At 68.3% G+C, this 45,679-nt stretch carries 39 protein-coding genes and 1 riboswitch (1 of these 40 cut by a window edge); of the genes, 20 read left to right on the top strand and 19 right to left on the bottom strand.

The genetic code is table 11. The annotated features are described in order from the left end of the window. Positions 1-187 precede the first annotated feature (187 nt). Positions 188-1,225 carry a DoxX family protein gene (locus AAHA49_RS11525; RefSeq protein ID WP_342038386.1) on the top strand — a complete coding sequence of 346 codons (1,038 nt, stop codon included), beginning with the start codon at positions 188-190 and terminating at the stop codon, positions 1,223-1,225. 104 nt (positions 1,226-1,329) lie between these two features. Here AAHA49_RS11525 and AAHA49_RS11520 read toward each other — a convergent pair whose 3' ends face one another. Next, positions 1,330-2,493 (bottom strand): DUF6882 domain-containing protein, encoded by a 1,164-nt coding sequence (locus AAHA49_RS11520; protein WP_342038385.1) that lies wholly within the window; start codon positions 2,491-2,493, stop codon positions 1,330-1,332. A 192-nt stretch (positions 2,494-2,685) separates the two neighbouring features. Here AAHA49_RS11520 and AAHA49_RS11515 point away from each other — a divergent pair, with 192 nt between their 5' ends. The 4 genes from AAHA49_RS11515 (at position 2,686) to AAHA49_RS11500 (ending at position 10,636) form a co-directional block, all read left to right on the top strand. Continuing rightward, a complete protein-coding gene (locus AAHA49_RS11515; RefSeq protein WP_342038384.1) occupies positions 2,686-4,419 on the top strand; it encodes an ABC transporter ATP-binding protein in 1,734 nt (577 codons plus the stop codon). Positions 4,420-4,525: 106 nt separating this feature from the next. Continuing rightward, complete coding sequence (locus tag AAHA49_RS11510) at positions 4,526-6,583, top strand: ABC transporter ATP-binding protein (protein ID WP_342038388.1); 2,058 nt, start codon at positions 4,526-4,528, stop codon at positions 6,581-6,583. Between the two features lie 643 nt (positions 6,584-7,226). Then, entirely contained in the window at positions 7,227-8,657 is a 1,431-nt protein-coding gene (locus tag AAHA49_RS11505; protein ID WP_342038383.1) for a hypothetical protein, read from the top strand. A 548-nt stretch (positions 8,658-9,205) separates the two neighbouring features. Continuing rightward, entirely contained in the window at positions 9,206-10,636 is a 1,431-nt protein-coding gene (locus tag AAHA49_RS11500) for a hypothetical protein (protein WP_342038382.1), read from the top strand. An 81-nt stretch (positions 10,637-10,717) separates the two neighbouring features. Here AAHA49_RS11500 and purQ read toward each other — a convergent pair whose 3' ends face one another. The 10 genes from purQ to purD form a co-directional block, all read right to left on the bottom strand. Further along, positions 10,718-11,449: a phosphoribosylformylglycinamidine synthase subunit PurQ gene (gene purQ / locus AAHA49_RS11495; protein ID WP_342038381.1), complete on the bottom strand. Its 732-nt coding sequence runs from the start codon at positions 11,447-11,449 to the stop codon at positions 10,718-10,720. Next, positions 11,449-11,703 carry a phosphoribosylformylglycinamidine synthase subunit PurS gene (gene purS / locus AAHA49_RS11490; protein ID WP_339393839.1) on the bottom strand — a complete coding sequence of 85 codons (255 nt, stop codon included), beginning with the start codon at positions 11,701-11,703 and terminating at the stop codon, positions 11,449-11,451. Before purS ends, purQ begins: the two co-directional genes overlap by 1 nt. Before the next feature lie 137 nt (positions 11,704-11,840). After that, positions 11,841-13,256 (bottom strand): NAD(P)/FAD-dependent oxidoreductase, encoded by a 1,416-nt coding sequence (locus AAHA49_RS11485; protein WP_342038380.1) that lies wholly within the window; start codon positions 13,254-13,256, stop codon positions 11,841-11,843. A 160-nt stretch (positions 13,257-13,416) separates the two neighbouring features. Next, positions 13,417-14,280, bottom strand: a complete 864-nt coding sequence (locus tag AAHA49_RS11480; protein ID WP_425286518.1) for an ABC transporter permease — start codon at positions 14,278-14,280, stop codon at positions 13,417-13,419. 2 nt (positions 14,281-14,282) lie between these two features. Continuing rightward, positions 14,283-15,167: an ABC transporter permease gene (locus AAHA49_RS11475; protein WP_425286517.1), complete on the bottom strand. Its 885-nt coding sequence runs from the start codon at positions 15,165-15,167 to the stop codon at positions 14,283-14,285. A 98-nt stretch (positions 15,168-15,265) separates the two neighbouring features. After that, entirely contained in the window at positions 15,266-16,417 is a 1,152-nt protein-coding gene (locus AAHA49_RS11470; protein ID WP_342038377.1) for a polyamine ABC transporter substrate-binding protein, read from the bottom strand. Further along, complete coding sequence (locus AAHA49_RS11465) at positions 16,417-17,583, bottom strand: ABC transporter ATP-binding protein (protein ID WP_342038376.1); 1,167 nt, start codon at positions 17,581-17,583, stop codon at positions 16,417-16,419. Before AAHA49_RS11465 ends, AAHA49_RS11470 begins: the two co-directional genes overlap by 1 nt. After that, a complete protein-coding gene (locus AAHA49_RS11460) occupies positions 17,580-19,307 on the bottom strand; it encodes an amidohydrolase (protein ID WP_342038375.1) in 1,728 nt (575 codons plus the stop codon). The genes AAHA49_RS11465 and AAHA49_RS11460 overlap by 4 nt, the downstream gene beginning before the upstream one ends. Positions 19,308-19,380: 73 nt before the next feature. Beyond that, entirely contained in the window at positions 19,381-20,877 is a 1,497-nt protein-coding gene (locus tag AAHA49_RS11455; protein ID WP_342038374.1) for an aminobutyraldehyde dehydrogenase, read from the bottom strand. A 388-nt stretch (positions 20,878-21,265) separates the two neighbouring features. Next, positions 21,266-23,596, bottom strand: a complete 2,331-nt coding sequence (purD, locus tag AAHA49_RS11450; protein ID WP_342038373.1) for a phosphoribosylamine--glycine ligase — start codon at positions 23,594-23,596, stop codon at positions 21,266-21,268. Positions 23,597-23,629: 33 nt separating this feature from the next. Between purD and AAHA49_RS11445 the strand changes: the two genes are divergently transcribed. From AAHA49_RS11445 to AAHA49_RS11430, 4 genes are read left to right on the top strand one after another with little or no spacing between them, the layout of a single operon-like run. Then, on the top strand, positions 23,630-24,688 hold the full coding sequence (locus AAHA49_RS11445) for an asparaginase (RefSeq protein ID WP_342038372.1): 1,059 nt from the start codon (positions 23,630-23,632) through the stop codon (positions 24,686-24,688). 1 nt (position 24,689) lies between these two features. After that, complete coding sequence (locus AAHA49_RS11440; protein ID WP_342038371.1) at positions 24,690-25,091, top strand: sterol carrier family protein; 402 nt, start codon at positions 24,690-24,692, stop codon at positions 25,089-25,091. Continuing rightward, positions 25,088-26,530 (top strand): aldehyde dehydrogenase family protein, encoded by a 1,443-nt coding sequence (locus tag AAHA49_RS11435; protein WP_342038370.1) that lies wholly within the window; start codon positions 25,088-25,090, stop codon positions 26,528-26,530. The genes AAHA49_RS11440 and AAHA49_RS11435 overlap by 4 nt, the downstream gene beginning before the upstream one ends. Before the next feature lie 30 nt (positions 26,531-26,560). Further along, positions 26,561-27,463 (top strand): EamA family transporter, encoded by a 903-nt coding sequence (locus AAHA49_RS11430; RefSeq protein ID WP_342038369.1) that lies wholly within the window; start codon positions 26,561-26,563, stop codon positions 27,461-27,463. A gap of 28 nt (positions 27,464-27,491) precedes the next feature. On the opposite strand, the gene AAHA49_RS11425 is transcribed toward AAHA49_RS11430, so the two are convergent. Continuing rightward, entirely contained in the window at positions 27,492-28,478 is a 987-nt protein-coding gene (locus tag AAHA49_RS11425; RefSeq protein ID WP_342038368.1) for a universal stress protein, read from the bottom strand. Between the two features lie 140 nt (positions 28,479-28,618). Between AAHA49_RS11425 and AAHA49_RS11420 the strand changes: the two genes are divergently transcribed. The 3 genes from AAHA49_RS11420 to purM all read left to right on the top strand — a co-directional run bounded on the left by AAHA49_RS11420 (position 28,619) and on the right by purM (position 31,735). Beyond that, on the top strand, positions 28,619-29,068 hold the full coding sequence (locus AAHA49_RS11420; RefSeq protein WP_342038367.1) for a hypothetical protein: 450 nt from the start codon (positions 28,619-28,621) through the stop codon (positions 29,066-29,068). A 65-nt stretch (positions 29,069-29,133) separates the two neighbouring features. Beyond that, positions 29,134-30,615, top strand: coding sequence for an amidophosphoribosyltransferase (gene purF, locus AAHA49_RS11415; RefSeq protein ID WP_342038366.1), 1,482 nt, complete (start codon positions 29,134-29,136; stop codon positions 30,613-30,615). A 1-nt stretch (position 30,616) separates the two neighbouring features. Then, on the top strand, positions 30,617-31,735 hold the full coding sequence (purM, locus tag AAHA49_RS11410; protein ID WP_342038365.1) for a phosphoribosylformylglycinamidine cyclo-ligase: 1,119 nt from the start codon (positions 30,617-30,619) through the stop codon (positions 31,733-31,735). 95 nt (positions 31,736-31,830) lie between these two features. On the opposite strand, the gene AAHA49_RS11405 is transcribed toward purM, so the two are convergent. Further along, positions 31,831-32,055, bottom strand: coding sequence for a DUF3073 domain-containing protein (locus AAHA49_RS11405; protein ID WP_339393847.1), 225 nt, complete (start codon positions 32,053-32,055; stop codon positions 31,831-31,833). A 128-nt stretch (positions 32,056-32,183) separates the two neighbouring features. Between AAHA49_RS11405 and AAHA49_RS17900 the strand changes: the two genes are divergently transcribed. The 3 genes from AAHA49_RS17900 (at position 32,184) to AAHA49_RS11390 (ending at position 34,722) form a co-directional block, all read left to right on the top strand. After that, entirely contained in the window at positions 32,184-33,002 is an 819-nt protein-coding gene (locus AAHA49_RS17900) for a DUF8083 family protein (protein WP_342038364.1), read from the top strand. Positions 33,003-33,160: 158 nt separating this feature from the next. Further along, the gene (locus AAHA49_RS11395; RefSeq protein ID WP_342038363.1) at positions 33,161-33,826 is read left to right on the top strand and encodes a hypothetical protein; all 666 of its coding nucleotides are present in this window, start codon (positions 33,161-33,163) and stop codon (positions 33,824-33,826) included. Further along, entirely contained in the window at positions 33,823-34,722 is a 900-nt protein-coding gene (locus tag AAHA49_RS11390) for a hypothetical protein (protein WP_342038362.1), read from the top strand. The genes AAHA49_RS11395 and AAHA49_RS11390 overlap by 4 nt, the downstream gene beginning before the upstream one ends. Here AAHA49_RS11390 and AAHA49_RS11385 read toward each other — a convergent pair. Further along, positions 34,643-35,593, bottom strand: a complete 951-nt coding sequence (locus AAHA49_RS11385; RefSeq protein ID WP_342038361.1) for a LysR family transcriptional regulator — start codon at positions 35,591-35,593, stop codon at positions 34,643-34,645. The genes AAHA49_RS11390 and AAHA49_RS11385 overlap by 80 nt on opposite strands. A 71-nt stretch (positions 35,594-35,664) precedes the next feature. Between AAHA49_RS11385 and AAHA49_RS11380 the strand changes: the two genes are divergently transcribed. Both AAHA49_RS11380 and AAHA49_RS11375 read left to right on the top strand, forming a co-directional pair. Further along, the gene (locus AAHA49_RS11380) at positions 35,665-36,705 is read left to right on the top strand and encodes an EamA family transporter (RefSeq protein WP_342038360.1); all 1,041 of its coding nucleotides are present in this window, start codon (positions 35,665-35,667) and stop codon (positions 36,703-36,705) included. 45 nt (positions 36,706-36,750) lie between these two features. After that, complete coding sequence (locus tag AAHA49_RS11375) at positions 36,751-38,127, top strand: hypothetical protein (protein WP_342038359.1); 1,377 nt, start codon at positions 36,751-36,753, stop codon at positions 38,125-38,127. Here the strand turns inward: AAHA49_RS11375 and AAHA49_RS11370 are convergent. The 5 genes from AAHA49_RS11370 to AAHA49_RS11350 all read right to left on the bottom strand — a co-directional run bounded on the left by AAHA49_RS11370 (position 38,103) and on the right by AAHA49_RS11350 (position 44,136). Next, a complete protein-coding gene (locus AAHA49_RS11370; protein ID WP_342038358.1) occupies positions 38,103-39,419 on the bottom strand; it encodes a DUF418 domain-containing protein in 1,317 nt (438 codons plus the stop codon). The genes AAHA49_RS11375 and AAHA49_RS11370 overlap by 25 nt on opposite strands. A gap of 45 nt (positions 39,420-39,464) precedes the next feature. Then, the gene (locus AAHA49_RS11365; protein ID WP_342038357.1) at positions 39,465-40,946 is read right to left on the bottom strand and encodes a phytoene desaturase family protein; all 1,482 of its coding nucleotides are present in this window, start codon (positions 40,944-40,946) and stop codon (positions 39,465-39,467) included. An 84-nt stretch (positions 40,947-41,030) separates the two neighbouring features. Further along, a complete protein-coding gene (locus AAHA49_RS11360) occupies positions 41,031-42,263 on the bottom strand; it encodes a hypothetical protein (protein WP_342038356.1) in 1,233 nt (410 codons plus the stop codon). A gap of 45 nt (positions 42,264-42,308) precedes the next feature. Next, a complete protein-coding gene (locus AAHA49_RS11355; RefSeq protein WP_342038355.1) occupies positions 42,309-42,992 on the bottom strand; it encodes a TenA family protein in 684 nt (227 codons plus the stop codon). Further along, a riboswitch (TPP riboswitch) is annotated at positions 42,990-43,092 on the bottom strand. Its footprint overlaps the gene before it by 3 nt. 9 nt (positions 43,093-43,101) lie before the next feature. Further along, positions 43,102-44,136: an ATP-grasp domain-containing protein gene (locus tag AAHA49_RS11350; protein WP_342038354.1), complete on the bottom strand. Its 1,035-nt coding sequence runs from the start codon at positions 44,134-44,136 to the stop codon at positions 43,102-43,104. A 115-nt stretch (positions 44,137-44,251) separates the two neighbouring features. Here AAHA49_RS11350 and AAHA49_RS11345 point away from each other — a divergent pair, with 115 nt between their 5' ends. The 3 genes from AAHA49_RS11345 to AAHA49_RS11335 form a co-directional block, all read left to right on the top strand. After that, positions 44,252-44,614: a VOC family protein gene (locus AAHA49_RS11345; RefSeq protein WP_339394014.1), complete on the top strand. Its 363-nt coding sequence runs from the start codon at positions 44,252-44,254 to the stop codon at positions 44,612-44,614. A 36-nt stretch (positions 44,615-44,650) separates the two neighbouring features. Beyond that, positions 44,651-45,151: a HutD family protein gene (locus AAHA49_RS11340; RefSeq protein ID WP_342038353.1), complete on the top strand. Its 501-nt coding sequence runs from the start codon at positions 44,651-44,653 to the stop codon at positions 45,149-45,151. 187 nt (positions 45,152-45,338) lie between these two features. Next, positions 45,339-45,679, top strand: the start of a protein-coding gene (locus tag AAHA49_RS11335; RefSeq protein WP_342038352.1) for a hypothetical protein. Its footprint extends 1,243 nt past the window's final position; only the first 341 of its 1,584 coding nucleotides appear in the window; its start codon is at positions 45,339-45,341; its stop codon lies off the right edge, out of view.

Here is a 45,679-nt window from a genome sequence, read left to right as displayed (position 1 = left end):
GTTGTGGGAGAGTAAGTGACTGCCGCAATATTCTTCGGGTGGGGGCACTCCTTCAAGGGGTGCCCCCACTTTTTGCATTCACGGACGTGAGCGTCCACGCCACCCGCCGAGCAGATCGGGTTTTCCTCACCCCAAAGGGAGAGGCAACCGGATGGAGGCACCACCTCGGCGTGCCTAGCCTGAAGACATGCGCAACGACACTGAAGTCTCCGCGATCGACGACGGGAAGCCCGTCTCCACTTCCAACCGTAGGATCCGCTCAGTGCTGACGAGAGTCCTCTGGGGCGGCCACTGGCTGCTGCGGATCTGGCTCGCCGGCTACCTGCTCGTCTACGGCTGGTCCAAGGTCTTCCTCATGCAGATGGGCTATGCCGACTACTCGGACGCCCTCATCCAATACGGCGAGATGAGCCCGATGGGCCTGCTCTGGCGATTCATGGGCTTCTCGCCCGTCGTGCAGTTCCTCGCCGGCGCTGCCGAGGTCACCGCCGCAATCCTCCTCCTCTTCCGACGCACAGCGTGGTTGGGAGCAGCTCTCGCCGTCGTCGATATGTCCGTCGTCTTCCTCCTCAACCTCACCTTCGACGTTCCGGTCAAACAGCTCGCCGGAATGATGGCACTGGCCGGCCTCATCCTCCTCATCCCCAACCTCGTGCGCCTCGGGCGGTTCCTCATCGGCCTTCCCACCGGGGCTCCGGTCCAGGGCAGGATCTCCGACAACCGCATCTTCGTCGCCATCACCAAATGGACCTCACCCCTGCTCGCAGTCGTCCTCATCGTCGGCTCGGGCGTCGCCTTCGGGCTGCGCACGAACTGGGGGCAACTCGATCCGGCACCGGTCGTCGCGGGGGTCTACCGTGCTGACGACGGCGGCCAGCGCACCGTCGACAGCGCCGAGATCACGCAGATGGCCTTCGGGCAGATCGCCGTCGGAGGCAAGGCGCGCGTCGCCATCAGATTCGCCGACGGCAGCTTCCAGGACGGCTCCTACCAGGTCAAGGACGACGGGTCCCTCGCACTGTCCCTCTATCCGAAGCTCGCAGGCGATCAGGGCCTGGTCAGAGACGTGTCGACGAGAATGGGACTGCGCTACGACCTCGGAGATCAGGGCAGGCTCCGTCTGACGGGCGACGGCCTCGACCTCACACTCGTCCCCGACCCGGAACGGCGATACCTCTACGACCGCGACTTCAGCTGGGCCCCCAGGGAAGCGATCCACCGCTGACCATGTGCGCAGACACGGAAACGGCATCCACGACTCGATCGTGGATGCCGTTTCGTCTCCCACCGATGTCTCCCACCGGAGGCAGGGGTTCTGCCGAGGCGGGTTCAGCGTCCGAACAGGCGCGAGAACAGGCCCTTCTTCTTCGGCTCCTCTGCCGCCTCGGGCTCCTCCGTCGCAGGCTCAGCGGACGCGGCGGACTCGTCATCCTCGGTGCGAGGCGATTCGGAGCGGGCGTGTTCGGCGGTACCGGACGGAGCGGCCGCCTCGGCGGGGACACCATCGCTGCGATGCTCCGCCGTCGCCTCGGACGAGGCAGCCGGCGACGCGTCCGGTCGGGAGGTCTCGGCGGCGGGAGCGACCGCCTCGTCGGCAGTGTCTGCGCTCCGGCCGGTCGCGGACGATGCTGCCGTGTGCTCGCTGCCGGACGGTCCACCGCTCGCGGCCGCCGCGGAGTCCTCCCGTGCCGTTGTCGAGTCAGTCGTTGTCGATTCAGCTGTCGCCGAGGCAGCCGCCGTCGCGCCGGGCGAGGAAGCGTCGGCGACGGTGATCCCGGTGATGCGCGAGAACTGCTCGGCGGCCTCGCCCTCGAGCGGCGCGTGCACCTCGCAGTTGGAGATCCGACTGACCTCGTCGAAGCTGAGATCAGCGCTGCCGTCGGCGAAGAGCAGACGCAGACCGTTCTCGGGCAGCGGTGCCGTGGGAATCCCGCGCTTGGCGACGTACGCCTCGAGCGCGGCGCGGTGGTCGTCGACCGTCGTCTGGGTCAGCCCCTGCATGAGCGCCCGCACCGACGCCTTGACGGTCGGTTCGGGCAACGTGAGCTCGGGGGCGTCGACGAGCAGCCACACCGTGGTCCCGGCGCCGGCCGCAGCAGGGTAGTGCGCCCACTTGCCCGTCGCCTCCTTCGCCGCCAGCGTCAGGCGCAGCGCGAGCTCGTCGTCGAGCTTGAGTTCCGGGGAGACGAGTTCGTCGATGTCCGAGGCGGCACCGAACTTCCGCACCTCATGGGAGAGGCCGACGACCGCCTCGGGGAACTCGTTGATGTTCTCCCACCCCCACAGCCACGTGCCCTGCGAGCTCGACTCGGAACCGAGGAGATGGGGACGGGTGCGCAGCACCGCATCGTCCTCGGCAGTGAAGGTGAGGTGCGGATCCGCGGTGAAGTCGACCTCCCACGCGGCGTCGGCGATGAGTCCGCCGAAGTGCGTCTGCGTCTCCGTGGAGAGGAAGACGGCGCGATTGACGAGGTCCTGCAGTGTTGTGCTCATGCCTTCCAGCGTACGGGGGTGCCGGACAGATGCGAGGAGGCACGCGGACCACCGGCCCGTGTCAGTGCCTCATGATGGACTGTGACGAGCATGCGGACCTTGCGAAGGAGGAAGTTCGATGTAAGATGATGCGTTGCGCTCTCAACTCTCACGACGGCTCAGTTTCAGTTTTCGAACCCCAGGATGTTCACTGTGGCACTCTTGCGCCTGACCCTGAAATACGCGAAATCCTATTGGCTCTTCATCGTCTTCGTCGTCATCCTCCAGCTGGCGTCGACGATCGCCGCCCTCTACCTGCCGAGCCTCAACGCCCGGATCATCGACGAGGGCGTGGCCGAGGGCAACACCGATTTCATCTGGTCGACCGGGATGACGATGCTCATCGTCTGCCTCGTCCAGGTCATCACGGCTGTCACTGCGATCTACTTCGGTGCCCGCTCCGCGATGGGAGTGGGCCGAGACATCCGCCGCGCCGTCTACAGCCGAGTCGACGACCTCTCCACCCTCGAGGTCGGGAAGTTCGGCAGCGCGACCCTCATCACCCGCAACACCAACGACGTCCAGCAGGTGCAGATGCTGGTCCTCATGACCCTGAACTTCATGGTCTCCACCCCGATCATGTGCATCGGCGGCATCATCATGGCCTTCCGCGAGGACGCGGGCCTGTCCTGGCTGGTCTGGGTCTCGGTGCCCACGCTCTTCGTCGTCGTCGGCATCCTCGTCGTCCTCCTCATGCCGCTCTTCCGTCGCATGCAGGATCAGGTCGATGACATCAACGGCGTGCTCCGGGAGCAGATCACCGGCATCCGCGTCATCCGCGCCTTCGTCCGCGAACCCTTCGAGACCGACCGGTACGCCGACGCCAACCGGGCCCTGACCGAGACCTCGGTCAAGGTCGGCAACCTCTTCGTCCTCATGTTCCCCGCGATCATGATGATCCTCCACCTCGCGACCGCCGCCGTCCTGTGGTTCGGCGGGCACCGCGTCGACGCCGGGCAGATGGAGGTCGGATCGCTCACCGCGTTCCTCCAGTACCTGCTCCAGATCCTCGTCGCCGTGATGATGGGCGTGTTCATGATGATGATGATCCCGCGTGCCGTCGTCTGCGCCGAACGCATCTGCGAAGTCCTCGACACGACATCGTCGATGGTCATCCCCGACGGCGTCGACGAACTCCCTCGCCGAGGTGAGCTGGAGTTCCGCAACGTCACCTTCGGCTATCCCGGCGCCGAGGTCCCGGTCCTCGAGGACCTCACGTTCACCGCGCAGCCGGGGACGACGACGGCGATCATCGGTTCGACCGGGTCGGGCAAATCGACGATCGTCGGCCTCATTCCGCGCCTCATCGACCCCCAGGCCGGCGAGGTGCTCATCGACGGGGTGCCCGTGAGCGCGTTCAACCGGCACCAGCTCGCCGAGCTCGTCGGCCTCGTCCCGCAGAAGCCGTACCTGTTCTCCGGCACGATCGCCTCGAACCTGCGCTTCGGCAGCGAATTCGCCACCGACGAGCAGCTGTGGGAGGCGCTCGAGACCGCGCAGGCCGCGGACTTCGTCGCCGAGAAGCCGGACCAGTTGGCTGAGAACGTCGCCCAGGGCGGCACGAACTTCTCCGGCGGCCAGCGGCAGCGACTGTGCATCGCCCGCGCACTGGCGGCGAAACCGCTCGTCTACGTCTTCGACGATTCGTTCTCCGCCCTCGACGTCGCCACCGATGCCCGTCTGCGGGAAGCCCTCGGCCGGACCACGGGGGAGTCGACGGTCATCGTCGTCGCCCAGCGTGTGTCGACGATCCGCGATGCCGACCAGATCCTCGTCCTCGACGACGGCAAGATCGTCGGCCGAGGCACTCACGACGAGCTCATCGAGACGAATCCGACCTATCAGGAGATCGTCGAATCCCAGCTGACCGCGGAAGGGGTGAACTGAGGTGGCGAAGAAGGATCCCACCATCGCCGAGACCACCGGTTCCGGTGCGGCCACCGCCGAGGCGGAGCTCGCCGAGGACTTCATCCCACAGGAGGGCGACGGCGACATGTTCGGCGGCACCCCCGCACGGAAGGCCAAACACTTCTGGCCCTCGGTCAAGAGGCTCTTCGGTCTCATGGGCAACGAGAAGGCGGGCCTGGTCAAGGTCGTCCTCCTCGTCATCGGCTCGGTCGTGCTCACCGTCATCGCCCCGAAGGTGCTCGGCAAGGCGATGGACGTCGTCTATTCGGGTGTCATCGGCTCCCAGCTGCCGGCCGGGGCGAACATCGAGGACATCATCGCCGCCGCCCGCGCGCAGGGACGCAACGACTACGCCGACATGCTCGCCACCGCAGGAGTCGTCCCGGGTCAGGGCATCGACTTCACCGCACTCGGGCAGATCATCATCGTCGTCCTCCTCATGTACCTCGTCGCCTCGATGCTCATGTGGGCGCAGGGCTACATCCTCAACGCCCTCGTCATGCGCGTCGTCTACCGTCTGCGCGAGGACATCGAACGCAAGATCAACCGGCTGCCGCTGCGCTACTTCGACACTCGCCAGCGTGGCGACGTGATGTCGCGGGTGACGAACGACGTCGACAACATCCAGCAGGCGCTGCAGCAGGCGTTCTCGCAGCTCGTGCAGGCGGCTTTGACGATCATCGGCATCGGCGTGATGATGTTCATCGTGTCCTGGCAGCTCGCTCTGCTCGCCCTCATCGCCCTGCCGCTCTCAGCGCTCATCGCCGGAGTCATCGGTTCGCAGGCTCAGCGGAAATTCAAAGCCCAGTGGAAGTACACCGGCGAGGTAAACGGTCACGTCGAGGAGTCGTTCTCCGGCCTCGATGTCGTCCGTGCCTTCGGTCGCGACCAGGTCATGCTCGAGGAGTTCGACCGCCGCAACGAGGAGCTCTACCGTGCCTCCGCCGGCGCCCAGTTCGTGTCGGGGATGATCATGCCCTCGATGCAGTTCGTCTCGTACCTCAGCTATGTCCTCATCGCCGTGGCCGGCGGTCTGCGTGTGGCCTCGGGGCAGATGACGCTCGGCGATGCGACAGCGTTCATCCAGTACTCGCGGGAGTTCTCACAGCCGATCTCGGAGATGGCGGGGGTGGCGAACATGCTCCAGTCCGGTGTCGCCTCCGCCGAACGGACCTTCGAGCTCCTCGACGCCGAGGAGGAGGAACCGGACGAGGCGACGGCGTCGCTGCCGCCGCGGACTCCCGGCCGCGTCGACTTCTCCCACGTGAGCTTCCGCTACACCGAGGAGACCCCGCTCATCGAAGACGTCTCGTTCACCGCGGATCCGGGCCACACCATTGCGATCGTCGGTCCCACCGGTGCGGGCAAGACGACCCTGGTCAACCTCGTCATGCGGTTCTACGAACTCACCGGGGGAGCGATCTTCCTCGACGGCGTCGACATCCGCGACCTCACGCGGGCCGACCTGCGTTCGCATGTGGGCATGGTCCTCCAGGACGCGTGGCTCTTCGACGGGTCGATCAGGGAGAACATCCGCTACGGTCGCCTCGACGCGACCGACGAGGAGGTGCTCGACGCCGCGAAGGCGACGATGGTCGACCGGTTCGTCCGACAGCTGCCTGAAGGGTACGACACGGTCATCGACTCCGACTGCGGCAGCGTCTCGGCAGGCGAACGCCAGCTCATCACTATCGCGCGGGCCTTCCTCGCCGATCCCTCGCTGCTCATCCTCGACGAGGCCACCTCCTCGGTGGACACGCGCACGGAGCTCCTCGTCCAGCAGGCCATGGCGGCGCTGCGCACCGACCGGACCTCGTTCGTCATCGCCCACCGCCTCTCGACGATCCGCGACGCCGACACGATCATCGTCATGGAACACGGTGCGATCGTCGAGCACGGCAGCCATGAGGAGCTGCTGGCGGCCGAAGGCGCCTACTACCGGCTCTACATGTCCCAGTTCCGCGGCGAGGACGCAGAGGAGCACTTCACCTCGGAGGTGCTCGCCGAGGCGGAGACCGAACCCGGAATCATCGCCGACGCCGCTGCCCTCGCCGAGGACGAAGCGGATGCTGCCATTGCCGAGCGCGCAGAAGCCGAGCATGTCGGGGGTTCAGAGGGAGCAAAGGCGTCGGACGGTGCTTGAGCGCCGGAAAGCGTCGAGGATACGGCGGACGGTCGGCACAAGCCGGACTGAGCAGTCGGCGACCTGAACCGGCGGCGAGGTGAATCGCCGAACCCGGACCGATGCGCGGTCCCGAGGCACCAGCCTCGGGACCGCGCATTCGTTGTTCTCCTGGGAGCGCTGACGCACGATGTCAGCGCCGCTGCCTCGGACGGTGCCGGAGTCGCTGCCGCTGCCAATTCCTGAGAACCTCTCTGGGGAGAGGCTGTCCCTGACGCTGTAGGCGACGATAACGATTTTCGGGAGCCAGCACGGCACCTCGGCCTGATCGAGATGAGATGACAGTTTCGCCATGACCGCTCCGAGCGCGACCCGGACCCATCGGGTGAATGCTGACTCGACCCGACTCGGTGGGCTCCCACCAGGGAGATCGACGAGGCAGGTGATGCGACACCCGGCACCGACGAGTGACGCCCGGCATCGGCACCTCCCGCGCAACGACGCCCGTGGTGACGAAGCGATAACACTTCGCCGTGACCTGCATCACAGCATTGTCATGAACTCAATGACCATAAGTCCCCTCGAAGTGACTTCCTGAGTACCGTCCTCACCAACCACAGCAACCGGTTCGCCGACCCAGGCGGACTCCGTTGGAAGGACGATCATGAAACGGCTCATCCTCGCGACCACCCTCGCGCTCGCCGTCACCACCCTCGGTGCCCTTCCCGCCGCAGCCGCGGCGCCCGAGGTCGTGGCTCAGGCGAGCACTGACACCGCACCCGCACCATCCCCAGACCCTGCCGCCGACTCCACCGGAGAACCCGACGGCACAGCAGACGGCACCGACGCCGGAGGTGCCACCGCCGACGGCACCGACTCCGGCACCGCCGACTCCGAAGGAGCCGCGGACGGCACACCCCCCGACCCGACCACCCCCGGAGAGGCAGACGTCGACGGCACCGACGACGCCGGAAGCACCCCCTCGGAGACCCCGACCGACATCCCCATCGAGGCTTCCCTGAGCCTCGAGACCACCGAAGTCGCCGTCGACGAACTCGCGGACCCCGACCGTGGCATCCGCTTCTTCGTCGACGGCGTCCTCGCCGGGGACACGATCAGTTGGGGCGACGGAGACGGCGCCACCGCCACCGCCCAGGAAGACGGAACATTCACGGCGACGTACTACTCCGACGCTGACGTCCAGCCCGGAGACACCGTGACCGTCACCGTCTCAGTACAGAGAGGTGAACTCAACGAGACATACTCGGCGACCGCCGCTGTCGTCGAAGGAGAGGGTGAGACCGAACCGCCGTCCACCTCGACCCTCGACATCACACCGAAGTCGCAGACCCTCGACAGCTTCCTGACCAAGGGAGTATCTGTGATGATGGCCGGCTGCACGATGGACTCCACCGTCGAAGTCATCATCACCACCAAATACGACCCGGACACCGTACTGTTCCAGGGCAAGGAGCAGGCCGGCGAGGACACCGCAGCCGTCTTCACCTACGTTCCGGAGCTGGGCGACAGCGATGGATCCGGCTACGTCGGCGAGTACCTAGTCCGGGCGGAATGCGGTGACCAGTACGAGGAGGGAACCTTCACCGTCACCGACAACGGCGACGAGGAGCTCGAGCCGGTGCTCTGGATCCAGCCCGAGAAGCTCTCCGGCGCGGACTTCGTCAACCGCGACAAGGGCGTGACGATGACAGTCAAGGACTGCTACACCTCCGACTCGGTCCGCTTCCAGGTCTGGCGCAAGAAGACGAACGAGCTGCTCTACGACCGCACTGCGCCGAACGGGTACGACGGACTCGTCTCCGTCCAGACCTACGGACTCGAGAACGACCCGTCCGCCTATGTCGGCACCTACACCGTCCAGGCTCTCTGCGGGGACAAGGCGATGGGAGGCGAGTTCGTCGTCACCGGTTCAGGTTCCGGTGGAGGCGGCAACGGCGGAGGAGGCGGGGGCAATTCCGGCTCGATGCCGCGCACTGGTGCCGAACTCACCGGACTCGGCGCAGGAGCACTCCTCATCCTCGCCGGAGCTGGAGCAGTCCTCTTCGCTCGGCGCCGCGGACACATGAAGGGATGACAGGACTCCCGTCAGGTCGGTGACGCCGCCCGGCTCGACGGAGAACGCAGATCGGCCCCGGAGCATCGACGAGACGTCGACGCCCCGGGGCCGATTCGCGAGTTCAGGCTCGTCTGACGGCGGCATACGGAGGCCGCCCGTGCGAATGGATCGCCGATCGGTGCCCTCCGGAGATAACGATCGTCCGGGCTGAGCGGGTTGTGTCTGCGGAATCGCAACATCTCGGGACATCGACGATGACCGAATCGGGATTCCCGCGATCCGCCGGCCATCGCTCGCATCGGTGGCAGGAGCTGTGCTCCTCACCTGGGGCGACAGGTCCTCTTCCTTGTGGATATCCGGGTGTGGGTGCCGAGTGACCGCGGCGTTGTCCACAGGGTTAACCACACCTGTGGTGACAGCGGGATAACTTTTCACCGTGACCCACATCACAGAATTGTCATGTACGCAATGAACAGAACTCCACACGCATTGACATCGACCGTAGTGTCCTCGACTAAGCCACCCCAGGCTCCGTTGGCCGCCCCAGGCCCGTTGGAAGGACGAACATGAAACGCCTCATCATCGCGACGACCATGGCACTCGCCGTCGCCACCATGGGCATCATGCCGACCGCTGCCTCCGCAGCACAGACGACCGTGGCAATGCCGGACCCCGACGGCAGCGCCCAAGGTGAGACCCCGCCGGACGACTCGAGCACCGATGACTCCAGCGGCACCGCAGACTCCTCCGGTGTCGACGACTCCTCGGTCGTCGATGACTCGACCGGCACCGACGATTCCACCGGCACGGACGAGTCGACCGGCACGGACGACTCCTCGGGCGTCGACGACTCCACCGGCACCGCAGACCCGACCGAAGGCACCGAAGAGACCCCCTCAGAGTCCCCGGAAGACCCGCCGCTTCAAGCGTCCCTCAGCTTGGAGAGCGATGAGGTGACAGTCGAAGACATCAGCATCCCCGAAGTCGGGCTCGGCTTCTACGTCGAAGGCGTGCTGCCCGGCGACACCGTCAGCTGGGGTGAGGGCGACGGCACCAGCGTCACCGTGGACGAAGAGGGAACCTTCTTCGGAATCTTCTGGACCGGTCAGGAAGTCTCACCCGGTGACACCGTCACCGTCACCGTCGACGTCCAGAGGGGCGCGCAGAACGAGTCGTACTCGGCAACGGCCACCGTCATCGCCGGGGAGACCGAATCGCCTGGCAAGGCATCGCTCACCGTCTCGCCGAAGTCGCAGGAGCTCGACAGCTACCTCGCCAACGGAGTCACAATGACGATGAAGGGCTGCCAGGCCGGCGACGACGTCGCCTTCGCCGTGACGACGAAATACGATCCGGACACCGTTGTGTTCGAGGCGAGCAAGGTGGCGAACGAGAACGGCACGGCCAGCGCCACGTATGTTCCCAAGGTCGGAAAGGTCAAGCCCACCGCGTTCGTCGGTGACTACCTTGTCCGCACCGACTGCGGGGATCAGTACGGAGATTCCGCCTACTCGGTGTCCGCCAACGGCGACAAGAACGTCAAGCCGCAACTGTGGGTCCAGCCGGAGAGGCTCTCCGGAGCGGACTTCGTCAACCGCGACAAGGGCGTCAACCTCACCGTTCAGGACTGCGTCTCGGAATCCGTTCGCTTCCAGGTCTGGGGCAACAACCCGCGCAAGCTCCTCTACGACCGGACCGCGGACAACGACAGCTCAGGACTGGTCACGGCCCAGGTCTACGGACTCGACAACACCCCGTCGGCCTACGTCGGCACCTACGATGTCGTCGCCAACTGCGGCGGCACCGAACTCAAGGGCAAGTTCACCGTCACAGGCAAGGGCGGCGGCGGAGGCGGTGACGTCGGCGACTCCAACGATGCCGGGTCGATGCCGCGCACCGGTGCCGAGCTCACCGGACTCGGTGCAGGAGCAGTCCTCATCCTCGCCGGCGCGGCAGCGGTCTTCTTCGCCCGCAGGCGCGGAGCACTGAAGAAGTAGCACAGCGAGACCAGTTCGGCCCCGGAGCAGGCGCTCCGGGGCCGAACTGCGTGCAGTGTGTGCTATGTGCGCCGAGGCGTCTCAGCGACCGGCGACGAGCGTGCGCACCGCGGAGGAGAAGAACCCCTGCCCGTCGACGCCCGTGCTGTCGGGGCCGTAGCCGACCTCGACGGCGTGCTCGGGGTGGGGCATGAGACCCACGACGTTGCCCGCCTCGTTCGTGATTCCGGCGATGTCGCGCAGCGAGCCGTTGGGGTTGAGACCCTGGTAGCGGAAGACGACGCGACCGGTGGCCTCGAGCTCGTCGAGCACCTCATCGGTGGCGACGTATCCGCCTTCGCCGTTCTTCAGCGGGATCCGGATCGTCTGACCCTGCTCGTAGTCCCCGGTCCAGGCCGTGTCCGCGTTCTCGACGAGGAGATCCTGGTCGCGGCAGATGAAGTGCTGGTCCTCGTTGCGGATGAGCGCACCGGGCAGCAGATGCGATTCGCAGAGCACCTGGAAGCCGTTGCAGATGCCGAGCACGGGCATCCCCGCGCCGGCGGCGGCGACGACGGCCTCCATGATCGGCGCGAACCTCGCGATCGCCCCGCAGCGCAGGTAGTCGCCGTAGGAGAATCCGCCGGGCAGGATCACGGCGTCGACGCCGGAGAGCGTCGAATCGGCATGCCAGAGATTCACCGCCGAGGCGCCGGCCAGGGTGACGGCGCGAGCGGCGTCACGATCGTCGAGGGTCCCAGGGAACGTGACGACGCCGATCCTCACATCATCACCGGGGACCGCCTCGGCGCCGGTGACAGCCGTTGCCGTCATCAGGCGTCCTCGGCGACGCGCACGGCGACGACGTTCTCGATGACGGGGTTGGACAGGAGCGTCTCGGCGGCTTCGCGGGCCTGCGCGAGGACTTCGTCGGTGGCTTCGCCCTCGACCTCGAGTTCGAAGCGCTTGCCCTGCCTGACCTCGCCGAATCCGGAGAACCCGAGTCGGGTGAGTCCACCGGAGATCGCTTTGCCCTGCGGGTCGAGGATCTCGGGCTTGGGCATCACTTCAACGACGACACGTGCCATGCGTGTTTGACTCCTTTGGGAATGTGGTCGGGAGCTCCCTCCCGCGCTCGCGCCCAGTCTACCAAGCACGCACACATGGAACCGCCCCGCCTCCCGGTGCGGAACCGGACGGACGGGGCGGATCGGGCGGGCCGAGCTCAGGAATCGAAGCCCATGCCCACGGCGTCGAGGACCTTGAGCAGCGGTCCCCGCCTGCCCTGGTTCTCATCGGCCTTGATGAGCGCCTTGGTCGTCATCCTGATGCCCAGCCATGCGATGGGTTCGGGCGGGAACGGCAGGGGCTGCCTGCGCACCATCTCGAGCTCCGTCAGCTCGGTGTCGGTCCCGGAGAGCAGGTCGAGCATGACCGTGCCCGCGAATCGGGAGGCGCCGACACCGAGGCCGGTGAAGCCGGTCGCCATCGCCACCTTCCGGTCGTAGGCGGTGGTGAAGAACGCGAAGAACCGGGAGCACGTGTCGATCGGCCCACCCCACTTGTGGGTGAAGCGCACACCCTCGAGCTGGGGGAACGTCTCGAAGAAGTGCTCGGCGAGGGTCTCGAACGTCTCCCGATTCTGGTCGTACTTCCACGACACCTGCCGACCGTAGTGGTAGACGGCGTCCCACCCGCCGAAGAGGATGCGATTGTCTGCGGTGAGCCGGTAGTAGTGGAACCGGTTCGCGCAGTCGCCGATGCCCTGGCGGCCCTCCCAGCCGATCGCCGCCATCTGCTCGTCACTCAAGGGTTCGGTCATGAGCGCATAGTCGTAGACGGGCACGGTGTGCAGGCTCGCCCGCTTGAGCAGCGAGGGGAAGACGTTCGTCGCGAGCGCCACCCGGTCAGCGGTGATCGTCGCGTGCCCGGAGTCGCTTGCCCGGTCCCCGGAGACGGGTTCGGTGGTCACGGACACCGTGGACTTCCGGTCGCGGATGCCGGTGACCTTCGTCCCCTCGTACACCTCGACGCCGAGCTCCCGGATGACCCGCAGCAGCTCCCAGCACAGCTTCGCCGGGTTGAGCATCGCGACCTCGCGGGAGTCCCAGAGCGCTCCCTTGTACGTCGGAGACCGGACCACGTCGGCGAGCTCCTGCTGCGAGTAGAAGATGAACCCGGCATCGGGGTCATGGCCGGCGCGGAGGTCGGCGACCTGGTAGTCCTCGGTGGCGACGTCGAGTTCACCGGTGCGCTCGAACTCGCAGTCCATGCCGTACTTCTCCACGGCGGCCTCGATCGCATCGAGGTTCTCCCGCCCAAGGGCAGCCAGGCGTTCGTTCTCGTCGGGCAGGTGCGTCTGCCCGTTGTCGTAGCCGTGGGTGAGGCTGGCCGCGCAGAATCCGCCGTTGCGCCCCGAGGCCGCCCACCCGACGGTGTTCGCCTCGAGCAGGACGACGCGGCGGTCGGGGTCGCGCTCCTTGGCCTGCAGTGCCGTCCACAGTCCGGTGAACCCTCCTCCGACGACGACGAGGTCGGCATCGCGGTCACCGGGCAGCGGCGGCAGCGGGGCCGGTCGCTGCTCGGAGTCGAGCCAGAACGGAACGGTGGAGGCGTCGGCCAATGCGGCTTTGACGTCCATGTCACTTCGCTTTCTGCCTTGCGGCACTGAGTGTGCCGTACGGCACTGTGTCTGCCCCGCGGCGCTGAGCGCGCCGTGCGGCACTGGTGGTGCTGGTCGGGTCGGTGGTGCTGGTGAGAGGGACCGCCTCGGCAGGGATCGCACCCGCCGAGGCGCTCGATCATCCTGCCATCGTCTTGATGATCTCCGTCGAATTGCTTCCGGCCCGGCGCAGGACGAAGCCGACGAAGGCCAACGCTGCCAGAGTGAGGACGAACATCACCGTCGAGATCGCCGCGACCTCGGGGCGCAGGGCCACGCGGACGGCGGCGAAGATGTAGACCGGCCACGGGGTGTAGCCGGGCTGCTGGACGAAGCTCGAGAGGATCGTGTTGTCGAGGCTGACCGTGAACGACATGAGCGCTCCGGCGAGGATGCCGGGCGCCGCGATCGGCAGGGTGATGTCCTTGAACCGGCGCCACGGGGTGGCGCCGAGGTCGGCGGCGGCGTCCTCGAGCTGGGTGTCGATGCCGGCGAGCCGGGCCCTGACGATGAACGTGACGATCGCCATCGAGAACATCGCATGCGAGATGATCAGACGGACCAGGCCGTTGTTGATCGGGGTGATGCCCCAGTCGACGCCGAGGGTGACGAACCACGGCAGGAACGAGATGCCGTCGACGATCTCCGGGGTGACGAGGGTGAGCGCCAGGATGCCGGTGAGGCCGAGCGCCCACCACGCGCCCTTCGGCGCCCGGGCCAGGGCCACACCGCCGAGGGTGCCGAAGACCGTCGAGACGATCGCCGCGCCCACTGCGGCCTGGAGGCTCGTGACGACAGAGGAGATGATGATGTCGTTGTTGAGCCCCGTGATGTAGGCGTCGAGGCCGAAGCCGCGGAAGTTCGCGAGCACCCGCCCGGTGTTGAACGAGTACGCGATGATGACCGCGATGGGGATGAAGAGGTAGATGAAGACGAGGATGCCCCACACGTTGAGTGCGATGTCCGTGGGCGTCCTCCGGGCGAAGGTGTTCTTCTTCGGCATGGTCATGCCCTCCCATCGGTGAGTCGGACGCTGTTGAGTCGTGCGGCGATCCGCTGCCCCAGCCACAGCAGGGCGAAGCCGATGCCGACGACGGCGAGGGTGGCGATGATGAGGATGAGCGCCATGGCCGCGCCGAGCGCCCAGTTCTGCGAGGCGTTGAATTGGTTGGCGATGAGCTGACCGATCATCGACCCGTTCGCCCCGCCGAGGACGGTGGCGGTGACGTAGTCGCCGTTGAGCGGGATGAACACGAGCAGGCAGCCCGAGACCACACCGGGCATCGCCATGGGCAGGGTGACCCGCAGGAACGTCGTCACTTTACCCGCGCCGAGGTCGTAGCTGGCTTCTCGCAGCCGACTGCCCGAGGCGTCGATGGCGACGAAGAGCGGGAGGATCATGAGCGGCAGATAGTTGTAGACGACGCCGATCTGCACGGCCGCCCGGGTGTAGAGGATGTCGAGCGGGGCGTCGAGGATCCCGATGCCCTGCATCCACTGGGAGAGGAACCCGTCGGGGGAGAGCATGATCTGCCAGCCCAGGGTGCGGACGAGGAAGTTCGTCCAGAACGGGACCATGACGAGCGCGAGCGCCAGGGACCGCCTCGCCGGGGCGACCTTGATGGCCAGCCAGTACGCGAACGGCAGGGCGATGACGAGGCAGAGCAGCGTGCCGAGCAGGGAGATCCGCAGGGTCGCGAAGAACGTGGCGATGAAGCTCGCCGACAGCGCCTCGGGGTAGCGGTCGAAGGAGAGCTGGTCGGTGGCGACCGCCGTGAACTGGTCGGGTTTGTAGCCGAAGCTGTAGAAGACGACGAGGGCGACGGGGATGATGAAGAAGAACAGGGCGTAGGCCCAGGTCGGGAACGACATCGCCGCGGCGCCGAACATCCGGCCCGAGAACCCGCCGGGCTTCTTCGGCGGGGTCTTCGCGGACGCCGGGGAGGCCGGCTGCGGTGTCGACGGCTCCTGTGTCTGTGTCGGGGTGCTCATGCTCCGCTCCTTGCCTGGGCGTCGGCGAGGATCGCCGTCCGGATCTGGTCTGCCGGGGTCTGAATGCTCGGTTCGAGCCGGTCGAGGACCTCCTGGCTCGGGAAGATGAGCTCCTGCTCGCCGAGGTCGGCCTCCTTGGCCTGTTCGGCGAGGCCCTTCGTCCCGATCGGGTAGCCGATGTAGTCGAGCTGGGCGACCGCGGTCTCCGGGGAGATCATCTGGTTGATGAACGCGTGGGCGGAGTCCGGGTGCGGGGCTCCCGTGGCGATCGCCCAGTTGTCCATCCAGAGGTTGGCCGTCGGGGTCGGGAAGACGAACTTCCAATCCTCGGGGTTGGAGACCTCGGCCAGACCCTGCCGGGCGTCGCCGTTGAAGGACTGGAGCAGGGTGAAGCTGCCCTGGATCATGCCGGTGGCGGCGTTGCTGATGTAGGCCTTCACGTTCGGCGCCATCTTGTCGATGACGACGGCCCGGGCTTCGTCGAGCTGGCCCTTGTCCTCGGTGTTGAGGCTGTAGCCGAGGGTGGCCAGCGCGATCGCCGTGACCTCCCACGGGTCCTCGAGCAGCGCGGTCGTGCCGGAGGCCTCATTGTTCGCGGTGTCGATGAAGTCCTGCCAGCTGGTCAGGTCCCGTTTGATGGCCGTCGTGTCGTAGACGTATCCGGTGGTGCCCCACGCCTTGCAGATCGTGTACTCGTTCTTCGGGTCGAAGTACTGGCCGGTGAAGTTCGGGTCCATGTTCGAGAAGTTCGGGATGAGGGACATGTCGAGCTTCTGCAGCAGGTTGTGGTTGAGCATCTGCGGGATGTTCGAGCCGGTGGGCACGACGACGTCGTAGCCCGAGGTTCCCCGGGTCGTCGAGAGCTTCGCGACGAGCTCCTCGTTCGACCCGTACGAGTCGACCTGGACGAGGACGTCGAACTTCTTCTTGAACGCGTCGATGAGCTCCGGGTTGTCGTAGTCGCCCCACGAGTAGAGGTTGAGCTTCGACTCGAGCTCTCCGTCGACCGGGGGAGAGGCCGCCATCTTCGTCGTCTTCCCGCACGCGCTCAGCGCCCCGAGTCCGACGACGCCGAACCCCGCGAGCACGGCCCGGCGGCTCAGCTGCTTCGCCTTCGCCCGCGGGGCGAGGAAGTGCACGTCAGCCATCACGCACCGCCTTGCGCGCCGTAGACGGCGACGGCGTCGGCATCCCAGCTGAGATCCACCTCGGCGTCGGGACCGAGGATCTCCCCGCCTGCGGCGGGCACCCGGGCGAGGATCTCGTCGTTGTCGCCGACGACGACCATGTACTGGACGACATCGCCGAGGAAGGACGTCGAGAGCACGCGACCGCGGGCCGCGTTCGTCCCCGGGGTCTCGGTCCCGGCCGCGGCCACCCGCATCCGCTCGGGACGGATGGCCGCGCGCACCCGGTCCCCGACGGCCAACGGGCGGGACTCGGTGCTCGCGGTGGCTGGGCGCAGCTCGGTCACCGCGGTCTCCATGACGGTGTTCGCCGTGCGCAGCCGCACGCTCTCGCCGTCGATGGCGATCACCTCGGCGGGGACGAAGTTCTGCTTGCCGATGAAGCCGGCGACGAAGCCGTTGGCGGGGTCGGCGTAGATCTCCTCACCGGAGCCGATCTGCTGGATGACGCCGTCGTACATGACGACGATCCGGTCGCTCATCGCCAGCGCCTCCTCCTGATCGTGGGTGACGAAGACGAAGGTCGTGTCGAGCTTCGCGTGGAGGCGTTTGAGTTCGAGCTGCATCTCCTCGCGCAGCTTCCGGTCGAGGGCCGACATCGGTTCGTCGAGGAGGAGGACCTGAGGGCGGTTGACGAGTGCTCGGGCCAGGGCGATGCGCTGCTGCTGACCGCCGGAGAGCTGCTCGGGTTTGCGACCGGCGAAGTCCTCCATCCGCACGAGCGCGAGCACTTCGCGCACCCGCTGTGCGATCTCGGCCTTCGGCGTCTTCGACTGCTTGAGGCCGTAGGCGATGTTGTCGGCGATGTTCATGTGCGGGAAGAGCAGGTAGGACTGGAACACCGTGTTGACCGGCCGCTTGTGCGGGGGCAGGGAGACAATGTCGCGCCCGTCGAGGAGGATCTGCCCGTCGGTGGGCGCCTCGAAGCCGGCGATCATCCGCAGCAGCGTCGTCTTGCCGCAGCCCGAGGGCCCGAGGAGGGAGAGGAACTCTCCCTGTCTGACACCGAGGTCGAGCTTCTCGATCGCGGTGTTCTCACCGAAGACCTTCTTCACCCCGCGGATCTCGAGGTGGTCGCCCCCGGTCGGGGCGGGATGAGCCGTGGTGGCTTCTGTCGTGGCGGTCATGATGGCCTTTCTGAGGAGGTGGAGTCATGGACGACGATGCCGTCCGCGATCGTCAGCGCATTCCGGGTCTCGGCGATGCGGCTGGGGTCAAGGGTGATGGGGTTGCGGTCGGCGAGCGCGAGGTTGGCCCGCCCGCCGAGGCGGATGTGCCCGTTGGCCTCCGAGCGCAGCAGGTGCGCGGACCCGGATGTGTACCCGCGCAGGGCGGTGATGATGTCGATGGCCTGGGCGGGGTCGAGGGGTGTGCGGTCGGCGTTCTCCGGATGCCAGCGGTTGACGGCGACATGGATCGCCTGCCACGGGTCCGGGGTCGAGACCGGCCAGTCCGAGCCCATCGCGAGGTGGGTTCCGGCGTCGGCGAAGCCTGCGAACGGGTACTGCCAGCCGGTGCGCTCCTCGCCGAGGCAGGGGATGTTGAGGTCGACCATCTGCTCATCGCGGCACGCCCACAGGGCCTGGAGGTTCGCGGTGATCCCGAGTTCGGCGAAACGGGGGAGGTCGGCGGGGTCGACGACCTGGACGTGGGCGATGTGATGGCGGGCGTCGTCGCGCATCCCGGTGGGAGAGGCGCTCACCGCGGCGAACGCGTCGAGGGCGGCGGCGACGGCGGCGTCGCCGATCGCATGGCAGTGGATGTCGAAGCCCGCGGCATCGAGGGCGGCGAAGGCCCGCTGCAGGTGGTCCGCAGTGAAGTAGTTCGTCCCGAAGCCGCCGCACGCACACGTGTACTCGCTGCTCATCGCCGCGGTGCGCGATTCGACGATGCCGTCGAGCATGAACTTCACCGAGGTGGTGCGGAAGCCCGAGTCGGTGCGCTTCAGCGTGAGCAGGCGGGCCACCTCGGCGTCGATGTCCTCGACCTCGCGCGGCCACCACAGGCTGCCGACGACCTCGGCGGTGAGCTCGCCCGTCGCCTCTGCACGGGCGTAGCCGTCGAAGTTCGACCGGTGCCCGCCGTAGTCGCCGACGATCGCGTCCATCCACGCGGTCACGCCCACCTCGGCGAGGTGGGCCTGCCCCGCGAGGAGACCGGCGCGCAGGTCCTCGTCCGAGGCTGCCGGGATGTGGGAGGAGACGAGGTCCATCGCAGATTCGTGGAGGCAGCCGACCGGGCGGCCGTCCGCGTCCTTCTCGATGACGCCGCCCTCTGGCGTCGGGGTCCGGGCGTCGAGTCCGGCGACCTCCATCGCCTTCGTGTTCACCCATGCCGAATGGTGGTCGGCGCTGAGCAGGAGGATCGGACGCTCCCGGCTGAGATCGTCGAGGAGGCCGGCGGTGGGCACGCCGCCGGGGAAGTCGGCCATCGCCCAGCCGCCGCCGGTCAGCCAGTTCTCGGCGGGGTCCGCAGCGGTGTCATCGGTTGCGGCGAGGTGGTCGCGGATGAGCGCGAGCGTGGCCTCGAGTCCTTCGGCGCCGGTGAGGTCGCAGCCCAACGATTCGAGGCCGCCGAAGACGGTGTGGACGTGGGCGTCGACGAAGCCGGGGGTGAGCAGTCCGCCGGCCGCGCTGATCGTCCGCGTCTCCGGGGTCGCCGGGGCCAGAGAGCCGAGGGTCGTGACGACACCGTCGCGGATGCTCAGGCTCGTGCCGGCGACCACCTCGGCGCCGTCGAAGATCACGGCGTCGACGATGTCGAGGTCGGCTGGGGGCCGGGCGGGGGATGAAGGGTCAGGGGTCATTCCACCGACTTCCTTGTCGTAGGAGGCGTGATCGAGCAGGGTCACGCAGGCTGTCATTGTAGGGCGGGGTGATGGAAAGGCGGGCCGGGTTCCGGCAGGGGTGGCGCCGGGACCGGACTCAGGTGGTGAAGACTGTGTCCTGCCACTCGTGGTGGGGGTCCTCGTGCTGGTCGATGAACACGTGCTTGATCTGGGTGTATTCGTCGAACGAGTACTGGCTCATGTCCTTGCCGAAGCCGGAGGCCTTGTACCCGCCGTGCGGCATGTCCGAGACGATCGGGATGTGCTCGTTGATCCACACGCACCCGGCCTCGATGTCCGCGGCCGCCCGCAGCGCCCGGTTCGTCGATTGGGTCCACGCGCTCGCCGCCAGCCCGTAGGGGGTGTCGTTGGCCAGGGCGATCGCCTCGTCGTCGGTGTCGAAGGGCACCGCGACGAGGACGGGTCCGAAGATCTCGTCCCGCCACACCTCGGCGTCGGTGTCGATGCCGGTGATGAGGGTGGGAGCGAAGAACGCGGTCGTCTCCCGGTCCCCGGGCAGGTCCTCGCCGAGGTGGTCGACCGTGGGCACCTCACCGCCGGTGCGGATGCGCGCTCCGGCTTCCCGGGCGCGGTCGACCATGCCGGCGACGCGATCCCGGTGGGTGGGAGAGATGAGCGAACCCATGTCCGTGGCCGGCGCGGAGGGATCGCCGATGCGGACCCCTGCCATGAGTTCGGCGACCCGGTCGGTGAAGGCCTCGAAGTGTTCGGCTGCGACGATCGCACGGGTCGCCGCGGTGCAGTCCTGCCCGCCGTTGATGAGGGAGCCTGCCACGGCGCCGCGGGCTGCGGCCTCGATGTCGGCGTCGGCGAAGACGACGAGCGGGGCCTTGCCGCCGAGCTCGAGGTGGACGCGGGCGCCCTTCGCCGCCGCGAGCTCCATGATGCGCCGGCCGACCTGCGTCGACCCGGTGAAGGAGGACATGACGACATCGGGATGGGAGACGAGCCTCTCGCCCGCCTCACGGCCGTCGCCCGTGATGACGTTGATGACTCCGGGTGGGAAGCCGGCCGCGGTGGCTGCCTCGGCGAAGATGAGCGAGGTGCCCGGCGTCATCTCCGAGGTCTTGAGCACGATCGTGTTGCCGGCGGCCACGGCGGGCAGGATCTTCCATGCCGCCATCTGCAGCGGATAGTTCCACGGGGCGATCGACCCGATGACGCCGAGTGGCTCGCGACGGGTCATCGACGTCGACCTCTCCCAGTACGTGCCTGCCGACAGGCCCGTGAGCTGCCGGGCGGCGCCGGCGAAGAATCGGGTGTTGTCGATCGAGCCGGGAACGTCGAAGTCGGTGGCCAGACGGATCGACTTGCCGGTCTGCTGCGATTCGAGCGAGGCGAGCTCCTCGCTGCGGGCCTCGAGCTCATCGGCGAGGTTGAGAAGGAGATCGGCGCGCTCTCCCGGAGTGAGCGACTTGAAGGCGGGGTAGGCGGCCTTCGCGGCGGCGACGGCGTCATCGACGTCGGCGGCGGTGGCGAGTCGGTACTCGCCGGTGACCTCACCTGTAGCGGGATTGGTGAGGGTGAACGATGCTCCGCGTCCCTCGTGGTGTTCGCCGTTCCAGTAGTTCATGCATATCGGTTCCCGCTTCGGTTCTGCTGACCCGTGCTGCACTGGCGATGTGGCCCGGGTCACTGTTGCGCTTCACTGTAACGGATTTCGATGGTGAGGTCCACTAGATCCGTTGTCCGGAACGAGATGGGTTTCGGTAACGGTGGCTAAGTGACCAAGTGCCCTGCTGAAACAGTGGTTCGCGTGCGGCGAGGGCGCGCGTGCGCTGCGGAGGTGCGGGGCGCTCGCCGGGGCGCTCGCCGGTGTGTGCTGGGCGCTCGCCGAGGCGGTGCTGGGCAGAGAAAAGGACGCTGGGTGTCGATTCTCCTGCTCGGAATCGACACCCAGCGTCCGGTGTTCTGCCGCTCACGGCGCCCACACCAAGGTGCGCGTACGCCGCGGCCCTGCCTCAGGCGGGGAAGGTCTCCCCGGTGAGGATCTCGAACGCTTCGATGTAGCGGGCGCGGGTGCGCTCCACCACCTCGGCGGGCAGAGCCGGCGGGGGAGTGTCCGAGGAGCGATCCCAGCCGGACTCGGTGGTCAGCCAGTCGCGGACGAACTGCTTGTCGAAGCTCTCCTGCGCCTGTCCCGGAGCGTAGCCGGCGGCATCCCAGAAGCGGGAGGAGTCCGGGGTGAGCACTTCGTCGGCGAGGACGATCGTCCCGTCGGGCAGCGTCCCGAACTCGAACTTCGTGTCGGCCAGCACGATCCCGCGTTCCCGGGCGATCGCCTCGGCGCGGGAGTAGATGTCCAGGGTGAGGTCGCGGACGGCTGCGGCGGTCTCGGCTCCGACGATCTCGGTGACCTCGTCGAAGGAGACGTTCTCATCGTGGTCGCCGAGGGCGGCCTTCGTCGCGGGGGTGAAGATCGCCGGTTCGAGCCGGTCGGCCTCGGTCAGGCCCGCAGGCAGCTGCACCCCGCACACGGAGCCGGTGGCCCGGTAGTCGGCGAGGCCGGAGCCGGTGAGGTAGCCGCGGGCCACGGCCTCGACGGGGATCATCGTGAGGTTTCTGACGATGAGTCCGCGACCGCGCACGGCCTCGGGCACATCGGTGCTGATGACGTGGTTGCCGATGACCTCGGAGAGCTGGTCGAACCACCACAGGCTCAGACCCGTGAGGACACGGCCCTTGTCGGGGATCTCGGTGTCGAGGACCCAGTCGTAGGCGGAGATCCGGTCGGAGGCGACCATGAGCAGACGGTCGGCCGAGGCGACATCGGCCGCCTCGGCGGGAATGTAGAGGTCGCGGACCTTGCCCGAGTACACGTGCGTCCATCCCGGGAGGACCGGGGCGGTGGAGGCGTCCGGTGACGGAGATGTCGCCTGTGCTGTGGAGTCGTCCGGGGTCGCAGAGACGGCCAGCGCTGCGGATTCCGGGGCCCCGGAATCGGCCGACGCCGGCCCAGTTTCGGGGGAGGCGTAGATCGGGCTGAGCGCGATGCGCCCGGCGGCGGCCGCCTCGGCGATGTCGTTGCGGTGCTGCTCGCCGTCCCACGAGATCTCGTCGACCGCGGCGTACGCGCGTGCGCGGGCCTCATCGAGGTCGGCGCCCAAGGCCACGACCGAAAGCACACGGCCCCCGGCGGTGACGACCTCTCCGGCGGCATCGAGGTCGAGAGCGGCCTCGTCGGTCACGGTCGCCTCGGCGCTGCGCGTGCCGGCGTGGAGGACGGAGATGGCCTCGAGGGCGTCGGCGGTCTCGAGTCCGCGGATGACATCACCCGTGCGGGGACTGTCCGGGTAGCCGCCGGCGGCCATGACGACGGTGACCGCGGTGCGCGGATCCCAGTCGAGGTCCCCGACTTCGTCCAGCCGGCCCTCGGCGGCGGCGAGCAGCGTCTGCCCGAGCGGGGTGCGCAGGCGGGCGAGCACCGACTGCGTCTCCGGGTCGCCGAAGCGGACGTTGAACTCGACGACGCGCAGGCCCTTCGAGGTCAGCGCGAGACCGCAGTAGAGGAGGCCCGTGAACGGGGTGCCGCGGCGGGCCATCTCGTCGACGACGGGCTGGGAGACGGTGGAGACGATGTCGTCGACCATGCCCGCAGGCGCCCACGGCAGCGGCGAGTACGCGCCCATGCCGCCCGTGTTCGGCCCGGTGTCGCCGTCGCCGATGCGTTTGAAGTCCTGTGCCGGGGCGAGCGGAACGGTTCTGGAGCCGTCGCAGAGGACGAAGAGGGAGACCTCGGGGCCGTCGAGGTAGTCCTCGATGACGACCCGGTCGGAGACCTCGAGGCACGAGTGCGCATGGTCCAGTGCCGCCTGCCTGTCGGTGGTGACGACGACGCCCTTGCCCGCGGCGAGACCGTCGGCCTTGACGACGTACGGGGCGCCGAAGTCGTCGATCGCCGCGGCCGCCTCGTCGGTGGTGTAGGCGACGACGGTGCGCGCGGTGGGCACCCCGGCGGCCTCCATGATCTCCTTCGCGAACGCTTTCGACCCTTCGAGGTGGGCCGCCTCGGCGCTGGGTCCGAAGACCGGGAACGACGCCTCCCGCAGGGCGTCGGCGACCCCGGCGACGAGCGGGGCCTCGGGTCCGACGACGACGAGGTCGACGTCGAGGCGCTCGGCGAGCGCGGTCACGGCGGAGGCATCGGAGGCGTCGACGGCCTCGGTGTGCGCGATGGCCGCGATCCCCGGATTCCCGGGAGCGGCGATGACGGCGTCGACCTGGGGGTCGCGGCTGAGAGCAAGGACGAGGGCGTGTTCGCGGGAGCCCGACCCGATGACGAGAACCTTCACACGACCAGCCTATAAGGTCGTACGCTTGAGTGCGTGAGTCTCTCCACCTTCACCCCCGCCGAGGCGGTCGAGCTCGCCGTCGTCGAGCGCAGCGGATTCGTCGAATCCCGTCATCTGGGTTCCGCCGTCGTCCTCGCCCCCGACGGTTCCGAGATCCTGCGCCTCGGCGCCCCTGACCGGCCGATCTTCACCCGGTCGAGCCTCAAACCGCTCCAGGCGATCGCTGCGATGTCCCTCGGCGCGGACGTCGCCGGCCCCGCCGCAGCTCTCGCCACCGCCTCCCATCGGTCCGAGGCCGGTCACGTCGCGGTCGTCGCCGAGATGCTCGAGTCCGCGGGGCTGAGCGCCTCCGACCTCCGCTGCCCGTCCGTCCATCCCGCCGACGGCGCGTACCGGCGCAGCCTGAGCGAGGTAGGAGACCTGAAGTCGCCCGTGCACTTCAACTGCTCCGGCAAGCACGCGGCCTTCCTCCGCGCCGCCCGTGCGATCGGCGCGGACACGGAGAGCTATCTCGATCCCGCCCATCCCGTGCAGGTGCGGGTCGCCGAGGTGGTCGAGGCGCTCTCCGGGGAGCGCCCGGCCGCGGTCGGCACCGACGGGTGCGGGGCACCCGTGTTCGCGCTCAGCCTCACGGGCCTTGCCCGGGCGATCGGCCGGGTCGTGGCGATGGGATCCGGGACATCGCCCGCCGAGGCGCTCGCCCCCTTCGCCGAGCATGCCCGCACTCTCGTCGACGCCGTGTTCGCCGACCCATGGGCGATCGACGGACACGGGAGACCGAACACGACGGTCATCGACCGCCTCGGCGTCTTCGCGAAGGGCGGCGCCGAAGGGGTGATCGTCATGGCCACCCGCGACGGGCACGCGATCGCCCTCAAATGCCTCGACGGCTCCTCCCGCCCCACCGGACTCGTCGCCCTCACCCTGCTCCGGCGGGCCGGGGCGCTGCCGGACATCGGCGAGGACGAGCTGACCGAGGTGGCCGGTCTCATCACCGACCCCGTCACCGGCGGCACCGATTCCGAGGGGCGGACAGCGGTTGTCGGCACCGTGCGGTTCAGCGAAGATGCAGCAGGAGGAGGCCTGATCTGACATGGCGATTCGACGACGAATAGACCCCGATGAGGGCAGGCGCGCCCTCGAACTGTGGGCGGCCCAGGCCGAGACCGACGGGACCACCGCCGACCGGACGACGCTGGCGACGGCGGTGCGCTTTACGCTCGAGGAGCTCGCCTCGAGGGCCGAGGGCAACAGCGTCGAGGTCCGCGTCCCGCCCTTCGGTGTCACCCAGTGCATTCCCGGTCCCCGCCACACCCGCGGCACTCCGCCCAACGTCGTCGAGACCTCCGCCGAGGTGTGGCTGGCCCTCGTCACCGGGCGCACCGACTTCGCCGCGGCGCTCGCCGCAGGCAGCCTCACCGCCTCGGGCACCCGCGCCGACCTCAGCGAGTTCGTCCCCCTCTTCACCCCGGCCGAACTCGAGGTGCCCCGGTGAGCGCGCAGATCACGCAGACGACCTCGTTCATCGGCGGACGTCACGTGCCCTCCCTGACGACGTATGCGAACATCGACCCGGCCACCGGCGACCACCTCGGCGACGTCTCCCGAGGTGGTGCCGACGAGGTCGACCGGGCGGTCAAGGCCGCCGCGAAGGCCCAGCGCGAATGGAAGCGCTCGAGTCCCGAACAGCGCTCCCGACTCCTCGTCGCCACTGCCGCAGCGATCCGCACCCACCGGGACGAACTCGCCCGGATCGAATCCGAGGACACCGGCAAACCGCTGAGCCAGGCCTACGCGGACGTCGACGTGTGCGCCCGCTACTTCGAGTTCTACGGTCACGTCATCGAGTCCTACTACGGGCAGACGATCCCGCTGTCTGCGGACATGCACGTCTACACCCGCCGCGAACCCTACGGGGTGACCGGGCACATCGTCGCCTGGAACTACCCGCTCCAGCTCATCGGCCGGGCCGCTGCGACCTCGCTGGCCACCGGCAACTGCGCGGTCGCGAAACCCGCCGACGAGACCCCGCGCTCGACCGTGCGCCTGGCCGAGATCATCCACTCCGTCGGATTCCCCGCGGGAGCATTCAACGTCGTCACCGGGCTCGGCGCCGAGGCAGGGGCGGCGTTGGCCGCCCATCCCGGGGTCAGCCATCTCGGGTTCGTCGGGTCCACCGAGGTGGGGTCGCGCATCGCCCATGCCGCCGCCGAGAGGGTCGTGCCCACGATCCTCGAGCTCGGAGGGAAGTCCGCGAACGTCGTCTTCGCCGACGCCGACGTCGATGCCGCCGTCCCCTCCCTCGTGCGCTCGATCATCCAGAACGCCGGACAGACGTGCTCGGCGGGTGCGCGCCTCATCGTCGCCGAGGACGTCCACGCCGAGGTCATCGAGAAGATGGCCCGGGCGATGGAGCAGGTGACGATCGGCCACGGCCTCGACGACCCCATGCTCGGCCCGCTCATCTCGGTCCGGCAGCAGGCCCGCGTGGAGGGGTTCCTCTCCGACATCGGCGACGCCCGGATCGTCACGGGCGGCAGCCGTCCCGACGGACTGGCCGCTGACCTCGGTGGGGGTGCGTTCATCGCTCCCACCCTCGTCGACGGCGTCACCCCGGGCTCGACGATCGCTCAGCAGGAGGTGTTCGGTCCCGTCGTCGTGGCCATGACCTTCGCCGATGAGGCCGAGGCCGTGGCCCTGGCCAACGGCACCGAGTACGGCCTCGTCTCAGCCCTGTGGACCAAGGATCTCTCCCGGGCCCACCGGGTCGCCGCCGAGGTGGAGGCCGGTCAGGTCTTCGTCAACACGTACGGGGCCGGCGGGGGAGTCGAACTGCCCTTCGGCGGGTTCAGGAAGTCCGGGTACGGGCGGGAGAAGTCTATCGAGGCCCTCGACGAGTACACGCAGACGAAGACCGTCGTCATCAAGCTGTGAATGACCGCTGACTGAATGACCACTGACTGAATGGCGCCATCCGTCCTCGCCCTGGTGCTCGTCGCCGCGGTCGCCCACGCCGTGTGGAACCTCGCCGCGAAGACAGTGACCGGCAGGGGCTATGCCTTCGTCCTCTCCTACCACGGGCTCTCCGCGCTCATGCTCGCCCCGATCGCCGGGTGGATCCTCGTCTCGGGCGCCCAGCCGATCGACTGGCGGCTCCTCGCCGCGGCCCTGCTCAGCGCCGTCCTCCACATCGGGTACTCGATCTCCCTCCAGTCGGGATACGACCATGCCCCGCTCGGCGTCGTCTACCCGAGCGCCCGCGGGTTCGGGCCGGTGCTCACGATCATCGTCGCCGTGGCTCTCCTCGGGGAGAGGCCGGGCTGGGTCGAGATCGCCGGTGCCCTCATCGTCCTCGCAGGCATCGCCGTGGTCACGGTGCAGCCGCGCGGGATCACCGGTCAGGCGGTCTCGGACGGGTCGTCGGGAGTGCGGCGGGGTCTGCTGTGGGGCGGGCTCATCGGGACGTTCATCGCCGGCTACACGCTCTGGGACGACTTCGCGGTCAACCACGTCACAGCCTCCCCGCTGCTCTACTTCGCCGTCTCGGAGACCTGTGTGGCCCTCATCATGGCGGCAGGCCTCGTCACCCTCCCCGGCGGGGCGAGCAGGCGGGCGGACCTCCGGGTGATCCTCACCGAGCACAAGCGGGCGCTCATCACCGTCGCGATCCTCTCCCCGGTGGCCTACCTGCTCGTCCTCTACGCGATGCAGCGGGCGCCCGTGTCCCTCGTCGCCCCGGTGCGGGAGACGTCGATCATCGTCGGCACCCTGCTCGCGTGGTGGTTCTTCGGGGAGCGGGGCATCGCCGCGAAGCTCACCGGCGCGATCGTCGTCGTCGCCGGCATCGGCCTCATCGCCCTCGGGTGAGGGCGCTCAGCTCTCGAGGCTGAGGCGCTCAGCTCTTCGGGGCCTTCTTCCGACGCGGCACGCGGACGACGCGGACGGGGCAGAGCGCATGGGCGAGCACACCCTGCGAGGTCGAGCCGAGCAGGGTCGCGGCGAAGCCGCTGCGGCCCCGGGAACCGATGACCATCTGGTCGGCGGTCTGGGTCGCGGCGACGAGCACCTCGGTGGCCGGTGCGTCGCAGATCGTCCACCGGACGTCGAGGCCGTCGAACTCATCACGCAGAGTCGCGGCGGCGAGTTCGAACGCGGCGGCCGCCTCGTCGTAGAGCTTCGTCAGGTGCTCTTCGCTCGGCAGCCATTCGGGGGAGAGGATGTGGGCGGCGGTGACGCCGACGAGGTGGAGCGGCGTGCCGTAGATCTGCGCCTGCTCGGCGCCGGCCCGCAGGACCGGGCTGTCGGTGTCGAACGGGTCGAGGCCCGCGACGATCTGGTTCGTGAACTCGGGGTGGCTGCCGGGGCCGGTCGAGGCGTCGACCGTGGGCCCCTCCTGCGAGGTGCGCACGGGCGGTTCGATCGGGTTGTGCTCGTCGTGCGGGGGACGCTCGGGCCAGGTTGTCGGGATGACGACCGTCGGGCAGTGGGCATGCGCGGGCATCGCGAGCGCCACCGAACCGAGCAGGCGTCCGGAGAAACCGCCGTGGCCGCGGGCGCCGACGACGGCGAGGTCGGCGTTCGAGGAGGCGTCGACGAGGACTCCGGAGGCGTCACCGGGGACGACCATGGTCGAGACGGGAACTCCGGCGTCGGACACGACGGTGGCGGCCGCCTCGGCGAGCTGCTTCGTCGCATCCTTGACCGAGTTGTCGAAGTCGGCCGGGTAGACGATGTCGGCGCGGCTCATGTTCATTCCGGGGACCGTATATGCGGCGATGAGGCGGATCTGCGCTTCGGTGAGCTTCGCATGGTCGATGGCCCAGTTCAGCGCGCACCGGCTGTTGGCGGAGCCGTCGATTCCGACGATGATCGTGTGTGACATGTCCACCCCTTGTGAGAGCCTTCCCGTATCCGCTTCACAGTCTATGGGATTGCCTGGGAATCGGGGCGGGCCCGCTCGACTAGACTGACTGCGTTTGTGACAGCCGGCCGCCCGGGCCGCTGACCTCTGACAGGGAGAGCATGAAGGACCAGATCGACGTCTCGGTGCGTCGCAGCCCCAAGTACGCAGTGTTCATGGGCGCGGGCGCGATCCTCGGCGTCCTCATCGCCGGGCTGCTCACGCTCATCGTCGATCCCTCGCAGATCCCCGCCGAGTACACCGTGGCCAAGGGTGCAGGCCTCCTGCTCATCTTCCTCGGCGTCGGCGGACTCTTCCTCGGCGGGCTCATCGCCCTCCTCCTCGACTGGCGCGGCCGGAAGCGGGCCCGTGAGTACCGGGTCGAGGCGCAGATCGACATGGTCGACGACCCCAAGGTCGTCGCCGCCCGCCGGCTCGCGGAGATGCGGGGCGAGACTCCCGCGGATCCTGCCGGTGACACTGCGGATTCCCCGGTGGATTCTCCCGCCGAGGCGGCCCCCGAGTTCCCTGCGAACGAGACGGACAGCCGGGGTGACCTGGGTCGAGGCTGAGACGCCTGAGCGAGCTCCTGAGGCCGTGGTCGGCGGGCCCACAGCGGTGTGAGACAATTCTTCACGTGGCAAGAGGAGACGGGCAGCTGACCCACGAAATCGACCCCCTGGACCGCGGCCCGCAGGACGCCTGCGGAGTGTTCGGAGTCTGGGCTCCGGGCGAGGAAGTCGCCAAACTCACGTACTTCGGGCTCTACGCCCTCCAGCACCGCGGACAGGAGTCCGCGGGCATCGCCGCCTCGAACGGCAGCCAGATCCTCATCTATCGGGACATGGGCCTCGTCTCGCAGGTATTCCACGAACGCGATCTCGAGCTCCTGCAGGGCCACATCGCCGTCGGGCACACCCGCTACTCGACGACGGGATCGCCGTCGTTCGAGAACGCCCAGCCCACCCTGGGCCCGACGCCCTTCGGCACGGTGGCGCTCGCCCACAACGGCAACCTGACGAACTTCGACGAGCTCGAAGCACTCGCCGACTCCCGCAGCGATGACGCGAACCGGGTCGTGGCGGAGGCGACGAAGAAGCGCACCCGCACTCGCGCGTTCCGTGACTCCTCGAACGACACCTCGTTGGTCACCGAGCTCTTCGCGACCGAGGAGGGGGAGAACCTCACCGATGCGGCGCTGCGCCTGCTGCCGCAGGTCGACGGCGCGTTCTCGCTCGTGTTCATGGACGAGCACACCCTCTACGCCGCCCGCGACCCGCAGGGTGTGCGGCCGCTCTCCCTCGGCCGGCTCTCGAACGGCTGGGTCGTCGCCTCGGAGACCGCTGCCCTCGACATCGTCGGCGCCTCCTATGTCCGCGACGTCGAACCCGGTGAGCTCATCGCCATCGACGAGGACGGGCTGCGTTCGTTCCGCTTCGCCGAGGCGAAGCAGGCGCACTGCGTCTTCGAGTACGTCTACCTCGCCCGGCCCGACAGCGTCCTCGACGGGCAGATCGTCCACGGTGCGCGCACCGAGATGGGGCGCAGGCTCGCCCAGGAGTTCCCCGTCGACGCCGACCTCGTCATCGCCACCCCCGAATCGGGGACACCGGCCGCCGTCGGCTACGCCGAGGAGTCCGGGATCCCGTTCGGACAGGGCCTGATGAAGAACGCCTATGTGGGACGGACGTTCATCCAGCCTTCGCAGACGCTGCGCGAACTCGGCATCCGCCTCAAGCTCAACCCGATCCGCGAGAACATCGAGGGCAAGCGCCTCGTCGTCGTCGACGACTCGATCGTGCGCGGCAACACGCAGCGCGCACTCGTGCGGATGCTCCGGGAGGCCGGAGCCAAGGAGATCCACATCCGCATCTCATCGCCGCCCGTGAAGTGGCCGTGCTACTACGGCATCGACTTCGCCACCCGAGCCGAACTCATCGCCAACGGTCTCAACGTCGAGGAGATCTGCACCTCGCTCGGCGCCGATTCGCTCGGATACATCTCGCTCGACGGCATGATCGAGGCGACGAAGCAGAAGCGCGACCGGCTGTGCACTGCGTGCTTCTCCGGCGAGTACCCGATTCCCGTCAACAACACCCCCGCCGACAAAGGATGCTGAGTTGAGCCACGACGAGACCGCCGCGCACCCCGACCAGCCAGCGCAGTCGACGACCTATGCCGCGGCCGGCGTCGACGTCGAAGCCGGAGACCGGGCCGTCGAACTGATGAAGTCCGCGGTCTCGGCCACGCACAACGCCAACGTCGTCGGTGGCGTCGGCGGCTTCGCGGGGCTCTTCGACGTCTCCGTGCTCAAGGACTACCGGCGTCCCCTGCTCGCGACCTCGACCGACGGCGTGGGTACGAAGGTCGCGATCGCCCAGGCCCTGGACAAGCACGACACGATCGGCTTCGACCTCGTCGGCATGGTCGTCGACGACATCATCGTGTGCGGGGCGAAGCCGCTGTTCATGACCGACTACATCGCGTGCGGCAAGGTCCACGCCGAACGGATCGCTGCGATCGTGCGCGGCATCGCCGAGGCGTGTGCGCAGGCCGATGTCGCCCTCGTCGGCGGGGAGACCGCCGAACATCCCGGTCTCCTCGGCGTCGACGAGTACGATGTCGCGGGCGCGGCGACCGGCGTCGTCGACGCCGAGAACCTGCTCGGTCCCGAGAAGGTCGACGCCGGTGACGTCCTCATCGCCCTGCCGTCCTCGGGCATCCACTCCAACGGCTACTCGCTCGTGCGGCACATCATCGCCGAGGCGGGCTGGACCCTCGACCGGGAGGTGCCCGAATTCGGCCGCAGCCTCGGTGAGGAGCTCCTCGTGCCCACGCACGTGTACACGGGCGAGCTCAATGCCCTCTTCTCCGCCCTGCCCGGCGCCGTCCACGCCGTCTCCCATGTCACCGGCGGGGGACTCTCGGCCAATGTCGCCCGCGTCCTGCCGCCCGGCCTCGTCGCCGCGATGTCGCGGGACTCGTGGGAGGTCCCGGCTGTGTTCTCCGTCCTCGGCGACCTCGGCGGAGTGCCGCGTGCCGACCGTGAGCGGACGTGGAACCTCGGCGTGGGCATGGTGCTCGTCACCGCTGCCTCCGCCGTCGACGAGGTGCTCACGGCGACCCCGGGATCGTGGGTGCTCGGCGAGGTCCGCACCGACGACGGCTCGCTTGCCGGCGAACTCGACTACGTCCAGGGCGCCAAGGGCGTCGACGGGGGAGCGGCGATCCTCCGCTGAGGGAGTTGACAGCGCAGTCGCACTGCAGACAAAGCGGAAGGGGCGGAGACCGAAGTCTCCGCCCCTTCCGCGGTGTCTGTGTTCAGCGAGTCAGCTCAGGACCTGCGCTCCGTGTACTCGTCATCGTCGTCGTCATCGACGTTGTACTTGTCGGCGTACTCGGAGTAATCGGGTTCATCGTCGTAGGGATCGGACGCACCGGACTTCTGCGAGTCGGCGCCAAGCTCTTCTTGGAGACGATTCAGGTCGGTGTCCGGGCTGTAGTACTTCAGCTTCCGGGCTACCTTGATCTGCTTTGCCTTTGCGCGGCCGCGACCCACTGGCGTGACCCCCTCCGTCGTCATGTGGGGTGTGCTACCCCGGACTAGATCTCTGCTATGCGCTTAAATCCTACCTGTTCGCGGTGGGAAGTTCCATTTCGGGAAGCGACCTTGGATAGGGTGATCCCATGTCCTACAGTCGCGAATATCTCGTCTCCCTGCGGATCTTCGAGCCCATCGTGGTCCATTCCGAATTGCAAGACAGGCAGGTCGAGGACAACCGGACGCGGACCGAGGAACAGGTAGCGGCCGACGCGGACCAGCGCCTGATCTCGCTTCCCCCGAACCCTGTGGCTGAGTCGTTCCGGTCCACACCCATCTTCCTTCCGGCGTCTCAGACCCCGGACGGAGTGGATCGGTTCTGCCCCGCGCAGGAGGACATCCGCAGCTGGGAGGCGCTCGAGTCGCTGACCGAGCACACGTCGAAGGCCACGCTCGACATCATCGCCCCGAAGTCCGCTCGCCGACGGGCGGCGAGCCTGCGCGCGGAATGGCTGCAGGACACGAAGGACACGCGGATCTTCACCCGCGTCTCGGCGTGGGACGTGCCGCCGGCGTGGTGGCTGTTCTTCGCCCTCGGCGAGGACCAGGTCATCACCGAGGAGACCGAGGCGGGACTGCGTGTGCTCATCCGCACGGACATCCTCGCCGCCTCGGCGCGCATGGAATGGGCCTCGGAGACGATCGCGGAGAAGTCGAAGGTCGTCGACATGGTCGAGCAGACCGCGGTGCTCGCTCAGTGGATCGACAGTTTCGACATGAACTCGATCCTCGAGCTCGACCTCGGCGGGATGAGCGAGGTGCTCTGGCCCAACGAAGGCCCGGAGCTCGTCGACGAGTGGGTGACGGCGCTGAGCAACGACGACACCGAGACCGCGACCTCGGCGTTCCAGAGGTACGCGGCCGCATGGGAGCAGCTCAACCTCTACGCCCGCGGTTCGNGCTGAGCCACCCTGCGCAGGGTTGCTCAGCGCCCGGAGGGTTGCTGAGAACGGCGAGATGCTGGCCACAGGCCGGGCCGAGGCTGAGGATCGAGGCCGACGCGGGACGCTACGATTGACCCCGAGACTCCGCCTGCGGCACGAGAGGATGAGCACCGCACCACATGGACGAGAAGAAGCACCGTCTGCTCACGAGCACACCGCCGGGCACCGCACCAAGCGCAACATCAGGCACGGCACCGAGCAAAGGGCCGGAGGACCCGGCACCCGCCTCGGCGAGGGAAGCCGGCGACCCGGCACCCGCCTCGGCGAGGGAAGCCGGCGACCCGGCCCCCGCCTCGGCGAGGGAAGCCGACGACCCGGCTCCCGCCTCGGGGAAGGGACGGAAGCCGATGTCGACGCTCGGCATGGGCTGGCGGATCGCGGTGACGGCGGTCGCGCTGATCATCCTCACTGCGGGGCAGTTCCTCAACACGAACGACTTCTTCCCGCTCGGCTCGCTCACGCAGTACGCGACGGCGAAGGACCTCAACGGCGAGGTCAACTCGACGTGCATCGCCGCCCAGTTCCCGGGTGAGGACGAACCCAGGCGGCTCGCGTTCAACACGGCCACGGTCGGCATCGAACGCGGCGACGTCGAATCCCAGCTGCAGCGGGTCATCGACAACCCCGAGCTGCTCCAGACGCTCGCCGACTCCTACATCCGCCTCCACCCGGGCCAGCCGGAACCGGAGAAGATGATCCTCTGCCGGGACACGACGCAGCTGAGCAACGGCCGCAGTGTCGGCGAACCCGTCACGCGCACCCTCGCCGAGTGGGAGGTGCGATGAGCAGCACGCAGTCGAGTGCCACGCAGCTGAGTCCCACGATGACCGGCCCGCGGCGCAACGCGTTCCTCCGCTGGTTCATGCCCGAGGTGCCGCTGGCCCGGGTCGCGGTGTTCCGGGTCTTCATCTACCTCTTCATCATCATCGACGTCCTCACGATCTCCGGCGACGTCATCCCGCATGGGTGGACCCCGGAGCTCTACCAGCCGCTGTGGCTGGCCAGGGTCCTCGGGATCCCGCCGGTGAGCGTGCTCGGCGCACAGATCCTCCTTGCGTTCATCATCGTCTTCTCCCTGCTCGCCGCTGCCGGGATCTGGCAGCGCATCAGCGGCTGGGTCGTGGCGATCACGTTCGGGGCGTGGATGTTCTACACGCAGGGCTACGGGTACGTCGCCCACGACCACATGGCGCTCGTCATCGCCGCCGTCGTCCTTCCCACGGTCGGGGTGGCACGGTTCCGGGAGGTGGGGGTCACCTCGGCGAAGGCGGGATGGGCGCTGCGCGTCGTCCAGATCGCCGTGGTGCTCACGTACTTCTACTCGGTGCTCATGAAGTGGATCGCCTCGGGCAACATCACCCACTGGGCCAACGGTGCGGTGATCATCTGGGCGCTCATGCGCCGCGGCGCCGAGTGGTCGAAGCCGTTCCTCGAGATGCCCGGCCTCCTCATCGCCGCGCAGTGGGCGACGCTCGCCTTCGAGTTCCTCTCTCCGATCGCCCTGTTCATCAAGGGCAAGTGGCTCTACTTCGTCGTCGCCTTCTTCTGCCTCTTCCACCTCATGACGTACTTCGCGCTCGGCATCCACTTCCTCCCCACCGTCATCTGCTGGGCGGCGTTCCTGCCGCTGGAGAAGCTCGTCCCTCGTCGGTTCGCGACAGCGCGTCGAGCACGCGCCTGACCGCGACCCTCTCGGCGGTGACCGGGCGCATGACGGCTGAGACCCACCGCGTCGTCGTCACCCCGGTGAGCGGAATGAGGGTGAGCCCGGCATCCGCCGGCGTCGTGTACCGGGGGAGGAGTGCGAGCTGGTCCGAGGAGGCGACGATCGCCTCGATGAGCCGGTTGTCGCGGATGCGCTGGACGACGTCCAGGTCGCGGCCGGTCAAGTGTTCGATCGAGGTGAGCACCGAGTTGAACGGGTAGCCGACCGGCACTCCCACCCACTGCCGGTCGACGACATCGTCCGGGGTCAGCCGGGACTTCTGCGCGAGCGGATGGGCGTCGGCGACGGCGACGTCGATCGGCTCCCGGGCCAAGGGCACGACGGTGAGGCCCTCGGTTCCCGCCGGCCGTTCGGAGACGAGGCTGTGGGCGATGACGATGTCGACGTCCTTCGTCAGGCCCGCGAACTCGTGTTCGGCGAGGTCGACATCGTGCGTGCGCAGGCTGATGCCCGGGTGCGTCTCGGCGAGCTCACGCAGGGCGTCGGGCAGGAGGTAGGTCAGGGCGCTCGGCAGTCCGGCCAGCGTGATCTCCCCGACCGGTTCGCCGAGGTGGTCCTCCCAGTCGGCCTGCACGCGCGCGATCGCGCGGGCGACGTCGCGTCCTCCTGCGGCGAGCAACCGTCCGGCCGGGGTGAGGGCGAGTCCGCGACCGGCCGGTTCGGCGAGGGCATGACCGAACTCGCGCGTCGCTTGACGCAGCTGCTGGGAGACGGCCGACGGCGTGCGATGGGTGAGTCGGGCGACCTCGGTGACGCTGCCGTGCTCGTCGAGGGCGCGCAGCAGCTCGAGGTGACGCGGGTCGATGACACGCTGCACGGAGACCATGAAGTCATGCTACACATTGCATGAAGAACTTTGCGATTGTGCTCAAGAGTTGTGGCGGTGAGGATGGAGGCATGTCCGTCAAGCACTGTCTCCTCGCCGCCTCCGTGGCCGTGATCTGGGGTCTGAACTTCCTCGCGATCGACCTTTCGCTCGCCCAGTTCCCGCCGTTCTTCCTCGTCGCTGCCCGCTTCGCGGTGCTCGCGGTCCCCGCTGTGCTCTTCGTGCCCCGACCGCAGGTGAAGGTCCGGTGGATCCTCGGCTACGGGCTCGGCTTCGGGATCCTCCAGTTCGCCTTCCTCTACTGGGCGATGGCGACGGGAATGCCGGCGGGGCTTGCCTCGCTCGTCCTCCAGGCATCGGGGCCGTTCACGGTGCTGCTGGGGATGACGGTCCTGCGCGAGCGGGTCCGTGCCTCCCAGATGGCGTTCCTGCTCATCGCGATGGCGGGCCTCGGGGTCGTCGGCTGGCAGCGCCTCGATTCGTCCGCGAGCTTCCTGCCCTTCCTCCTCACCCTCGCCGGCGCCTTCGGGTGGGCGATCGGCAACATCTGCAACCGGCAGGCGCATTCGGTCGAACCGGTGAAGTTCACGATGTGGATGTCCGTCGTCCCGCCGGTCCCGATGCTCATCCTCGCCCTCATCGTCGAAGGGCCCGAGCGGATCGGGACGTCCCTGACGACCTTGGCGACGCCGACGGGTCTGCTCGGTGTTGCGGGACTGGTCTACACGGTCGTCATCGCGACTGTCATCGGCTCGGGCATGTGGTCGTGGCTGATGTCGCGCAATCCTGCCGGGGTCGTCGCCCCGTTCTCGATGCTCGTCCCGATCGTCGGGATGAGCGCGGCGTGGCTCGTGCTCGGAGAGACGGTGAGCCTCGGCGAGCTGTGCGGGGCCGGACTCGTCATCGTCGGGGTGCTCGGTGCAGGGCTCAAAGCGGCGAAGGGGGCGAAGATCGCGGACCGGGAGACGGCCCTCGCCGAGGCGGTGCCCGAGCCGGTGCCGGGAGTGCCCGAGCCGGCCGAGGCTAGGCGCTCCGTGCCCGACGTCCCCGCGGGGACGCGGGAGGAGAACGTCCCAGCGGGGACGTCGTGCGAGGGCGCTTCCCGGGGATAGCCGCAGCCCAGGAATTACGTGTCGAAGACCGTCTAGGGTGTGAGCATGTCCGAGAACTCCTCCGATCGCGATGGTCCCGATTCCCCAACCGGCGTTCGTCCCGCCGCCGACGCCTCTCGCCTCACCGTCGACGATCTGCTCGCGTCCCCGCGGGGACGCTCGCTGCTCTATGCGATCGTCGGCGCCTCAGAGATGGATGCGGGGACAGATGACGAGCCAGTGGGCGACGGTGACGTCGAGACCGTGGGCGACGGTGACGTCGAGCCGGTGGACGATGTCGAGGTCGACCCGGCGGACGTTCTCGGCTGGGCCGCCCTCACCGCCGCCGAGACGATCGATCGCGAATGGGAGACCGGTATCCTCCTCTCTGATTCCGGGGCCGACTTCGCCGAGCTGCGTGAAGCCGATGCGGCTGCGGAAGCCATCGGGCTGGGTCGTCGGACTCCCCGCGTGCCCAGCCAGGCCGAACTCGAGAGTGCGATGGCCGACGTCATCGCCGGCGCGATGTACTGGCAGCCGCCTCATCCCGAAGACATCGTTGCGGCCGACCCGGCGATGATCGAAGTTCTGCGACCGTGGGCCGAGGTCATCGTCGACAGCGGCCTGCTCGACGCATGGTCGGTGGGACCCGATTTCGATGACCTTTGGGAACTGACGTGGGACGATTCGGATCACACCGGCGACATCCCGTCTCGCCTCAGTGCGGATCCGGCCACGTTGATGTCGGGAGCTGACAGTGCACCTCCGTCGGATGCTGCTGCAGCGGCGCTGCGCGCGTGGTCGGCAGAGGTCGCCTCCAGTGAGAGCGAGTATCGGCAGGTGTTTGCGAAGGATCCGCGCATGGCGGGCAGTGGCGAATGGTGGTCGACTCCCGCGCATGAGCTGGTGACGACCACCGGCACGTGGCCGAGCGGAGAGCCGATCGGACTCAGTCTCTTCGAGGACGATTTCGGGCTCAGCCGGGCGCGGGCCTGTCGGCTGCGCCTTCGGGACACGTTCAGCGTATTCATCGTCGACGGGCCCGAACAGTGGGCTGCTCTCTGCCGGAAGTATCCGCTTGATGTCACTGCCCAACGGCGTCAGGTGTGGTTCGAGGCGACGGGACGTCGCGGTCGCTGGGTCATCCCGGATTGGTCGCGGGTGGCCGAAGACTGCGACGGCGTCTACGTCAGCCTCGCCGGTTACCTGCGCACGGCGGGTGCCGTCGTCGACGTCGGCGATGCGGACCGGCTCCCAGAATCGGCGGGGCGACCAACTGTCGGCGACACCGATGACCGCATCGCGAGCCTCATGGCCGGGTGGAACCCCGACACCACGTACTGGCTCACGGATGCCGTCGCGGGCATCACCGAGGTCGCGGACTGGGCCCGGGACGACGAGAGCGGTGCGTGGCTGACTCAGCCCCGTCCCTCACGCCCGTAGGTGAGGCGACGCAGCACCACCTCGGCGGGGCCCTTGCGGTTCCGCGACTCCATCCATGTCGCCAGGGCGAGGGAGGCGATCCACACGCCGATGGCCAGCAGGAACGCCGGGGTCGTGTTCCACGTCCGACCCAGACCGAAGCCCCACGCGGCGAGCAGCGGAGCGAAGACGAGGGACTGGAAGAGGTAGAAGGTCAGCGAGCGTTTGCCGAGGTAGGCGATCGGCAGGAGCAGCCTCGGCGGGCGCTCCTGGACACGGAGGCCGAGGAGCCCGAACAGGGCGGCATAGCCGAGGCCGGCGCAGGCTCCGGTGACGGGGGTGAGGACCGTGGTGATCTCGACCGTCGCCGAATCGGAGGGCACCCACCCCAGGTAGGCGAGTGCCTGCGGGAGATTGCCGAGCACCCCGAGCGGGATGCCGACTCCGGCGACGAGACCGAGCCGAGGCCGACGAGGCGAACCGGCATCCTGTCCGCACAATTCGATCCACCGGTGCCTGGCGGCGAGCCCGCCTGTGATGATGACCAGCGGCACGGTGAGCGAGAGGGTCCCGAGCACGGTCGCGAGCAGCCAGACGAGGAGGCGGACGCCGACGGCCAGGAGGTAGTTCGTCTCGCCGGTGCCCTGCGTGAGCAGGAGGGTCGTGAATGATCCGGCGTCGTCGCCGAACATCGGCTCGTCCGTCGTGTCTCCGGCGAGGGCCTGGGCGAGGAGGATCATGCCGACCTGGGCGAGGAGCAAGAGGCCGAGGATTCCCAGCAGCACCCAGAGGGTGATCATCAGCGCCCGGTCACCGGCGCGTTGGATGAGGTAGCCGAGGATGAGCCCGCACAGGCCGTACGCGCCGAGGATGTCGCCGCCGAAGAGGAGGGCGGCGTGGAGGACACCGAAGACGACGAGCCAGAGGTTGCGCCGCAGAAGCATCGCGGTGATCGTGCGCGGATCGTCGCCGACGGCGGCGCGGTTGCGGGAGAACTGGACGATGCCGTACCCGAAGAGGAAGGCGAACATCGGGTAGATGCTGCCGTCGACGAAGAGGATCGTGAGCACCGAGAGGACCCGGTCGAGCAGGCTGCCGCTGGCCGGGTGGCCGCTGAGCGAGGTCGCGGCCTGGGTGCCCCAGAGGTAGACGGAGACGTTGGCGATCGCGATGAGGCAGAGCATGAGACCGCGGGCCAGGTCCGGGGCGAATGCCCGCCGAGGTGGGGCTGCGGCGGTTGCTGGCAGCCCGACGGGCACCGGCGGTGCGGCACTCGGGACAGCGGACGTGCGGGGGTACTCGGGGTGCGTCATCTCGTACCTCGGGTCGGGAGCGTCGATCAGCGGGGCGTGGTGTGGTCAGTCCTGCGGGGAGAGGCTGGGCACCTCGGTGATGCCGAAGCGGTGCTTGAGTGCCCGTTGCGCGGCAAACCAGCCGTTCATGCCGTGGACGCCGGGGGCGGGCGGGGTCGCCGACGAGCACAGGTAGGCCCCGGGCACGCCGAGGCTGTAGTTGTCCCAGTTCGTCCGCGGGCGGGCGAGCATCCGGTAGAAGGTGATGATGCCGGTGGCGATGTCCCCGCCGATGTAGTTCTGGTTGTGCTCGGACATCTCCGAGGCCGGCACCGACCGGTAGTCGACGATCGTGTCGCGGAACCCGGGGGCGAAGCGTTCGAGCTGCCCGATGATGTAATCGGCCGGGTCGATGGGGCAGTTGAAGGGGACGTGGCAGTACGTCCACAGCGGACGCAGGCCGTTCACCTCGCGGGAGGGGTCGAAGACGGTGGGGTCGGAGACGAGGCAGACCGGGTGGTCGGGCATCCGGCCGGCGACGACCTCGCCTTCGGCGGTGGCCATCTGCTCACGGGTCCCGCCGAGGTGGACGGTGCCGGCGCGCGCGACCTCGGGGTCGGCCCACGGCACGGGTCCGTTGAGGACGAAGTCGACCTTGGCCGCGGCGTTGCCGTGTTTGAAGTCCCGCAGCGCCCGGTCGACGTGGGCGGGGATGAGTCCGGAGAAGATCTCGGCGGCATTCCACGCCGAGGTGTCGAGGATGTAGGCGCGGGCCGCGGGCATGTCGGAGACATGGTCGACGCGGACCCCGGGCGTGACCCGGCCGCCGTGGGCTTCGAGGTCGGCGACGAGGGCGTCGGTGATCGCCTGCGAGCCGCCGACGGGGGAGGGCCAGCCGCCGGCGTGGGCGATGGTCGCGAGCATCGTCGCGGTCGCGGCAGTGCCCATGCCCGGCAGGGGGCCGATCGCGTGCGAGCCGACACCGGTGAACAGAGCCTGCGTGGTCTCATGCGAGAGCGGGATGTTCCACGCGGGGCTCGCCTGCGAGAGGAGGCGGAGACCGAATTTGACGACGTTGGCGATGCCGGAGGGGTCGCGCAGGGTCGGCGGCAGGGAGCGTTTGTCGCCGAGGGAGAGCCAGATCGTGTCGTCGACACGGTCGAGGAGGGGGCGGAAGAAGCGGTCCCATTCGGGTCCCGCCTCGCCGAGGTGCTCGACCGTCTTAGCGAGATCGTGGAAGGCCAGCGCGGCGGGGCGCCCGTCGAGGGGCTGGGCGTAGGAGATCTCGGGGGTGGTGAATTCGAGGCCGCGGGCGCGCAGGTCGAAGTCGACGAAGAAGGGGCTGGCGATCGCGAGCGGGTGGACGGCCGAGCAGATGTCGTTCACGATCCCCGGGGCCAGCCCGAGGTCGAGGGTGCGGGAGCCGCCGCCGATCGTCGGCTGCGCCTCGAGGACCTCGACGGTGAGTCCGGCTCGAGCCATGGTGACCGCAGCCGCCATGCCGTTGGGTCCGGATCCGACGACGACGACATCAGGCTGGGTGCTCATGTCCTCAGTCTAGGGGAGGGGCCTGACATGAGGTGCCGGGCCGGAGGTGTCGGGCCTGGGGTGTCGAGCGTGCTGCGGGGACGGTCAGAACTCGCCGAGGCCGTTGCGGAGGATGTCGCGAAGCACGGAGCGGTAGAGGCCGAGTTCCTCGAAGCCGTCGATTTCGGAATCCCCCAGGGCCACGGTGTCCGTTGTCAGTTCCCTGACGCAGACGACGCTGCTCGATCCGAGCGCATCTGTGCCGAACAGGAGGAGGCTTGCGACGATCGCGGTCTCGGTGCTCGGCAGCGACCTCGTCGCCAGAGACGCGACGCGGGGGTCGAGCGGGCCGGTGGGAGAGTCGTCGGGGACGAGCGAGTGGAGTTCGGGGATCGTCTCGCGCATCAGACGTGAGGGTTCGTCGTCGTCCTGGTCGAAGCTGTCGATGAGTTCGAGTTCGCGTTCGAACGTCATCCGTGACAGGGCGCCGACGAGGAGGTTCTCATCGAGCAGCGGGGTGCGTCGGGTGTACCACCGGATGACGTCCTCGGAGTCGGTGGTGAGCACGAGTGACCAGACGGCGCTGACGTCGACGTCTTCAGGGAGCGGAAGGAAGGCCCAGCCGTCGAAGATCTGCCCGAACGTCGTGATCGGAGGGGACGTCGGGTCGCCGCTGAGGACAAAGGTCACTTCGGTCGCCGGAGCCGTGCGGTCGGATTCGGTGCTCGTCTGGCCCTCGGCAGTCGCCTCGGAACCGTCTGCGGCGTCAGCTCCATCGGCGTCGTCGTCGAAGGGGCTGAAGGAGAGGGTCTCGGCGAAGCGCGTCTGCGCGACGCGGAGCAGGCCCTCGATGAGTTCGCTGCTGACGTCTTCGTTGAGGAGCTCGACGTTGCCCGATTCGAAGGGGTCGTCGTCGCAGATCAGGGCGACGTACCGACCGGTGGGTTCGTGACCGTCGGGAAGCGGGTAGACCATGAGTCGGGACAGTGCCGCCGAGGCTTCCTCGACGAGGACGTCGCCGCTGAGATCGGACAGGGTGCGGTCCTCGGGCTCAGCGGTCTCGTCGGCGTGGTCCTCGGACCCGTCATCGCTGTCGACCCACGTATTCGCGGCCTCGGTTTCGACGAGGAAGCCGGAGATCTGGGCGAGGATCGTCGAGTACGACGCCCCGTCCGAGGTCCGTTCGATCCAGCCGGTCTCCCCGTCCGAGTCCTCCGTTTCGAAGTAGCCCCACACCATGGTTGGGAAGAACTTCGGCGGCACGGATTCGATGATCTCCGGGCTGAACACTCCGAAGGGAATGCGGTCGGAGTCGGGGACGGCGGGCGAATCGTTCATCGGTCAATCGTGCCACGGGAGGGGCGGTGCCGCGGCCGCCGAGGTCTACGAGTCCTGAGACCGGTACGCCTCGTCGAAGAACGCGCGCTCGAGCCCGACGGCTCGTCCCCACAGCGCGGTCAGCCGGTCCCGGGTCGCGACCGCCTCGGCGTCGTCCCCTCGAGGCACGACGCGTTCGAGTTCGTCGACGAGGAACTGCACCCACGCGGCGAAGTCCTCACCGCGGTGGAGGTCGATCCACCCGACGTGGACGTCGCGGGTGGGCATCTCGCGCTCCAGCTCACCCCAGTCGAGGTAGAGCCATTCGGCGATGACGAGGACGACGAGGAGATCCGGGTACGACGCCGAGGCGACCGCCCCCTTCATGACGTCCCGGAAGCCCGCGGTCGGAGCCAGCAGGACCGGGTCGGCGTAGTCGGCGGGACTCACCCCCACCTCGGCGAAGGCGCGGATGAAGTACGAATCCTCTTCGGCTTCGAGGAACCCGAGCTGACGGGCGAACCGCAGCTTCGCCTCGATCCGGTCGGCGTGGGCCACACACGCGCCGAGCATCGCGAGGAAGTCCTCGAAGAACTGATAGTCCTGGATGAGATAGGTCGCCATGACCTCGTCGGGCACGGTGCCCGCGAAGAGCTCCTCGACGAACCGGTGACCGACGGCCGCCGCCCAATCCTCGTCGGCTGACCTGCGCAGCGCCTCGACGGCACCGCCTGCTGGCACAGTGATCATTCGTGTCCTCCAACTTCCTCCGCCGGCATTGCCCGGATCAGGTGTAAGGGTCTGCGTGCGCACTCTCAGCGCCGGATTCGGCGCTCCCCTGTGGTGGTTCGAGACTATCTCACATCGCCGGAACTGCGGCACCCGCCGGCGCTTCGGTCACCTCGCCGAGGCGGTCGGCGAGGACCTTCGCGATCCGGGCTGCCGCCGGCTGGCGTCCGGCCGCTCGCTCGGCCTCCTCGACCGCGGAGTTGTAGTTCGTGTTCGTGTTGATGTCGTAGACGACCTGCCGGCCGTCGGCGGTTTCGATGAACTCGACCCCTGCGAAGTCGATGCCGAGATCGCGCAGGAGCGCTTCGAGCCGGCGGATGAGCAGGGTCTCGGCGGTGATCGACTCCCGCCGGGTGAACTGGGCGAAGGGCGCGCCCGCACTGCCAGCGCCGCCCGCGCTGCCCGCGCCTGGGATCTCGCACGCGTCGGCGGGGCAGAGTTCGAACGTGCCGGCCGAGACGTCGACGGCGACCGCGTAGTGGAAGCGTCCGCCGATGAACTCGGCGCGGGTGATGAACGGTTCGGCGGGCTGGAGGTACTCCTGGACGAGCGTGATGCCGTCGACCGGCTCGTTCGCCCCTCCCGGACCGAAGTCGGCGATGACAGCATCGAGTTCGGCCTGTGCATCGAACCGCCGCACACCCAGGCCCTTGCCGCCCTGGTTGTGCTTCGTGATGAACGGGGGAGCGAAGTCGGCGGCCGCCTCGGCGAGGGCACCGGATCCGAACGCCGCAGCCGTGCGGGGAACGTCGAAGCCGCGGGACGCAAGCTCCCGATGCTGCCGGATCTTGCTCACCTCGAGCTCATAGACGTCCGCGCCGTTGACGACCGTGCGCCCGGCGGCCTCGAGCCACGCGAGTACGGCCCGGCCGTAATCCTTGACGTGCGGGTCCGTGCGGGTGTGCGAGGACGCAGAGAGTCGGGACCAGAAGATCCCCTCCGGCGGCTCCGCAGAGAGGTCGATCGTCGACCCCGGCAGCAGCCATTCGACGAACTCGACGCCCTGGGCTGCGAGCGCCTCGGCGAAGGGCGGAATCCACTCGGGATTGTCGTGGATGATGTAGACCGCGGGACGGTCGGCGACGGGCAGCTGATGGGTGCGCATGGAGCCTCGTGTCATCGGTTCGGATTGCTGGGCATATTGCTCAACAATTCTACGGGTCGCGGGATTCCCGTCGCCGCCCTTCTTCGTGTCCGTCCACCGGCGTAGACTCTGCACCATGGCTATCGCAAAGCAGCCCGTGGTCGTTCTCGATGCTCCGGATGCTGGTGAGCTCGCCAAGTTCTACGGCGACCTCCTCGACTGGCAGGTCCGCGTCGACGACGACGGCACGTGGGCAGAGATCACATCCGACTCCTGGCCGCCCATCTGCTTCCAGCAGGTCGAGGACTACCGTGCCCCTGGCTGGCCCAGCCAGGACCATCCGCAGCAGATGCACATCGACGTCATGGTCGACGACCTCGACACCGCCGAAGCACAGGTCCTCGAACTCGGCGCCGGGAAGGCCGAATTCCAGCCGGGTGAGACCTTCCGCGTCTTCCTCGATCCCGCCGGCCACCCATTCTGCCTCTGCGTGAACTGACAGCCTGGGTTAAGCCGTGCGCCTACGATGGGGGCCATGCGCCGCATCGCCTCCTTCGCATACATCACCCCCGCAGCCTGGGCCAACGGTGCCGGGGAGACGACCGAACTCGTCTCCCTCGCCGAGTCCGCAGCTCTCACCCCTGACCGTGCGCGATGGCGTCTGAGCATCGCCCGCCTCGAACGGCCCGGGCCGTTCTCCTCCCTGCCCGGCGTCGATCGCACGTTCCTTCCCACCGCCGAGGTGGTCCTCGAGATCTCCGGCACCCCGCACCGGGCAGGCCCCGGCCGTCCCCTGCGCTTCCCCGGCGATTCCGAGGTCGTCCTCACCGAGCTGAGTGAGCCGTGCTTCGCCGTCAATCTCATGGTCGAGGCCGGCGGCAGTCTGCAGGGCCTGACGATGATCCCGGCACCGAGCGGAACCGCGCGCTTCGTCCTCACCCTCGACTCCGACGAGCAGTGGGGACGGTTCGACCTCCTCGAACTCGACACGGGGGACGAACTGCCCGACCGCCTCGGCGCCGTCGGATTCGACTGACACCATGATCCTGGGGAAAACGTGCGAGTCGCGTGTACCGGCGATCACACGGCACGGCATCATCGCTGGTCATGCGTGAGGTCCGACGTCTGACGTCCAGCCGGTTCTCAGGATCGGGAGACCCCGGTCAGGGACTCCGGACCTCTGCAGAGAATACTGGGAGGCGACACACGTTCTTGGAGGTACTTTGGCGTCGCATCAGAGAGACGAGCACAACCCGACCGATCCCGCAGCCGGCAGCGGCGCAGCGGGATCGACGCCGTCGTCGGAGCCGACGCCCGGCACCCAGCCCTCGCACACCCTGCCGCTCATCACCGAGGAGATGACGGCCGCCCACCCGGCGACGACCCCGGTGATGCCGCCCAACCCGATCCGCCACGACACCGCCGCCCAGACGGCAGCTCAGCCGGCGGCGACACAGCACACGGCGACGACTGCCGCGCAGCCGACGGGCGCTCAGCCAGCCGCTCAGCCGACAGGCACGGAGGCGACCGCGGTGGCTCCGGCGCTCGCTCAGGAGACGACGAA

The organism is Brevibacterium ammoniilyticum (assembly GCF_038429965.1).
GTDB lineage: Bacteria > Actinomycetota > Actinomycetes > Actinomycetales > Brevibacteriaceae > Brevibacterium > Brevibacterium ammoniilyticum.
The sequence above is the reverse complement of the archived record's forward strand: the minus strand, read 5'-3'. Positions and strand labels throughout refer to the sequence as shown.

Excerpts from the sequence above, each read along its gene's own strand:
- AAHA49_RS11475 (WP_425286517.1), bottom strand. The coding sequence starts at position 15,167 with ATGTTCGGCGCCGCGGCGATGTCGTTCCCGACCTGGGCCTACGCCCTG.
- AAHA49_RS11420 (WP_342038367.1), top strand. The coding sequence starts at position 28,619 with ATGAAGGACCAGATCGACGTCTCGGTGCGTCGCAGCCCCAAGTACGCA.
- AAHA49_RS11345 (WP_339394014.1), top strand. The coding sequence starts at position 44,252 with ATGGCTATCGCAAAGCAGCCCGTGGTCGTTCTCGATGCTCCGGATGCT.
- AAHA49_RS11440 (WP_342038371.1), top strand. The coding sequence starts at position 24,690 with ATGGCGATTCGACGACGAATAGACCCCGATGAGGGCAGGCGCGCCCTC.
- AAHA49_RS11370 (WP_342038358.1), bottom strand. The coding sequence starts at position 39,419 with ATGACGCACCCCGAGTACCCCCGCACGTCCGCTGTCCCGAGTGCCGCA.
- AAHA49_RS11390 (WP_342038362.1), top strand. The coding sequence starts at position 33,823 with ATGAGCAGCACGCAGTCGAGTGCCACGCAGCTGAGTCCCACGATGACC.
- AAHA49_RS11430 (WP_342038369.1), top strand. The coding sequence starts at position 26,561 with ATGGCGCCATCCGTCCTCGCCCTGGTGCTCGTCGCCGCGGTCGCCCAC.
- AAHA49_RS11360 (WP_342038356.1), bottom strand. The coding sequence starts at position 42,263 with ATGAACGATTCGCCCGCCGTCCCCGACTCCGACCGCATTCCCTTCGGA.
- AAHA49_RS11480 (WP_425286518.1), bottom strand. The coding sequence starts at position 14,280 with ATGCCGAAGAAGAACACCTTCGCCCGGAGGACGCCCACGGACATCGCA.
- AAHA49_RS11365 (WP_342038357.1), bottom strand. The coding sequence starts at position 40,946 with ATGAGCACCCAGCCTGATGTCGTCGTCGTCGGATCCGGACCCAACGGC.
- AAHA49_RS11455 (WP_342038374.1), bottom strand. The coding sequence starts at position 20,877 with ATGAACTACTGGAACGGCGAACACCACGAGGGACGCGGAGCATCGTTC.
- AAHA49_RS11510 (WP_342038388.1), top strand. The coding sequence starts at position 4,526 with ATGTTCGGCGGCACCCCCGCACGGAAGGCCAAACACTTCTGGCCCTCG.
- AAHA49_RS11340 (WP_342038353.1), top strand. The coding sequence starts at position 44,651 with ATGCGCCGCATCGCCTCCTTCGCATACATCACCCCCGCAGCCTGGGCC.
- AAHA49_RS11525 (WP_342038386.1), top strand. The coding sequence starts at position 188 with ATGCGCAACGACACTGAAGTCTCCGCGATCGACGACGGGAAGCCCGTC.
- AAHA49_RS11505 (WP_342038383.1), top strand. The coding sequence starts at position 7,227 with ATGAAACGGCTCATCCTCGCGACCACCCTCGCGCTCGCCGTCACCACC.
- AAHA49_RS11470 (WP_342038377.1), bottom strand. The coding sequence starts at position 16,417 with ATGGCTGACGTGCACTTCCTCGCCCCGCGGGCGAAGGCGAAGCAGCTG.
- AAHA49_RS11520 (WP_342038385.1), bottom strand. The coding sequence starts at position 2,493 with ATGAGCACAACACTGCAGGACCTCGTCAATCGCGCCGTCTTCCTCTCC.
- AAHA49_RS11350 (WP_342038354.1), bottom strand. The coding sequence starts at position 44,136 with ATGCGCACCCATCAGCTGCCCGTCGCCGACCGTCCCGCGGTCTACATC.
- AAHA49_RS11375 (WP_342038359.1), top strand. The coding sequence starts at position 36,751 with ATGTCCGAGAACTCCTCCGATCGCGATGGTCCCGATTCCCCAACCGGC.
- AAHA49_RS11500 (WP_342038382.1), top strand. The coding sequence starts at position 9,206 with ATGAAACGCCTCATCATCGCGACGACCATGGCACTCGCCGTCGCCACC.
- AAHA49_RS11380 (WP_342038360.1), top strand. The coding sequence starts at position 35,665 with ATGTCCGTCAAGCACTGTCTCCTCGCCGCCTCCGTGGCCGTGATCTGG.
- AAHA49_RS11485 (WP_342038380.1), bottom strand. The coding sequence starts at position 13,256 with ATGGACGTCAAAGCCGCATTGGCCGACGCCTCCACCGTTCCGTTCTGG.
- AAHA49_RS11355 (WP_342038355.1), bottom strand. The coding sequence starts at position 42,992 with ATGATCACTGTGCCAGCAGGCGGTGCCGTCGAGGCGCTGCGCAGGTCA.
- AAHA49_RS11395 (WP_342038363.1), top strand. The coding sequence starts at position 33,161 with ATGGACGAGAAGAAGCACCGTCTGCTCACGAGCACACCGCCGGGCACC.
- purQ (WP_342038381.1), bottom strand. The coding sequence starts at position 11,449 with ATGACGGCAACGGCTGTCACCGGCGCCGAGGCGGTCCCCGGTGATGAT.
- purS (WP_339393839.1), bottom strand. The coding sequence starts at position 11,703 with ATGGCACGTGTCGTCGTTGAAGTGATGCCCAAGCCCGAGATCCTCGAC.
- AAHA49_RS11465 (WP_342038376.1), bottom strand. The coding sequence starts at position 17,583 with ATGACCGCCACGACAGAAGCCACCACGGCTCATCCCGCCCCGACCGGG.
- AAHA49_RS11385 (WP_342038361.1), bottom strand. The coding sequence starts at position 35,593 with ATGGTCTCCGTGCAGCGTGTCATCGACCCGCGTCACCTCGAGCTGCTG.
- AAHA49_RS11425 (WP_342038368.1), bottom strand. The coding sequence starts at position 28,478 with ATGTCACACACGATCATCGTCGGAATCGACGGCTCCGCCAACAGCCGG.